General features: G+C 72.8%; 41 protein-coding genes and 2 pseudogenes. 21 read left to right on the top strand and 22 right to left on the bottom strand.

Annotated elements, in window-relative coordinates; translation table 11 throughout:
• Positions 1 to 96 precede the first annotated feature (96 nt).
• From AC3ET3_RS32170 to AC3ET3_RS32190, 5 genes and pseudogenes are all read left to right on the top strand, one after another.
• Positions 97 to 222, top strand: coding sequence for a hypothetical protein (locus tag AC3ET3_RS32170; RefSeq protein ID WP_432138107.1), 126 nt, complete (start codon positions 97 to 99; stop codon positions 220 to 222).
• 93 nt (positions 223 to 315) lie between these two features.
• Complete coding sequence (locus AC3ET3_RS32175) at positions 316 to 2,301, top strand: RiPP maturation radical SAM C-methyltransferase (protein WP_432138108.1); 1,986 nt, start codon at positions 316 to 318, stop codon at positions 2,299 to 2,301.
• Between the two features lie 203 nt (positions 2,302 to 2,504).
• On the top strand, positions 2,505 to 3,173 hold the full coding sequence (locus tag AC3ET3_RS32180; RefSeq protein WP_432138109.1) for a DUF5825 family protein: 669 nt from the start codon (positions 2,505 to 2,507) through the stop codon (positions 3,171 to 3,173).
• 230 nt (positions 3,174 to 3,403) lie between these two features.
• Positions 3,404 to 3,697 carry a WhiB family transcriptional regulator gene (locus AC3ET3_RS32185; RefSeq protein WP_432138110.1) on the top strand — a complete coding sequence of 98 codons (294 nt, stop codon included), beginning with the start codon at positions 3,404 to 3,406 and terminating at the stop codon, positions 3,695 to 3,697.
• A 302-nt stretch (positions 3,698 to 3,999) separates the two neighbouring features.
• Positions 4,000 to 4,251 (top strand): annotated as a pseudogene (locus tag AC3ET3_RS32190) (SDR family oxidoreductase); the annotation flags it as partial.
• A 213-nt stretch (positions 4,252 to 4,464) separates the two neighbouring features.
• Here AC3ET3_RS32190 and AC3ET3_RS32195 read toward each other — a convergent pair.
• Entirely contained in the window at positions 4,465 to 5,643 is a 1,179-nt protein-coding gene (locus AC3ET3_RS32195; protein WP_435613394.1) for a spore photoproduct lyase family protein, read from the bottom strand.
• A gap of 352 nt (positions 5,644 to 5,995) precedes the next feature.
• On the opposite strand from AC3ET3_RS32195, the gene AC3ET3_RS32200 reads away from it, so the two are divergent.
• Together AC3ET3_RS32200 and AC3ET3_RS32205 are read left to right on the top strand one after the other, a co-directional pair.
• A complete protein-coding gene (locus AC3ET3_RS32200; protein WP_432138112.1) occupies positions 5,996 to 6,397 on the top strand; it encodes a cell envelope biogenesis protein OmpA in 402 nt (133 codons plus the stop codon).
• Between the two features lie 156 nt (positions 6,398 to 6,553).
• Complete coding sequence (locus AC3ET3_RS32205) at positions 6,554 to 6,886, top strand: DUF3140 domain-containing protein (RefSeq protein WP_432138113.1); 333 nt, start codon at positions 6,554 to 6,556, stop codon at positions 6,884 to 6,886.
• A 39-nt stretch (positions 6,887 to 6,925) separates the two neighbouring features.
• On the opposite strand, the gene AC3ET3_RS32210 is transcribed toward AC3ET3_RS32205, so the two are convergent.
• A complete protein-coding gene (locus AC3ET3_RS32210; protein ID WP_435613395.1) occupies positions 6,926 to 7,843 on the bottom strand; it encodes a PfkB family carbohydrate kinase in 918 nt (305 codons plus the stop codon).
• Positions 7,844 to 8,068: 225 nt separating this feature from the next.
• The gene (locus AC3ET3_RS32215; protein ID WP_432155297.1) at positions 8,069 to 9,034 is read right to left on the bottom strand and encodes a glycoside hydrolase family 6 protein; all 966 of its coding nucleotides are present in this window, start codon (positions 9,032 to 9,034) and stop codon (positions 8,069 to 8,071) included.
• 340 nt (positions 9,035 to 9,374) lie between these two features.
• Between AC3ET3_RS32215 and AC3ET3_RS32220 the strand changes: the two genes are divergently transcribed.
• Positions 9,375 to 10,388, top strand: a complete 1,014-nt coding sequence (locus tag AC3ET3_RS32220; RefSeq protein ID WP_432138116.1) for a LacI family DNA-binding transcriptional regulator — start codon at positions 9,375 to 9,377, stop codon at positions 10,386 to 10,388.
• Positions 10,389 to 10,738: 350 nt separating this feature from the next.
• Here the strand turns inward: AC3ET3_RS32220 and AC3ET3_RS32225 are convergent, their stop codons facing one another.
• Positions 10,739 to 11,923, bottom strand: a complete 1,185-nt coding sequence (locus AC3ET3_RS32225; protein WP_435613396.1) for a T6SS phospholipase effector Tle1-like catalytic domain-containing protein — start codon at positions 11,921 to 11,923, stop codon at positions 10,739 to 10,741.
• A 445-nt stretch (positions 11,924 to 12,368) separates the two neighbouring features.
• Between AC3ET3_RS32225 and AC3ET3_RS32230 the strand changes: the two genes are divergently transcribed.
• Entirely contained in the window at positions 12,369 to 14,984 is a 2,616-nt protein-coding gene (locus AC3ET3_RS32230) for a SpoIIE family protein phosphatase (protein ID WP_432138202.1), read from the top strand.
• 21 nt (positions 14,985 to 15,005) lie between these two features.
• On the opposite strand, the gene AC3ET3_RS32235 is transcribed toward AC3ET3_RS32230, so the two are convergent.
• From AC3ET3_RS32235 to AC3ET3_RS32265, 7 genes are all read right to left on the bottom strand, one after another.
• Entirely contained in the window at positions 15,006 to 15,854 is an 849-nt protein-coding gene (locus AC3ET3_RS32235; RefSeq protein WP_435613397.1) for an aldo/keto reductase, read from the bottom strand.
• 238 nt (positions 15,855 to 16,092) lie between these two features.
• Entirely contained in the window at positions 16,093 to 16,503 is a 411-nt protein-coding gene (locus AC3ET3_RS32240; protein ID WP_432138203.1) for an SPW repeat protein, read from the bottom strand.
• A 139-nt stretch (positions 16,504 to 16,642) separates the two neighbouring features.
• Positions 16,643 to 17,173 carry a retropepsin-like aspartic protease gene (locus tag AC3ET3_RS32245; RefSeq protein WP_432138119.1) on the bottom strand — a complete coding sequence of 177 codons (531 nt, stop codon included), beginning with the start codon at positions 17,171 to 17,173 and terminating at the stop codon, positions 16,643 to 16,645.
• Between the two features lie 160 nt (positions 17,174 to 17,333).
• Positions 17,334 to 18,746, bottom strand: coding sequence for an SGNH/GDSL hydrolase family protein (locus tag AC3ET3_RS32250; protein ID WP_432155295.1), 1,413 nt, complete (start codon positions 18,744 to 18,746; stop codon positions 17,334 to 17,336).
• Positions 18,747 to 18,867: 121 nt separating this feature from the next.
• Complete coding sequence (locus AC3ET3_RS32255; RefSeq protein WP_435613398.1) at positions 18,868 to 19,419, bottom strand: copper chaperone PCu(A)C; 552 nt, start codon at positions 19,417 to 19,419, stop codon at positions 18,868 to 18,870.
• A gap of 199 nt (positions 19,420 to 19,618) precedes the next feature.
• A complete protein-coding gene (locus AC3ET3_RS32260; RefSeq protein ID WP_432155293.1) occupies positions 19,619 to 20,740 on the bottom strand; it encodes an SDR family oxidoreductase in 1,122 nt (373 codons plus the stop codon).
• The gene (locus AC3ET3_RS32265) at positions 20,737 to 22,539 is read right to left on the bottom strand and encodes a thiamine pyrophosphate-requiring protein (protein WP_435613399.1); all 1,803 of its coding nucleotides are present in this window, start codon (positions 22,537 to 22,539) and stop codon (positions 20,737 to 20,739) included. Before AC3ET3_RS32265 ends, AC3ET3_RS32260 begins: the two co-directional genes overlap by 4 nt.
• Before the next feature lie 304 nt (positions 22,540 to 22,843).
• Between AC3ET3_RS32265 and AC3ET3_RS32270 the strand changes: the two genes are divergently transcribed.
• Positions 22,844 to 23,020, top strand: coding sequence for a hypothetical protein (locus AC3ET3_RS32270; protein ID WP_432138207.1), 177 nt, complete (start codon positions 22,844 to 22,846; stop codon positions 23,018 to 23,020).
• Here AC3ET3_RS32270 and AC3ET3_RS32275 read toward each other — a convergent pair.
• The 5 genes from AC3ET3_RS32275 to AC3ET3_RS32295 all read right to left on the bottom strand — a co-directional run bounded on the left by AC3ET3_RS32275 (position 22,951) and on the right by AC3ET3_RS32295 (position 27,628).
• Positions 22,951 to 23,328, bottom strand: a complete 378-nt coding sequence (locus AC3ET3_RS32275; protein ID WP_435613400.1) for a cbb3-type cytochrome c oxidase subunit I — start codon at positions 23,326 to 23,328, stop codon at positions 22,951 to 22,953. The two genes, AC3ET3_RS32270 and AC3ET3_RS32275, sit on opposite strands and share 70 nt — an antisense overlap.
• Positions 23,325 to 23,969 (bottom strand): cytochrome c oxidase subunit II, encoded by a 645-nt coding sequence (locus tag AC3ET3_RS32280; RefSeq protein WP_432138125.1) that lies wholly within the window; start codon positions 23,967 to 23,969, stop codon positions 23,325 to 23,327. Before AC3ET3_RS32280 ends, AC3ET3_RS32275 begins: the two co-directional genes overlap by 4 nt.
• A gap of 6 nt (positions 23,970 to 23,975) precedes the next feature.
• Positions 23,976 to 24,107 (bottom strand): hypothetical protein, encoded by a 132-nt coding sequence (locus AC3ET3_RS32285; RefSeq protein WP_432138126.1) that lies wholly within the window; start codon positions 24,105 to 24,107, stop codon positions 23,976 to 23,978.
• A gap of 216 nt (positions 24,108 to 24,323) precedes the next feature.
• Positions 24,324 to 25,367 (bottom strand): AI-2E family transporter, encoded by a 1,044-nt coding sequence (locus AC3ET3_RS32290; protein ID WP_432138127.1) that lies wholly within the window; start codon positions 25,365 to 25,367, stop codon positions 24,324 to 24,326.
• A gap of 308 nt (positions 25,368 to 25,675) precedes the next feature.
• On the bottom strand, positions 25,676 to 27,628 hold the full coding sequence (locus tag AC3ET3_RS32295) for an AfsR/SARP family transcriptional regulator (RefSeq protein WP_432138128.1): 1,953 nt from the start codon (positions 27,626 to 27,628) through the stop codon (positions 25,676 to 25,678).
• A 190-nt stretch (positions 27,629 to 27,818) separates the two neighbouring features.
• Here AC3ET3_RS32295 and AC3ET3_RS32300 point away from each other — a divergent pair, with 190 nt between their 5' ends.
• Positions 27,819 to 28,697 carry an alpha/beta fold hydrolase gene (locus AC3ET3_RS32300; protein WP_435613401.1) on the top strand — a complete coding sequence of 293 codons (879 nt, stop codon included), beginning with the start codon at positions 27,819 to 27,821 and terminating at the stop codon, positions 28,695 to 28,697.
• A 174-nt stretch (positions 28,698 to 28,871) separates the two neighbouring features.
• Here AC3ET3_RS32300 and gad read toward each other — a convergent pair whose 3' ends face one another.
• Positions 28,872 to 30,296, bottom strand: coding sequence for a glutamate decarboxylase (gad, locus tag AC3ET3_RS32305; protein WP_435613402.1), 1,425 nt, complete (start codon positions 30,294 to 30,296; stop codon positions 28,872 to 28,874).
• A 254-nt stretch (positions 30,297 to 30,550) separates the two neighbouring features.
• Between gad and AC3ET3_RS32310 the strand changes: the two genes are divergently transcribed.
• Positions 30,551 to 31,372 carry a helix-turn-helix domain-containing protein gene (locus tag AC3ET3_RS32310; RefSeq protein ID WP_432138131.1) on the top strand — a complete coding sequence of 274 codons (822 nt, stop codon included), beginning with the start codon at positions 30,551 to 30,553 and terminating at the stop codon, positions 31,370 to 31,372.
• Entirely contained in the window at positions 31,362 to 31,751 is a 390-nt protein-coding gene (locus tag AC3ET3_RS32315; RefSeq protein ID WP_432138132.1) for a VOC family protein, read from the top strand. The genes AC3ET3_RS32310 and AC3ET3_RS32315 overlap by 11 nt, the downstream gene beginning before the upstream one ends.
• A 131-nt stretch (positions 31,752 to 31,882) precedes the next feature.
• On the opposite strand, the gene AC3ET3_RS32320 is transcribed toward AC3ET3_RS32315, so the two are convergent.
• Positions 31,883 to 32,461: a TetR/AcrR family transcriptional regulator gene (locus AC3ET3_RS32320; RefSeq protein ID WP_435613403.1), complete on the bottom strand. Its 579-nt coding sequence runs from the start codon at positions 32,459 to 32,461 to the stop codon at positions 31,883 to 31,885.
• Between the two features lie 124 nt (positions 32,462 to 32,585).
• On the opposite strand from AC3ET3_RS32320, the gene AC3ET3_RS32325 reads away from it, so the two are divergent.
• Together AC3ET3_RS32325 and AC3ET3_RS32330 are read left to right on the top strand one after the other, a co-directional pair.
• Positions 32,586 to 33,374, top strand: a complete 789-nt coding sequence (locus AC3ET3_RS32325) for a HEAT repeat domain-containing protein (protein WP_488191842.1) — start codon at positions 32,586 to 32,588, stop codon at positions 33,372 to 33,374.
• Complete coding sequence (locus AC3ET3_RS32330) at positions 33,368 to 34,408, top strand: MerR family transcriptional regulator (protein ID WP_435613405.1); 1,041 nt, start codon at positions 33,368 to 33,370, stop codon at positions 34,406 to 34,408. The genes AC3ET3_RS32325 and AC3ET3_RS32330 overlap by 7 nt, the downstream gene beginning before the upstream one ends.
• Before the next feature lie 96 nt (positions 34,409 to 34,504).
• Here AC3ET3_RS32330 and AC3ET3_RS32335 read toward each other — a convergent pair.
• The 3 genes and pseudogenes from AC3ET3_RS32335 to AC3ET3_RS32345 form a co-directional block, all read right to left on the bottom strand.
• Positions 34,505 to 36,426: pseudogene (locus AC3ET3_RS32335) on the bottom strand (PEP/pyruvate-binding domain-containing protein).
• 409 nt (positions 36,427 to 36,835) lie between these two features.
• Entirely contained in the window at positions 36,836 to 37,345 is a 510-nt protein-coding gene (locus AC3ET3_RS32340; protein ID WP_432138204.1) for an HAD family hydrolase, read from the bottom strand.
• 3 nt (positions 37,346 to 37,348) lie between these two features.
• A complete protein-coding gene (locus tag AC3ET3_RS32345) occupies positions 37,349 to 37,549 on the bottom strand; it encodes an HAD family hydrolase (RefSeq protein WP_432138136.1) in 201 nt (66 codons plus the stop codon).
• A 192-nt stretch (positions 37,550 to 37,741) separates the two neighbouring features.
• Here AC3ET3_RS32345 and AC3ET3_RS32350 point away from each other — a divergent pair, with 192 nt between their 5' ends.
• The 5 genes from AC3ET3_RS32350 (at position 37,742) to ctaF (ending at position 41,858) form a co-directional block, all read left to right on the top strand.
• Entirely contained in the window at positions 37,742 to 38,113 is a 372-nt protein-coding gene (locus AC3ET3_RS32350; RefSeq protein WP_432138137.1) for a sensory rhodopsin transducer, read from the top strand.
• A gap of 48 nt (positions 38,114 to 38,161) precedes the next feature.
• Positions 38,162 to 38,569 carry a hypothetical protein gene (locus AC3ET3_RS32355; RefSeq protein WP_432138138.1) on the top strand — a complete coding sequence of 136 codons (408 nt, stop codon included), beginning with the start codon at positions 38,162 to 38,164 and terminating at the stop codon, positions 38,567 to 38,569.
• 138 nt (positions 38,570 to 38,707) lie between these two features.
• Entirely contained in the window at positions 38,708 to 39,523 is an 816-nt protein-coding gene (locus AC3ET3_RS32360; RefSeq protein ID WP_432155285.1) for a sigma-70 family RNA polymerase sigma factor, read from the top strand.
• 230 nt (positions 39,524 to 39,753) lie between these two features.
• A complete protein-coding gene (gene ctaD / locus AC3ET3_RS32365; protein ID WP_432138140.1) occupies positions 39,754 to 41,469 on the top strand; it encodes an aa3-type cytochrome oxidase subunit I in 1,716 nt (571 codons plus the stop codon).
• Positions 41,466 to 41,858 carry an aa3-type cytochrome oxidase subunit IV gene (gene ctaF, locus AC3ET3_RS32370; RefSeq protein ID WP_432138141.1) on the top strand — a complete coding sequence of 131 codons (393 nt, stop codon included), beginning with the start codon at positions 41,466 to 41,468 and terminating at the stop codon, positions 41,856 to 41,858. The genes ctaD and ctaF overlap by 4 nt, the downstream gene beginning before the upstream one ends.
• Before the next feature lie 123 nt (positions 41,859 to 41,981).
• Here the strand turns inward: ctaF and qcrB are convergent, their stop codons facing one another.
• The gene (gene qcrB, locus AC3ET3_RS32375; protein WP_435613406.1) at positions 41,982 to 43,622 is read right to left on the bottom strand and encodes a cytochrome bc1 complex cytochrome b subunit; all 1,641 of its coding nucleotides are present in this window, start codon (positions 43,620 to 43,622) and stop codon (positions 41,982 to 41,984) included.
• Between the two features lie 176 nt (positions 43,623 to 43,798).
• Between qcrB and AC3ET3_RS32380 the strand changes: the two genes are divergently transcribed.
• The coding region (locus AC3ET3_RS32380; RefSeq protein ID WP_435613407.1) for a hemerythrin domain-containing protein at positions 43,799 to 44,206 on the top strand (408 nt) is incomplete at its 3' end.

A 44,206-nucleotide genomic window follows, 5' to 3' on the forward strand; every position in this document is an offset into this window, starting at 1 on the left:
CCGTTCCCCCGCCCCCCGGGCCCCGGTCCCGCTGAGGCAACAGCGGGACCGGGCGAGCACAGCACCGCACCGTCCCATCGAGGAAGGAGAAACACCGTGCAGAAGGACATCATCCACAACGACCCGCTCGCCGGCGACGAGGAGAACCGCAAGCCGGGCATCGGCATCACGATCACGATCCCGTTCCGCAACGCCGACGAGGCCGACGACAACGAGGAGTGACCGCACCGCCCGGCCGGCCCGTGATCGCGCGGGCCGGCCGGGCTCGCCGCCCCTCCGCCCCGCCCGCCCACGCCCCCTCCCAAGGAGCCGTACGTGCGCGTTCTCCTCCTCAACATGCCGTGGTCCCCCATCGACCTGCCCTCCCTGGCCCTGGGCATCCTCAAGCGCAGTGTCGACGAACGCGTCCCGGGCGCGACGTGCGAAGTGCTGCACGCCAACCTGGAGTTCACCGACTGGATCACCCGGCGCACCGAGTTCTCCGCGGAGGACTACGAGTACTACGCGCTGTCCTCCTACTTCCTCGGCTGCGGCGACTGGGTCTTCTCCAGCGCCCTCTACGACGATCCCGCCTGGAAGGAGGACGAGTTCGCCAGGGTGATGAAGCCCAAGCTGCGGGCCTCCCGGATGCGGATGACCCGGCAACTGCACTCCGTGGTGCCGGAGTTCGTGGCGGAGATCGCGCAGCGGGTCGTCGACCTCGAACCCGACGTCGTGGGGCTGACGTCCACGTTCCAGCAGAACACGGCGGCCCTGGCGGCCGCCCGGCACATCAAACGGCTCGCCCCGCACACCGTGACGGTGATGGGCGGCGCCAACTGCGATGCCGAGCAGGGTGCGGCGGTGCACCGCAACTTCCCGTTCGTCGACTACGTGGTGCGCGGCGAGGGCGAGGACGCCTTCCCCCGGCTCCTGGAGGCGCTGCGGGACGGCACCCACACCGAGGCGGCGGCCGGCATCCCGGGACTGTGCCACCGCGCCGACGGCTCCTCGACGGCCAATCCGATGCCCACCGGCCCCCTGCCCCCCGCGGCCATCCTGCCCCCGGACTACAGCGGCTACTTCGAACGCCTCGCCGCCTCCGTGGCCCGCAACTGGGTCGAGCCGAAACTCGTCGTCGAGGGCGCGCGCGGCTGCTGGTGGGGGGAGAAGCACCACTGCACGTTCTGCGGCCTGAACGGCTCGTTCATGCAGTTCCGCAGCAAGAGCCCCGACACCTTCTACGAGGAGATCATGGGCCTGGCGGAGCGTCACCGCGTCCTCGACATGTACGTCGTCGACAACATCCTCGACATGCGTTACCTGTCCAGCGTCCTGCCCCGGATCATCGACAGCGGCTACGACCTGCGCATGCACATCGAGATCAAGGCGAACATGCGCCGTCCGCAGCTCCAGGTGCTCGCCGACGCCGGACTCATCTACGTCCAACCCGGCATCGAGAGCCTCAACAGCAGGGTCCTCGACCTGATGGACAAGGGGGTCAGCGGCTGCCAGAACGTGCGCATGCTCCGGGACGCGGCCGAGACGGGCCTTTCCGTGTCGTGGAACTACCTGCACGGCTTCCCCGGTGAGACGGACGACGACTACGACCCGGTGATCCGCCAGCTCCCCGCCCTGGAGCACCTCAACCCGCCCGTCGACCTGTCCGCGCGCATCGCCATCGAACGGTTCAGCCCGTACTTCAACCGGCCCGAACTCGGCTTCGCCGCGCTGCGCCCGGAGGAGCACTACTTCTTCACCTACGACCTGCCCGAGGAGGAGCTGTACGACCTGGCGTACGTCTTCCAGGCGCCGGAGCGCGGCATCCGGGGCGACACGGTGACCCGGCTCAACGACGCCATCGGAGCCTGGAAGAAACACCACACCGACGCCAGGCTCACCCAGACGGACCTCGGTGACGAGATCGTCCTGGTCAGCCGACGCCACTCGTTCGACTGGCGGACGCTGCGACTGACCGATCCGTTCCAGGTCGCGCTCTTCCGCCTGCTGGACCAGCCGCACTCGCCCGCGGCCCTGCACCGCAAGGTCACCGCCGACCCGGCGTTCGCCTCCCGCACCCTCGCCGACGTGCGGGACCTGCTCGACGAGTGGACGAACCTGGGCGTGACCTTCACCGACGCGGGCCAGTACGTGCACGTCGCTCCCGCGTCGGTCAACCAGAACCTGCTCAGGCTCGACTACATGAGCCATCTGCACGCCCGCCCCGACGCCGGTCCCGTGACCCGGACCGCCGAGGACCCGGCGCCGCGACCGGCCGCCTCCGCGTCGTCCCCGACCGCACCGGCCCCCGCCCTTCCCTGAAGCTCCCCTGACCTGACCTGACCTGACCTGACCTGAGCGGACCTGACCTGAGCTGAGGTGAGCGGACCGGCCGCACGAGCCCGCCCCGCAACTCTGAACTCTGACCGGAACCGATCGCCGCCGCCCGTAGCCCTGCTGCCCCGCTGCCCCGCCGCCCGACAGCGCACCCGCTCGCCCGAGACGTGCACCGACGAGGAGCCGCCATGCCGCCCGCCGCACCCGCCGCACCCGCCCTGACCGTCCTGGCTTGGCGCGATCACGACTCCGGGGCCCGGGAGCTGCCGGGCATGTCCCTGGGCCGGGTCCCCGTCGCGGCGGACCCCGGAGCCGCGGAGCGCCTGTGGGCCATGGGCGCGCGTCGCGCCGAACTCGACCGGCCCGTCGACCTGGCCACGCCCGGGCCGGCCGCCGCCCGCGCCGCGATCGACCGGCTGTGCCTGCTCCGCGACCTGACCGCACGGGCCGTCCAGGTCGACTGGGACCTCCGTCTCCCCCCGGACGACGCCGACCAGACCTGGAAGGTCCTGTCCCACCTGCAGCCGCCGCGGACCGTCACCGGTCTCACCGATCCCGACAGCGCCCTGCAGGCCTGGCGCACCCGCCACTACCTCTGCAAACTGGTCTGGCGCCAGGGCCCGGGCTTCCTCCAGATCCGCGACCGGCGCTGGGGTGACCTGCGGAGGTTCACCGCCGACGACCCCCGCTACCCGGCAGCGGTCTCCCGCCTCGACCGAGGTGCCGGCCCCGGGGACGTGCCCGCCGACATCCTTGCCGAACTCACCGCCGAACACCTCGTGCTGCGGGCGGACGACGTCGTCTGGTGGCTGCCCTACCGGGTGACCCGGTGGCTCCAGGAGGCGATGGCGATCTGAAGACCACGGCTACGGGAGGAGATGGCGACCTGGAGGAGATGGCGACCGGGAGACGACGGCGACGGGGAGGAGAGGGCGATCCAGGAGGCCCGGGCGGCCGGTGACGGACCTCGGCCCCGTCCTGTCCGTGCACTACCGCAAACCGGGCATATGTATCTAAGCTGAACCGACCCTCTGCCGGGACTGCGGCACACCCAGTGCCGCCGCCGCTGTCTGCCCAGAGGTTGAGCATGACCGGTTTCCGCCCACTCCCTCCGGCCCGCCCCGACTGGCGTGATCAGGCGGCGTGCGTCGGGGAGGATCCCGAGATCTTCTTCCCCCTGTCCGACTGCCTCGCTCCCGGTTCGGACGCCGCGTCGGCGTGCGCGATATGCCGCCGCTGTCCCGTCCTGACGGCCTGCCGCACCTGGGCCGTGGAGCACGGGGAGGACGACGGCATCTGGGGTGCCACCACGGCCGCCCAGCGCCGCGCCCTCAGACGGGCCACGACGGACGGCGGCGTCGTCCGACGGTCACCGCCCTGACCCGCCTACAGACGGCGAGGGGCACGGGAGGCGCGGCCCCGGGCGGCCTCCCGCCAGCGCCCCCCAGACGCTGAGCCCAGGTCCGGCCGGGCGGCGGAATCCACCGATCGGTTGCAGGGAAACCGCCGCGAGTTCCACGCCGTCCCGGACTCCGGCCCCGCCGCACGGCGTCCGAAGCGTGCCTCGGGGCTGCGTGCGCGCCTCTTTCACGCCGCGTCGCCCGGGTACCCGGCGCCACGACAGCAGCGCCGTCGTGAGGGGACGCCACGACCATGACGCAACCGCAGCACACCGCCCCGGTGGCCCTGATTCCGGGCGAGATCGCCACCCCGATGACCGGTCAGGAGGACGCCGACGTCCACGCGGAGCGACGCCCCGGCGTGCCGCTGAGCCGCCCCGGCGACGCACGTGAGGTGGCCGCCGTGATCGCCTTCCTCGCCGGCCCCGACGCGTCGTACGTCACGGGCGCCTCCTGGGTCGTGGACGGAGGGATGCTGCGGATGGGCCCGCAGGCCGGCAGCCGTCTCCCCGACGACAGTTGGCGGCGGCCCTGAGGCGTGGTTCGCCTGGCCCCCGGGCCCGGCCTCGGCAGCCGCCGCGGTGGTGGGAGAGGACGTCCCAGTGGTTGCCCTCCTCGCCGTGGACGTTGCCGGAGCCCGACCGCCACTGGGAGCGCCGTCGCCGCACAGCCCGATGCAGGTGAAGCTGTTCCTCATGTAGTTGTCGAGGCAGGTGTACTTGCTGTGGAAGACCGCGTCCCCCGCCCGTCAGAAGGCGTACCGGATCCGCAGCCAGGGAGCGTGCGCGGCCACCAGCTCGCGCAGTTCGTGTACCGCCCGCGCCTTCACCGGACCGCGGTAGCGGACGTTCAGGGCGCCGTTCTCCGAGCGCTTGGCCTGCTGCAGCGAGGGCTGCCAGAGCCGTCCCTCACCCCGGGGATGCCACCCGAGGTTGACCTCGTGCAACTCCCGGTTGTGGGTGAGCATGATGACCTCGGCTGCCGCCTGGCGTCTCACCCGCTCCGGCAGGACGTCGTCGAGCTCGTCGAGCAGCCCGGCCCACGCCGTCCGCCAGCCGGGCCGGAGCACGACGGGGGAGAGGTTGAAGTGGACCTCGTAGCCGGCGTCGAGGAAGTCGGGGGCCGCCGCGATCCGCTCGGTGACCGGTGAGGTGCGCACGTCGAGCAGCCGCGAGTCGTCCGGCGGCATGACGGAGAAGCGGATCCGGGTCCGCCCGCGCGGGTCGAGGGCAAGGAGGTCCGGATTGACGAACTTCGTGGCGAACGACGCCTTGGCGGTCGGCCAGTGCCGGAAGGCGCCCACCAGATCCGCGGTGTTGTCGCAGATCAGAGCGTCCACGGAGCAGTCGCCGTTCTCCCCGATGTCGTACACCCAGGCGGTGTCGTCGCACTGGTTCGGTTGCGGCTTCCTGCCCTGGCGTGCGATGTGCCGGCCCAGGTGGGCGATGATCCGGTCGATGTTGGTGAACACGGTGACCGGGTTGGCGTAGCCCTTGCGCCGCGGAACGTAGCAGTACACGCAGGCCATGGCGCAACCGTTGGAGGCGCCGGGCGCGATCCAGTCGGCGGACCGCCCGTTGGGGCGTGTCGTGAGCGTCTTCTTCTCGCCGAGGACGAGCGTCTCCCCCTTCACCCTGACCCAGCGGTCCACGTTGCCCTCGTTGCCGTGCAGACCGGGAATGCCCCAGTGGGAGTCGACCTCGGTCACCCGGGCCTGCGGGAACCGCTCCAGGACCTGCCGGCCGCGCGCCGAGGCGGCGGCCGCGGGCTCAGCGTAGATCTCCCGGACGGGCAGCAGGCGACGCGCGACGTCGCCGTCGCGGAAGGCCGGCCCGGTGCCGGCGACGGCCGGGCTCGGCGGCCCGAGGGCGTCCAGGTCGAACAGCGCGTCCGACCCGGGGTCCCACGCGTCGGGCGAGTGCCGCATCACAGACTCCAGGGACAGAAAACAGGGTCAAGGACAGAAACCGGAACTGGGCCAGGGGCGGGAACGGGGGAGGGGACACGGGTGCGTCGCGGCGGCGCCGTGGCTGCGCCCGTGCTCCCTCGCGGCGGGACCGACCAGTCTACGGCGGGCGGCCGGGGGAGCGCCCGAGCGGCGTGCCCACCTCGCCGCGGCAGGGGCGGCGCCCGGAGGAGCGCCGTATCCGGAACCGGCTGCCGTCCCGTACGCCGCCCGGCCGATTGTCAGTGCCGTCCTGCATGATGCGCACAACCTGATCGACATCGGCGGAGCCGGGTAGACGACTGTGACGACCCCGGCTCAAGGAGGACACCTCATGCGGCCCGTTGCGGACCCGGCACCGTCGCTCGGCGCCGAACAGGCGCTGCCCCGCCCGGCGATGATCTTGGCGTATCGGGGCCGGTCGCCGGTTCCGCTCAGCCCCGCCCGCGCCGACCTGCTGAGGCTCATCGCCGACCCCGCCACCCCCGTCTTCCTCACGGTCCACGCGGGCGGCCGCCGGAGGTACGGCTACTGGCAGCCGGTCGACGGTCCGGGCGGCCGGGGGAGATGCTACGCGGCGCTGCCCACCGACGCGTGCGACACCTTGCACCGCGCCGGCCGCATCACCCTGGGCGAAGCGGTCGTCGATCCTGCCAAGACGACGTACCGCGTCCGGGCGGTGAGCGGTACGGCGGGGGCCTGGCGCGCGCCCCGAGCGCACCGCCGGACCGCGTGAGGAGACGGGAGCAGCACACCTGAGCGCGCCGGGCGGCCCGCGGGAGAGCCGGCCCTCGGGATGCCGGACGGCGCAGGGACCCTCACTCCGGGACCACAGCCGCGTCAGTGCGGAAAGCCGAGAGCTGGGGCAACGGCCCCCGAGCCGTGAGGCGGTATGGACGACGACGAGCGCGACGACACCTGGACGAGCTTCCGCGAACTGGTGAACATGACACCGGCGGAACTGGAGAAATGGCTCTCGACCGACCGGTCTCAGGAAGCCGGGCAGCACCAGGACGGCGGAGAGTCGACCGGACACGCCTCCGGGCGCAGGATCGTGAACATCCTCCGGGCGAAGAAGGGCGACCTGTCGGACGACGACTACCGGCACATGCGCAAGGTCGTGGGCTACATCCGGCGGCACCGGGCCCAGCGTCCCTCCGGGGACGTGAGCGGGACGCGATGGCGGTACTCGCTGATGAACTGGGGCCACGACCCGCTCGAGTGATCTGATCCGCGGCGTGCCGTCCGCGGGCGCGGAGCCCGATCAGCTCTCCCGCATCCACGCCCGGGTGCCGAACGAGGCGCACGACCGGGAGGCGGCCTGCGCGGCCTCGCGCAGGCCCTCGACGAAGATTTGTGTGGTCAGGGCCTTCCCGGCCGTCGTTCCTCGCCGGGCGAGGTGACGGGTCAGGGCACCGTGCAGGACGTCCCCGGCGCCCAGCGTGTCCGCGACGGGGACGCTCGGCACGGCGACGGTACCGCTGCCGTCCGGCCCCGCCCACACGATGGGCTCGCCGCCCCGGCTCACCGCGGCCCAGGTGACCCCGTGCCGGCGCAGGAAGCGCAGCGTCTCGGCCGGGCCGCCCACTCCCGGCGGGTGGAAGTCGGCGGAGCACACGGCCACGTCGATCGCTTCCAGCAGGTCGCCCAGACCGGGTTTCCAGCTGCCCCCGTCGAGGACGGTCGGCCGCCGTGCGGCGGCCGCGGCGCGCGCGGCGGCTGTCGCCAGCCGCGGGTGGTGGCCGTCGAACTCGACGACGTCGCAGGCCGCCACCATGGCGTCGAGGTCCGGCGGCGGGCTGACCCGCTGCCCGGTGGCGTTCGTCGAGGCGACGGCGCGCTCCCCGCTGGCGGCGGTCACCAGGATGGAGGACACGGCCGGTGGCGCCGACGACCGGGCGGCCAGGTCGGTGACGGTCACCCCCCGCTCGGCGAGGTCCGCCGCGGCCGCCTGGCCGAGCGGATGGCGGCCGATCGCGGTGAGGAGCGTGGCGGTGCCGCCCAGGTGTGCGAAGGTCACCGCCGCGTTCGCGGCCGGCCCGCCCGCCGCCACCACTTGACGACGAGCCGTCAGCTTCTCGTTCGCTCGCGGCACGTGGTCCACCAGCTGGACCACGTCCAGGGTGCAGAGCCCGACGAACAGACCGACGGGGCGTCGCCCAGCGGGCACTTCCTCACTCACCTGCGCCTCTTCCTGTCCGGGCGGGCGGCCGGGCCACGGCCGCCGCGCTGCCGCGCCGCCGCCCTGCCCCTTGCCCGGCGTGAGGGGGCGGGCCGACGGCGAGGCCGTCGCACCAGTCTCGCCCCCGCTCCGTCCCCTGACCAGCACGCGCCGCCGTGTGACGGCCGCCCGGCCGTGGCCGGGGAAGGCGGACCACGCCGGAGGCGGCCGGCGTGGTCCCGGAAGTCAGTAGCCGTAGATCATCTTGTAGGCGACCTCGGGGAGGAACTGTCCGGCCGAGGAGCCGCCGCCCACACCGCAGTTACCGTCGGACTCGCCCGGCGCCTTGATCCACAGAAGCATCTCCGCGCCGCCGCCGAGCCGGGTGGGCGTGCCGATGCGGCGGCCCGAGGGATTGCACCACTGGCCGTTGGAGCCGTTGCCGTTGCGGCTGGTGTCCACGACGAACGGCTTCGTGTAGCCGTAGCGGGCGCTCAGCTCGCCGTTGACGGCGTTGCCGAAGGCGGTGTTCTCGGCCGTGGTGAAGTAGTTGGAGACGTTGAGGGAGAAGCCGTGAGCCTGCCGGAGGCCGGCTTCGTGCAGCCGACGGGCCATGGTCGCCGGGCTCGTCCAGCCCGGGTTGCCGGCGTCCAGGTAGACCCAGGTGTTGGGGGCCTGACGGCTGAACTCGGCCAGGGCGCCGGTGAGCATGCCCTCCCGCTCGTCGATCTGAGCCTGCGTCATACAGCCGTAGTCGCCGAGCGAATCGGGTTCGAGGATGACGACGGCCGGGCGGTGCGCGATCCCGCCGGCGAACTGGGCGATCCAGTTCGCGTAGGCGGACGGCGAGGCCGCACCGCCCGCCGAGTGACCGCCGCAGTAGTCGCGGTGGTAGATGTTGTAGGCGACGAGGACGGGCAGCTTGTCCCAGTGATCCGCGGCGCCCACGTACGCACCCGTGGCGGTGCCGATGGTGCCGCTCCAGGAACCGAACCAGCGCGCCATCGGGGTGTTGGCGAGGGCGGATTCGATGGCGGGCGCCCGGCCGTCGCCGGAGTTGGCGGCGACCCATCGTCTGGCGCTGGAGTTGGGGTCCACGTAGAACCCGCTGGTCATGGTGGTCGGATCGGCCGCGTGGGCGGACGGCGCTAGGGCGAGCGCCGATGGCAGGGCCAAGAGCGCTGCCGCCAGAGTGCGGAGTCTGCGGCGCATGACGGTACCTCGGTTTCCTGGCAGGGATGCGTCGCGCGCTCTCGTCCCGAGCGTGCGACACGCTGAAGGAAGTGCGGTGGTACGAATCGCTGCGAGCGCTTCTGGTGGAAGCGCTCCCAGAAGCGGTGGCCTCTTCTGGGTGTGATCGGTATGGTCAGGTCGGCCGATCCAGCTGTCAAGAACCTCGGTCGGCCGTCTTCGGCCGTCCTCGGGCGCGGGGCCGATTCCGGTGCGTTCTGGAAGCGCTCCCGGTACCGGCCGGGTAGGAGTTCCGACGGGTGGCAGGCGTACGGGGCGGGGTGAGAAGCTTCCCGTCCGATCGAGCGGAAGGCTCATGCTCATGGCAGAGGACGTTGCGCGGCGGCGGCCGACGCTGGAGGAGGTGGCCGAACTCGCGGGCGTCTCCCGCTCCGTGGCCTCCCGCGCCCTGAACAACGCCCCGCACGTCAGCCGCGCCAAACGCGAGGCGGTCGAACGGGCCGTGCGGCGCCTCGGCTTCGTGCCCAATCCCACCGCCCGTGCGCTGGCCACCCGGCAGACGGGAGCGGCGGCCCTGGTCGTCTCGGGAGAGGAACCGTCGATCTTCGCCGACCCCTTCTTCGCCCAGGTGATCGCCGGGGCGTCGGCCGCCCTGGAGGAGTCCGACCTGTACCTGATGCTGTGTCTGGCCGCTTCCGACCGAAGCCGCAAGCGGGTGGAGGAGCTCTTCCGTTCCAAGGGGGCCGACGGCGTCATGCTGATGGCGCTGCGCGAGGACGACCCGCTGGTCCGGATGGCCGAGGACGCCGCGATGCCCGTCGTGTTCGGGGGCCGCCCCGTCGGATCGGCGCCCCGGTGGTACGTGGACGTCGACAACGTCGGCGGGGCGCGCGAGGCGACCGAGTACCTGATCTCGCGGGGCCGCACCCGGGTGGCCGTGATCTGCGGACGGCTGGACACCGAGGTGGGGCGCGCCCGCTATCGCGGCTACCGGGACGCCATGCTGGGGGCCGGTCTCGAACCGTTCCCGCCGAGGGAGGGGGACTTCACCGAGCCCAGCGGGGCCGCCGCCATGGCGGCGCTGCTGGCGGACCGCCCCGACCTGGACGGGCTGTTCGCCGCCAACGACAACATGGGCGCCGGTGCGCTGCGCACGCTGCGCGAGGCCGGCCGCGCGGTGCCCGCCGACGTCGCCGTGGTCGGCTTCGACGACCTGGCCGTGGCCCAGGTCGCCGATCCCCCGCTCACCACCGTCCACCAGCCGATCCAGGGGCTCGGCCGGGAGATGGCGCGGATGCTCGTCGCGCTCGTCAGCGGGGCGGATCCCACCCCGCTGGTCCTGCCCACCCGTATGGTCGTCCGTGCCAGCACCTGACGGCCCCGGCCGTCGGCGCCGTCCTGCCCGGGCGCCATCAGCGGACAGGTGATCACGTAGGCAAGCCGGGCCGATCCGCGGTCTGCTCCGCCCTCTTCCCGTCCCGCCCTCGGTCCGGTCCTGCCTCCGGTCCCGCGACCTGCTCCGGCCGCCTCCGGTCCCGCCACCCCCGGTCCCGGCGCCCCCGTCGTCCGTCGGATTGCATCAAACCTCGGGCCGACCGATCGCCTCGGACCCCGGGCTGCCGAGCGGTTCCACGGCCAGGTGCCGTCACCGACGCCCCGGAACCCGTGGGGCAGACAGGGGCGTCCCGTCCGCCCGGGGCCAAGCCGTCGCGCGCGTCCGCGTCCTCAGCGCGAGCGTTTCGCTCCCGGCGCCGGCGCGGCCGGGGGCATCGGCGGCAGACCGGCCGCGAGGTCCGGCAGCAGGACGGGCTCCAGCCGGACCCGGTCCTGGGCGGCGAGATACCGTCCGAGTTCCGGCGGCCGGTACGCGGCGTCGCGGTCGTGGCGCTCCTTGGCCGGCACCGCCAGGAACTCGTTCCCGTCCGGCTCGTTCCGGTCGTTCACCGCGCCGCCCAGGGGCCGGTGGAAGGGCCTGGACAGCACGAACAAGGCGGTGCGGGACTCGTGCAGCCGGCCCGCGCCGTCCGGCTGGACCCGGAAGTCGGTGCTCCGCCGCGGTGCCATCGCCTGCGGCCCCTGCGCACTGAGGGCCTGGGGGTCGAACGCCAGCCCGTAGCGCCGAGCCTGGTCCACCATCCACAGCAGGGCGATGTCGGACAGCCCCGTCTCCTGGTACCCGCCGCCCACATCGCAGTGCACCCCGGCGAACCACACCTGCTTCAACTCCTGCCCCTGCCGGGCGGCGTCGGGCCGCTGGTGCCACAACGTCGGCCGGAACGCCGAGCGCTTCTCGTCGACGGCCAGCGCGTGGAAGGCACCGTCGACCCAGCCGCTCAGCTCGGTGTCGTGGAAGGCCCAGCGGCGGTTGAACCGGTTCACCACGGGTTGCAGCGCGGCCGCGTCCGGGAGGGGGATGCCCAGCGCGCCGACGGTGTCCCACACCCCGATGAAGCGGATCCGCGTCTCGTGGGCGTAGGAGCGGCGGAACAACGTGGACGCCGTGCCGTTCGGTCGCTCGAGCCGGTCGCGGTAGAGGGACCACGCCTGGCGCGCCCGGCTCACGTGCTCCCGGCGCAGGATGCCGCTGTTGCGCACCAGTCCGGCCAGACTGCGGGCGGTGAACGCGCCCCGGCTGAAACCGAAGAGGAACAGTTCGTCGTCCGGTTCGTACGACTCCACGAGGAACCGGTAGGCGTCGGCGACGTTGCGCGACAGTCCCACGCCGAAGGCCCCACCGCGCAGGCGCTCCGAGCGCCGCGTGCCGACTCCGGCATGGTAGTAGGTCCGCTGCTCCTTCCCACCGGCGGACCCCTGGCGCACCGACAGGGCGACCTTGGCCACGTTCGTCCTGCTGGGTTGGTCGGCGAAGTTCCACGTGCCGTCGCAGCAGACGACCAGACGCTTGGCCATGACCATCCCTCCTCGCGAAAGCGTGGAGTGGGGGAGTGGCGTCCAGCACCACCCCCATCCTTTCACCGGCCGGCCGACCCCGCCATGTGAGGGAGGCGGTGCCCGACGCCACCGCGGCCGTCGCGGCCGTCCGCAGACGACGGCGCCACCGCGCACTCGGCGGGACGGTCACCGTTCGCCCGCCGCCGAGCCACAGTGTTAGAAAGGGGACATGGGCGGACGGTCGCGCTGGTCCCGAAAGAGGGCGGCGCCGCCGCCGAGCGGCGCACGGCGGCTGCGTGATCGGGCTCGCTCACCGAGAGGCCGACGACGGCGCGGAGAGCGGGCCGACGGCGGTGCGCGGCCACCGTCCGCGGCGCCCAGGCCGTCGCCGGCGCGCAGGTTGCCGGCCGCCCTGAGCGTGCGCACGTTCGCCACGCAGGTCTTCCTGCTCCAGGCGCTGATCATGCTCATCCTCGTCGCGGCGGCCGCCGCCGCCCTGGTGGTGCAGAGCCGCTACGACGGCGAGCGCGCCGCCGAGAACCGCAGTCTCGCCGCCGCCGAGGCGTTCGCCCACGCGCCCGGCACCGCCCTGGCGCTGCGTTCCTCGAACGCCGCCGCCCTCCTGCAGGAGCCGACCGAACGGGCCCAGGCGGGGACCGGCGTGGACTTCATCTCCGTCCTCGACAAGCGCGGCCTGCGGATCGCCGCCTCCGATCCCTCCCTCGTCGGCACCCGGGCCGAGGGGGTGGAGCGGGCCGCCGCCGGCGAGGCCTTCACCGAGACCTTCCGCGGCGAGCCGGTCGACGCCGTGCGCGCGGTGGTGCCCGTCACGGATGCCAGCCGGCGGGTGGTCGGCATGGTCAGCGCCGGGATCCGCGTCGCGACCCTCGGGCACGTGGTGAACCAGCAGCTACCGGTCATGCTGGGTTCGGCGGCCGGGGCACTGGTGCTCGCGACCGGCGGCGCGGCCCTCGTCGGCCGGCGGCTGCGCCGGCAGACGCACGGCCTCGGCCCCGCCGAGATGACCCGGATGTACGAGCACCACGACGCCGTCCTGCACGCCGTGCGCGAGGGCGTGCTCATCGTCGGCGGCGACGGACGGGTCCTGCTCGTCAACGACGAGGCCCGCCGCCTGCTGGACCTGCCGGAGGAGACCGACCAGGGGTACGTCACCGACCTGGGTCTGGGGCCGACGCTGACCCGGACCATGACCTCGGGTGAGGCCGTGTCCGACCAGGTCATCCCGGCCGGGGACCGGCTGCTGGCGGTCAACATCCGGCTCACCGAGCCCTACGGCGGCGGCCAGGGCCTGGTGGCGACCTTCCGCGACACCACCGAGCTGAGCGCCCTGTCCGGCCAGGCCGAGGTGGCCCGCGGCCGGCTGACCCTGCTCTACGAGGCCGGCGTGCGAATCGGCACCACGCTCGATGTGCGGCGCACCGCGGAGGAACTCGCCGACGTCGCGGTCCCGCGCATGGCCGACTTCGTCACCGTGGAACTGCTCGACTCCGTCCTGCGCGGCGAGGAGCCCACCGGCGCCGTGACCCGGATGCGGCGCACCGCGCTGAGCGAGACCCGGACCGGGCACCCGCTGCAGGCGGTCGGCGACCTGATCCGGTTCGTGGTGGCCGACACCCCGATGGTCGCGGCGCTCTACGGCGGCCGGGCCGTCCTGGTGCCGGACCTGCACACCGCCGAGGACTGGCGGGCCCACGACCCGCAGGGCGCCCGGCGGGCCCTGGAGTACGGCATCCACTCGCTGATCACCGTGCCGCTGCGGGCCCGCGGCGTGGTCCTCGGCATGGTCAACTTCTGGCGTGGCGAAGGCTCCCCGGCGTTCGAACAGGAGGACATCGCCGTCGCCGAGGAACTGGTGGCCCGGGCGGCCGTCGCCATCGACAACGCCCGCCGCTACTCCCGCGAGCACGCCATGGCGGTGACCCTGCAGCGCAGCCTGCTGCCCCGCGACCTGCCGGAGCAGGACGCGCTGGAGGTCGCCTGGCGGTACCTGCCGGCCCAGTCCGGTGTGGGCGGTGACTGGTTCGACGTCATTCCGCTGCCCGGGTTCCGTGTGGCACTGGTCGTCGGGGACATCGTCGGCCACGGAATGCACGCGGCGGTCACCATGGGCCGGTTGCGCACCGCGGTGCTGAACTTCTCCTCCCTGGACCTCGCCCCGGACGAACTGCTCGGCCATCTCGACGAGATGGTGGCGCGGCTGGACGCCCAGGCGGAGACGGCCGAGGGCGCTCCGGAGCCGCTCACCGGCACCACCTGCCTGTACGCCATCTACGACCCGGTCAGCGGCCGGTGCACCCTCTCCCGTGCCGGGCACCTGTCGCCGGCGGTCGTCGACCCGCGCGGCCGGGTGACCTTCCCCGACATCCCCCTCTCACCGCCGCTCGGCGTGGGCGGCTACCCGTTCGAGTCCGGAGAGCTGCGGCTGGCCGAGGGCAGTCGGCTGGTGCTGTTCACGGACGGGCTGGTCGAGGACCGGGGGCGGGACATCGACGAGGGTCTCGACCTGCTGCGTGGGGCCGTGCCCCGGCCGGACGGCACACCGGAGGAGACCTGCCGGGTGCTGATGGAGACGATGCTGCCCGCCCACCCCAGCGACGACGTCGCGCTGCTGGTCGCCAGGACGCGGCTGCTCGACCCCTCCCGGGTGGCCACCTGGGACGTGCCGTTCGACGTGACGGAGGTCTCCCGGGTCCGCGCGAATGTCGGCCGCCGGCTGCTGGAGTGGGGTCTGCAGGAGGTGTCGTTCAGCACGGAACTCATCCTCAGCGAACTCCTCACCAACGCCATCCGCTACGGCGCGCCGCCGGTCTCGGTGAGGATGCTGCTCGGCCGCACCCTGGTGTGCGAGGTGGCGGACGGCAGCAACACCTCGCCGCGGCTGCGCCGGGCCGCCATCACCGACGAAGGCGGCCGCGGCCTGTTCCTGGTCTCGCAGTTCGCGGAGGGCTGGGGCACCCGCTACGAGGCCCACGGGAAGGTGATCTGGGCCGAACAGAACCTGGGCGGCGCCGCCGGGCCCCCGGACATGACGGCACTGATCGACGAGATGGCCTGGTGAGCGGCCGGCCCGCCCGGCGGGTCAGGCCTCCAGGGTGACGGTGCCGAGCCGAGCGGTCACGGCCGGGTCGCGGTGGTCGAAGAACAGCGACGACCCGGTGTCCAGGGCGGCGACGGCAGCCATCTGGTCCGCGGTGAGTTGGAAGCCGAAGACGTCGAGGTTCTCGGCCATCCGCTCGGCGCGCACCGACTTGGGGATGACCACGACATCGCGTTGGACGAGCCAGCGCAGCACGACCTGCGCCACCGACCGGCCGTGCGCCGCGGCGATCTCCTTGAGCACCGGGTGCGTGAAGAACTGGTTGCGGCCCTCGGCGAACGGCCCCCACGACTCGATCTGCACGCCGCGCCCGCGCATGAGTTCCTGGTACTGCGTGCGCTGGAAGAAGGGGTGGGTCTCGATCTGGTTCACCGCCGGGGTGATCTCGTTGTGGTCGATGAGGTCCACCAGGCGGTCCGGGTAGAAGTTCGACACGCCGATGGCCCTGACCAGGCCCTCACGGTGCAGGCGCTCCATGGCGCGCCAGGAGCCGTAGACATCGCCGTAGGGCTGGTGGATCAGATACAGGTCGAGGTGGTCCAGACCGAGCTTGCGCAGCGAGGTGTCGAAGGCGCGCGCGGCCCTGTCCTCGCCTGCGTCGGAGGACCACAGCTTGGTGGTGACGAAGAGTTCCCCGCGGGGGATGCCGCTGCGGCGGATCGCGCGGCCGACGGCCTCCTCGTTGCCGTAGGCGGCGGCGGTGTCCAGCGACCGGTAGCCGGCCGCGAGGGCGTCGCTGACGGCCCGCTCGGTCTCCTCCGGCGGGATCTGGTACACGCCGAAGCCGAGGATCGGCATCTCGACGCCGTTGTTCAGGGTGACGGTCCGCACGGAATTCTCTCCCACGCTCGTAGGCGGTCGGTGGACGGTCACCCGCCGCACGGCGGCGCCTCGCGGCCGGTACGCCGACCGGCGGCTTGCGGCGCCCCGCGCGGCGAGCGGTTGTCGGCGGTGCCGTCCCGGCCAGAAGGTCGGGGCGGGACGGACGACGCCCCGGCCGCGTGTCCACCCGGCCGAGGCACGCACCGGCCGCGCCCCGCGGGCAGCGGTGGGCCGGCCGCTTGACGGGTCAGGAGCGTCCCCTGGCCATCGCCGTCGTCATCAGGCCGAGGACGACCGCGACGCCTCCGGTGATGGAGTTGCTGACGATGGTTCCCGTCGTCGTCGAGGCGTTCTGCATCACCCACGGCGCGATCACGGCCCAAGCGCCGATTCCGGCCGCCGCCCAGCCCATGCCGAAGGTGCGCTCGAAGGCCGAGCCGAAGCCCAGGGCCAGGACGGCCAGGGCGATCCCGGTGACCAGGTTGCTGACGGCCAGCGGGTTGCCGTTGAAGCCGATCACCCAGGGGGAGATGGCCAGGTACAGGCCGGTGAGGAGAGTCAGCCCCTCCGTCGCCTGCGCGGCGGGTTGCACCGACACCTCGGCTGCCCGGGCGCGCATGGCCTGGATGTCAGGGTGTTCCTCGATGCGCGAGTGCATGGCCACGTCGTCACCTGCTTCCTTTCCTCGGCGGATCTTCCTTATCTCCCGCGTATCCGAGGAAAGGTGAGCCAACCATGCTTCTGCGGGACGATTCTGCACCAGGTGTCACGATCCGATCACGCCGTCGCCGAGCCGCTCACCGGGCCGGGAACCGCAGGGTCTCGTGCTCGTAGTCCACGGTCACGTTGCCGAACGCGCTGAGGACGTCGGAACCCAGCAGGCCCTGGATGCCGGGTGCGCCCCGGGGCGTGTCCACGTCGATCACGGTCACCTCGGCCGGATCGAGCTCGACCTCGCCGGCCTTCCACTCGGACACCTTCACCACGGGCACGGTCCGCGTACCGGTGACACCGGTGACGGCCTGGCGCTCGCCGGTGCGCGGCAGACCGAGTTCACGCACCACGTCGTCGTCGACGGCGCTCGCGGAGGCGCCGGTGTCCAGGACGAACCGGAGGGGCCCCTCGCCCTGGATGGTCACCGGCACGAACACGATGACCTGCCCGTCGTTCTCCACCACCGACAGCGGGATCTGCCGATCGCCCGCCGTCACCGCCGGGGACGTGGCCGAGGCGCCCCCGCCGGGCTCGCCGCCGACGCATCCGGCGGCCACCAGGACGGCCGTCACGCACAGGGCCGGCACACCTGCCGGGCTTCGGAGGAAGGCCATGGCTCGCCTCCTCGTCACCGGGACTGTCCCGCTGCCGGAGTCCCCGTGAGGATCCGCCCCAAACGGCCGGGCCGCTGTTTCGCCGCGGGACGGCGTACGGGGTGACGGCGGCACGGCGGTACACCGGGAAGCGGAGCGCTCCGCCAGGGGGAACCGCCGGTCAGGGCGCCTCGGCGGTCAGCGCGTGCTGGTCGGTGAGGGCGATGGCCAGTGATCCGGCGGCCGTCGGATGCAGGGGGGCGCGGTCCGTCGGCCCCTGTACGTACGGCTGCGCGCTGCACAGACCGTGCCCCGTGAAGTCCGGCCGCACCGCCGGGAAGCCCGCGGCCTCGGCCCCCTCCCGCAGCACGGTGTTGAGTGCGGCCAGCCGCGAGCGCAGCGTCCGCACCTTCCGCTCGGTGAGGTGCTCCGCGCGCAGGCAGCCGACATCCGGTCCGAACGGGTCGTAGTACTCGTTGACCAGGACGGCAGGGTGCCCGGGGAGGGCGGCCAGCTGGCGCAGCAGCCGACGGTAGTCGAGGGCGAACCGGGCGAGACGGTCCTGGAAGAAGGCGGTGGTGGCACGGTCGTCGCAGGTGGGGGAGGTTGCGCACAGACCGACCAGGTCCGCCCAGCGCACATCGTTGGCCCCGACACTGACGATCACGTAGGAAGCTTCCGTCGCCCGCCGCGCCTGGGCCAGCTGCGGCGGCGCCACCTGGTCGCCGACGATCTGCACGCCGAGGATGCCGTCGCGGACGGTGGCGCCGGCGCAGGCCAGGTTGAACACGTCCCAGCCGTTGGCGCGGGCCAGCGCCCGCGGGTAGGAGTCCGCGCTGCGTCGGCACGCCGCGTCGAGCGCGGTGGGGTCGGGCAGCGGGCCGTTCCCGGTGCCCGCCGCGGTGGAGTCGCCCAGGACCACCGCTCGGACGTCGCCCAGCGCCGCCCCCTCGGCCCGGGGCACCGGGGCCAGCGGGCTCTTGCCCACCAGGTCCTCCAGGGACCGCACCTGGCGCAGCGCCCGCGGCGTGTCCGAGGCCAGCAGATAGAAGCCGACGGCGTTGACCGCGGCCACCAGAGCCACACCGCCGGCCAGCACCAGGGCGACACGGCGCGGGGGCATGCGGCGCAGCCCCGTCCAGGCGGCCAGGGGCAGCACCACCAGACCGGCGGCGATCAGGGTCTCCCAGGCCCCGTAGCGCAGCCAGCCGGCCGCCAGCTTCCGGCCGACGTCCAGGGTGAGCCGATCATGGTCCCCGGACCGCAGGAGCCGGGCCACCTCGGCGTCCTCCTTGATGTGGGCGAGTTCCAGCCGGGGCCTGATCGGGCCGTCGAAGTCAGGTTGGGTGGGGATGCTCTGGCCGAACAGATCGAGCTGCCCCGGGCCGGACAGACTCCACTCCAGCGGCGCGGCGCCCACCCGTACCGTCTGACCGGCCGCGGACACCGGTTGCAGCGGAGTGATCCGTACCGCCAGCCACACCGCGGCCAGCGCCAGGGCCGAGAGGCCGAGGAGACGCAGGGAGGCGGCCGCGATCCGCCGCCGCGTCCCGCGACCCTGTCGTGGGGTCGGCCGGTGCCGCCGCGACCTCATCGGGCCCGGGTCCGTCCCTGTGCCGCCGGCCGGTGCGACAGGCCCGCGGCCGGCGGCGGGAGTGTGCCGGGCGGCACGTCACCGGGGGCCCGCGTCGGCCGCCGGCGCCGCTCCATCCGTGTCACCCGCCGGGGGAGGGAGAGGTGAGCCCCGGCTCCTGGGTGGCTTCCCGGTCGACGTAGGTGGGGAGCTGGGCGTGGGCCTGCAGGGCGATCTCGCCGGCTCGTTCGAAGCGCAGGGTGATCCACACGTAGTCCCCGGCACGGATCTCCTGGCGCAGGCCCCTGAGCAGCAGGTGAGGGTTGCCCTTCTTCAGCTCGACGAGACGGCCGGTGGGTACCTCGACGGGGCCCCGCACGGTGCCGTCCGCGGACACGATGTCCACGGACTGGGCGGCGGTCGTCTCCGCGCCGAGCAGCCGGTCGGGCTGCTGCCCCTGATCGAACAGCCAGGCGTAGAAGGGGGCGTCGTCCCCCCTCTCCCAGGGGCCGTCGGTGGGCTCTGCGATGTGCCCGTACCGGATCAGAACCGATCCCACACGTGCGTTGGCACCCGGCGGGTTGTGTGTGATGTCGTCGTCGGCGGAGCATCCCGCCACGCCCACGGTGGCGAGACAGCCCGCCGCGACGACGGCGACCGCTCTCCGCCACGGTCCAGCGATCCTCACGCGCATGACTGCCACCTTCCTCCGGCACCGTCCGGACGCTCTCGGTTCACCCGCCGACACTTGTGCCTGGCCCCCGTCCCCTGCGTGTCTGTGCCGGTGCGGCTTCCGGGACTTACCGGCCTGCTCGCCACATGCGCGGAGCCGGAAATGGCCTCTGAGACGCGGCGGCCGGCCCCGAAGCCTGCCCGGCGCCCGGCTGCCCGCCTCACCCGGAGCGTCGCAGCACCGCAGCCATGCCGCCGCCGTGCCGCGGCCACCGGCCGGCGGCCGGCCGTCGGCGCAGGCTCCCGGCGATCGCCGTACCTGCGGTGGTGGCCACGGCAGCCCCCACGGCGAGCGGCCGGCGGTGACGGGACACCCAGAGCTGGAGACTGCGCGCATGGGCCTCGCTGTCGAACTCCCCGTGCGCCCCGTGGTCGGTTCCCTCGGCGTTGTCCGCGGGCTCCCACAGGTTGGCCGGGCGCGACGGGTCCACCGGGTCGTCGGTCTGCTGCCCGCCGTACCCGCTGCGCGCCAGATACCGGTCGAGCAGGCCGGGAACGACCTTCTGGGCGAGCAGGGTGGCGACCGTGGAACCGCCGACCCAGTACTCGCGTCGGCCGGGGTGATCGGCGGCGTACAGGATGCCCCGGGCGGCGACCTCCGGCTGGTAGACGGGGGCCACCGGGCGCGGATGCCGGGGCAGACGGGTGCGCACCCAGGTGAACTGGGGGGTGTTCAGGCCGGGCAACTGCACCATCGTGACCCGCACTCCACTGCCGTCGTGCAGCAGTTCGCAGCGCAGGGACTCGGTGAACCCCTGGATGGCGTGCTTGGCCGCACAGTACACCGCCTGCAGCGGGACGCTGCGGTAGGCGAGGGCCGACCCGACCTGGACGATGGTGCCCCGGTCGCGGGGCAGCATGCGCTTGAGGGCGGCCTGCGTGCCGTGGACACAGCCGAGGTAGGTGACCTCGGTGGCACGCTTGAGTTCCTGCGGTTCGACGTCCCGCACCGTGGCGAAGACGGTGGCGAAGGCGGCGTTCACCCAGACGTCGATCGGGCCGAACTCCCGTTCCACGTGTTCGGCCGCCCCGTCCACGGCCTCCGGGTCGGCCACGTCCACCACCAGCGGCAGGGCCTGCCCACCCGCCGAGCGGATCTCCTGGGCCGCCTTCTCCAGCCCCTCCTCACCCCGGGCCAGCAGCGCGACGGCGGCACCCCGCGCCCCGAAGGCGCGGGCCGTGGCGCGCCCCACGCCGGCGCTCGCCCCGGTGACGACCACCACCTGGGAGCCCGCCCCGGAGCCGTGGCCCTCCGGGGCGTGACGGTCCGCCGCGCCTGTCACTTGCGACCCCGGCCGGGCAGGTGCTCGGCGTACTGGGTGAGCTTCTGCCGGGCGCCCTTCGCGGCGATGCCGGCCTTCTCCGGGTCGCGCAGCGCCGCCTTGGCGGCCTCCTTGCCCTGGGTCTTCATGATGTGCGGCGGGATCGGCGCGATCTCGCTGTCCACCTTGAACTCCAGAACCACCGGCTGGTCACAGGCCAGCGCCTCCTCCCAGGCGTCGCCGATCTTCTTCGGGTCGCTGCACACGATGCCCTTGAGCCCCAGCAGTTCGGCGTACGCCGCGTAGGGCACGTCCGGGATGTCCTGCGAACCCGGGTACTTGGGGTCGCCGGCCATCGCGCGCTGCTCCCAGGTGACCTGGTTCAGGTCCTGGTTGTTGAAGACGCAGAAGACGAACGGCGTCGACCCGGAGAGCCGGTCCAGGTACCGCTTCACGGTGATCATCTCGTTCATGCCGTTCATCTGGAACGCCCCGTCACCGACGAACGCGATCACCGGCCGGTCGGGATGGGCGAACCGGGCGGCGATCGCGTACGGCGTGCCCGGCCCCATGGTGGCCAGCGTCCCCGACAGCGACGCCTGCATGCCCTCGCGCAGCTTGACGTTCCGCGCCCACCAGTTGGTGCCGGAGCCGGAGTCGGCGGTCAGGATCGCGTTCTCGGGCAGCCGCCGCGACAGCTCGGCGGCCACCGCCTGGGGATTGATCGTGTCGCCGAAGTGCTGCGCGGCCCACCGCTCGCACAGGTCGTCCCATTCGACGACATCCTTCTCGATCTTCTCTCGCCAGCTCCGGTCCTCCTTGCGGTGGAGCAGCGGGATCAGCTCGCGCAGGGTCTCCCTGGCGTCCCCGACGAGGTGGGCATCCATCGGATAGCGGATGCCGATCATCCGCCCGTCGATGTCGATCTCCACCCCGCGCGCCTGCCCCTCGTCCGGCAGCCATTCGGAGTACGGGAAGCTGGTGCCGATCATGAGGAGCGTGTCGCAGCCCTGGATCATGTTGTCGCTGGCCTTGCTTCCCAGCAGCCCGATCGGACCGGTCACGAACGGCAGGTCGTCCGGCAGCACCTCCCGCCCCAGCAGCGCCTTGGCCACGCCGGCGCCCAGGAGTTCGGCCGTCTCGACCACCTCGTCCTGGGCCCGGGCCGCGCCCTGGCCGACCAGGATGGCGACCTTCTTCCCCGCGTTGAGGACATCGGCCGCCTTGCGCAGTTCGCCGGGGTCCGGCAGCACCCGCGGGCGGCTCCAGCCGACGCTGGAGAACACTGAGCCGTGCTGCTTCGGCGGGGATGGCTGGGCGTCCGCCTCCTGGATGTCCTCCGGGATGATGATGGTGGCCACGCCGCGCGTGGTCAACGCCGTCTTGAAGGCCCGGTCGACCACGTGCCGGGCCTGCCCCGGATGCGTCACCATCTCGCAGAACTCGGAGACGTCGGCGAACAGCCGGTCCAGGTGCACCTCCTGCTGGTAGTGGGCGCCCAGGCTCAGCCTCTTCTGCTGGCCCACCACCGCCACCACCGGCTGGTGGTCCAGCTTCGCGTCGTACAGCCCGTTCAGCAGGTGCACGGCGCCCGGCCCCGACGTCGCCGTGCAGCAGCCCACCTCGCCGGTGAACTTGGCGTGTGCGCACGCCATGAAGGCGGCCATCTCCTCGTGCCGTACCTGGATGAACTCCGGGTTCCCGTTCGCACGGTCGAAGGCGCCGAGGAAGCCGTTGATCCCGTCACCGGGATAGCCGTACACCCTGCCCACTCCCCATTCGGTGAGGCGCTGGAGTACGTAGTCGGCGACTTCTGTCATGAGTGCTCCCGAGATGGAGGAAACGATCGACGGACGCCTGCTGGGTAGCCTCGCCCGGTGATCCGTAAACGGCGCTTCGCCGACTCGTACGGGTGGTACGGCGAAGCCCGGCGCGGGAGGCGCCCGCCGTGTGTCCCGCCTCCGTCCTCCGCCGAGCGCCCCCCGAACTCCCGTGACAGCCTCGGATGCGAAGAGTCACGCATCGAAGGCGGAGGGCCACCTGAGCGGGGCGGCCGACGGGAAACGAGGGCGCATGGGGCTGTCCGGCGGAGGGAGACCGCCGCGGCCACGTCGTGGGGAGCGGGTGGCGACCGTCGTCGACCGGCGGGTGCCGCTCAGCGAGGCCGGCAAGGAGTACCTGCGCAAGGCGTTCCCCGACCACTGGTCCTTCCTGCTCGGGGAGATCGCCCTCTACAGCCTGCTGGTCCTGGGTGGTGACAGAGTCAGGCGTGGCATCGCGATGCCGGGGGCGCCGATCTGAAGGGGGACCAGGTAGACGCCCATCCCGAGGGCGAACGGCGTGACGACCAGGTAGATCGTGCCGGAACCGTGGATGGTGAACAGCTGGTTGTACGTGTGGGCGTCGATCAGGTCCCGTTCCGCGAGGGCGAGCTGACTGCGCATCACCAGTGCGATGACACCGACCAGCAGCAGCATGGCGAGGGACGTGCCGAGGATGAGCCCGATCCGCTTGTGGTCCGTGGTCGCCACCCAGCCGAGCCAGCCGCTCGGCCTGACGGGCCGGCCCCCGGTGTCCTCCTGGTCCGACGCCGGCGGGGCGACCGTCATGCCGCCGCGCCTCCCGCCGTGTCCTGCTGGGCGTCGAGGTAGCGGTCGTACTCCTCGGGCGGAACGGCCTTCAGCCAGAAGTGCATGGTGGTGTGCCGCTGGCCGCAGAACTCGGCGCACTTGCCCAGCCAGCGTCCCTCGTGGTCGAGGGTCAGGGTGAAGGAGTTGGTGTGGTGCGGGAACACGTCCATCTTGCAGCGCAGTTCCGGGACCCAGAGCGAGTGGATCACGTCCTGCGAGGTCAGCCGCAGCCGCACCGGGCGGCCGGTGGGCACCACCAGGGTGGGCAGCCGGCCGTCCCGGCAGTTCGCGCTGACGCTGCGCGCACACTCCGCCCGCACATGGGTGAACTTCCAGCACCACTGGAAGGCGGTGACGTCGACGCGCACCGGCGCGGGCCCGGACGTCTCGTGCTCACGGTGGTTCTGCCAGGCGGTCCAGGCCACCAGGAAGACGGCGAACGCCGCGAGGACGCTGACGTAGAACGCCTCCAGGCGCGGTCGCTCGGGCCGTCCGGTCTCGCCGGGGGCGGAGCCGTGCGCGGCGGCGGACCAGGGCGTAGCCGAAGTGGGCGAGAACGACGAGGAGGACCGTCCCGGCGACGACGGCCTCCAGGGCGAAGACGGTGCCGAAGACGTCACGCTGCCTCACCGGCCGGTCTCCTCGCGCCGGGCGGTCTTCTCGTGCCGGGTGCCGGCGAGGCGGGTCCGGACGTCGTGCGTCCAGCCCCGGGGCCGCACACCGGCCCGGTGGCCCGAGGGGAAGTCACCGACCGGCATGACACCACTTCCTCACCTCGTCCATAACTGCGGCGGTCCGGACATTACGGATGATCCGGGTGCCTCGCGGCCTGACACACCGCCACCCCGCGGGCCCCGCAGCCCCGACGGCGGGCCTGTTGCGCCGCCCTCACGGCGCATCGCGCGGGGCTGCTCGGCTCGTGCGCGGCGCGGACGCGCCCACCGAGCGGTGGTCTTTCGGCGTGCCGGTGCTCTCTACGCGTCGTGCGGTGCGGGGGAGTAGTGGGCGCGCAGCTCGTGGACGACCCCGAAGGCCGCGGCGGTCGCGGGCACCGCGAGGAGCACCCCCACGATCCCGGCCACGGCCCCGCCCGCCGTCAGCGCCACGAGGATCACCGCGGGATGGATCCGCACGGTGCGGCTCTGGACCATCGGCTGGAAGATGTTGCCTTCCAGCACCTGGACCGCCAGCACCACGCCCAGCACCCACACCGCGATGGCCAAGCCGCGGTCCGCCAGCGCAACCAGGACCGCCGCGGCGCCCGAGAGGAAGGCGCCGATGTACGGCACGTAGGCACCGATGAAGACGATCGCCCCGAGCCCGAGGGCACCGGGTACACGGAGGATCAGCAGGCCGAGGGTGATGAAGAACGCGTCGATGAGCGCCACGACGGTGGTGCCCCGCATGAAGCCCTCGACGCCCTCGAAGGCCCGGCGGGCCATCCCCTCCACGAGGCCGGTGCGATCGCCCGGGACCAGCGAGCGCAGGGCGCCGGTGGCCCGGTCGGCGTCCCGCAGGAAGAAGAAGACCAGCAGCAGCGCGAGGACCGCCATGCCGAGGACCTGGACTGCGAGACCGACCCCTTGGACGACGCCGGAGGCGGCCGTTCCGTCGAGCCTGCCCAGCAGGTCCAGCGCGTCGTCCGCGAGGTCGTTCAGGGAGGTGTCGGACGCGCCGAACCGGTCGGCCAACTGCCGCACCGCCTCGCGCAGCGAGGACACGATCTGGTCCCACGTGTCGACCAGCGTCACCGTGACGAGGTACACGGCGCCGCCGACCACGGCGATGACCGCGGCGCAGGTGAGCCCGGCGGCGACGGACCGGTTGACCCGGGCCCTGACCAGCCACCGGTGGACGGGCAGCAGCAGCGCGGTGCCGAGCAGGGCGAGCAGTACGGGGATCACGGCGGACCGGAGCGCCACACACACCTGGATACCGACGTAGACGACACCGGTGACCAGCAGAATCGCGGCGCACCAGGCGGCAAGCCGACGAACGGGCTCCGGAAGCAACTGCACCCTCCCAGCGTACGCATCGGTGCGGCGGTACCCCGCGAAGGCCCGCCCGGGCATGTGCTGCGCGGTCCCGCGGCGCACCGGTGTGCATCAACCGCTTCGAGGAATCCCACCGCCCCGTTCGGGGGCGCCTCCTGACGCTGCATCAGTCCGTCGGATCGGCTCCCCGGGCAGCGACTCGTAGGGGACACCGCACTCCAGGGGGAGCAGCGGTGCGAGGGCGCCACGGGACCTTCGTACCCGTGCCCCGTGCCCGGGGGCGGGCCGCTGAAACCGGACCCGAAGACCCGCGCGGCCGGCTGCGGGCGACGTCAGCGCCGGGCGACGTGTCCGGCCAGGGCGCACAGCAGGTCGTCGACCGGGCCGAACGAGAGGACGGCCGTGGTCCCGCCCGCGCTCTCCCCGCCCAGTGGAGACAGCGCGTCATGGGCCTGAGCGGCAAGTGCCGCGTCCTCGAGCCGGATCGCCGTGTGCGCGGTGACGGCCCAGAGCGCGTCGTACAGGTGGTCGGCAGGTGGTGTGGGCAGGGCGGCCGCCGCGCGGTGGGCCGCGGCGGTGTCGCCGTGAGCGAGGTCGAGGAGGGGCTGTGCCCAGGGACGGTAGGGGCCCCAGTCGAGGCGGGGATCGGTCGGGGCGGGGCGGTCGTGACGCAGGTGGAGCGAGAGGAGCGCGAGCGGAAGCACACCGGCCTCGACCCCCGGCATGCCCGCGCCGGCGAGATCCCGGGCGAGGGCGTGGTAGGCGTGTGCGACCGCCGCGGAATCGTTCGACCGCTCCGCCAGCCGCATGGTACGGAAGGCGGCGGTGAGGACCCCCGCGAGCGGGGCCTCGTGCAGGCCGCCGAGCCGCTCGGCCTCCCCGACATGGTGGCGCGCCGCCTCCGTGCCGGTCTCGCCGCGGGCCCCGAGCACCTGGAGCTTGACCAGGTGCCCGAGGATCTCGAACGCGGGGAGGTCGTGGCGCCGCGAGACGACGATCAGTTCGTCGGCGAGGGCGTCCCGCTCGGCGGTGCGTCCGGGCCGCTGGAAGGACTGCACGAACCGGGCGTTGAGCGCGAGGACCAGCACGCCCGGGTCGTGCAGCTCCCGGGCCAGCCGTTCCGCCTCGGCCGCGGCCTCGGCGGCCCAGCGGTCCCGGGTTCCGCGGTGCTCCAGCCCGAGCGTGGCGAGGAGCCGCGCCCGCAGCGCGGGCGGCGCCTGGGGCCCGAGCCGGTGCAGGGTGCGCCGGACGGTCGCCACCAGGGCACGGGAGCGCTCGGGATCGTCGGCGCGCGTCCAGACGGTGGGGACGTCGTACGCGGCGATCACACGGGCGGTCAGGCCGGGGTCCCCGCTCCGTTCGGCCTCGGCGGCCGCCGCGGCGCGCTGCTCCTGGGCGAGGACGAGGTTGGTGCCCCCGGTGACCGCGGCGGCCCTCGCCACCGTGCTCATCGAGCGAAGCCGGGTGTAGGTGCCCGTCGCCTCCGTGCGCGTGAGCAGGCGCACCCGCTCCTCCGACAGGGGGGCGGGCGTCAGGTGCGGAGCGCGCTGGAGGATGTCGCGTTCGAGACGGTCCAGGGCGTCCACCGCGTCCAGCCCGAACCGGTCCAGCAGAGCGGTCCGCGCGGACCGCAGCGAGGCGAGCGCGTCGACCTGACGGCCGGCCTGGTAGAGGGCGTGGGACAGCAGGGCCCAGGCGCCCTCCCGCCACGGATGGGCGGCCATGAACGCCTCCAGCTCCGGTACGAGGGCCGCGCCGCGCCCGAGGCGGAGCAGGGCCTCGGCGCGCAGTTCGACGGCCTGACTGTGCAGCTCGGCCAGACGGGCGCGCTCCGGCGCCAGCCAGGGCGAGGCGTCGAGGTCGGCGTACGGCTCGCCCCGCCACCACGAGAGCGCTTCGCTCAGTGCGTCAGCCGCCTCGGCACCGGGTGCGTCGCGGGCGGCCCGAAGGGTGTCCTCGAAGCGGTGGGCGTCGACGTGTGCGCGGGGGACGCGCAGGGCGTACCCGGTGCCGACGGTCTCGATGGGGCGCGAGCGGGTCCGGGGGAGACGGTCCGGTTCGAGGGCCCGGCGCAGCTCGGAGACGAACGTGCGGACCGTACCGGCCGCCGTGGGCGGAGGGTCCTCCCAGAGATCCGCGACCAGCACCGGGAGCGAGACGGCCCGCCCGCCGGCGGCGACCAGCCGCCCCAGAACCTCACGTCGGCGCCGGCTGCCGACGGCCACCGGCCGGCCCTCGGCATCCGTGACCAGGATCGGCCCGAGCACCTTGACGAGCATCTGCATGTCCTCATTGTCCTCGGCCGCCAGGGTCCTCGGCCGCTCGCGTCCTCGGCCGCCCGTGTCCACGGGCGGCCCGGCTTCGGGCCGTCGCCGCTGATCCGCCGCTGATCCGGCCGGACGATCCTGTTCTCGTTCACCCACCTCCCGCGGGCGGTACTGGCTTACGGGTTCGACAGAAGGAGACGACGGCGCGATGGGCATCACCCTCGACGGATTCACGACCAGGCGGATCGGCGTGTGCGACGGCATCGAGCTGACCGCGGCGGTCGGTGGGGAGGGGCCCGCGATCGTGCTGCTCCACGGCTTTCCCCAGACCCATCTGATGTGGCGGCACGTCGCTCCCGTCCTGGCCGAGAACCACACCGTGGTCTGCCCCGACCTCCGCGGATACGGCGCCAGCAGCAAGCCGGACGCGGTCACCGAGGACACCTACTCCAAGCGGGCGATGGCCGCCGACGTCGTCGGCCTGGCCGACGCACTCGGACTCGACCGGTTCGCGCTGGTCGGCCACGACCGCGGCGCGCACGTCGCCTTCCGGGCCGGTCTGGACCACCCGCACCGGATCTCCCACCTCGGGATTCTGGACATCCTCCCCACCCTGGACATGTGGAACGTCCTCCACGGCGTCGGTGCGGCGGTGGGCTTCCACCTCTATCTGATGGCCCAGCCGCCCGGCCTGCCCGAGCGGATGATCGCGGCCGGCGCCGACACGTTCTTCGGCCACTTCCTCGATGTCTGGTCCGCCGGTTCGGACGCCGTCCCCGCGGATGTGCGCGCCGAGTACCTCCGCGCCTGCGCCGCCGCCGTCCCGTCGATCGTCGCCGACTACCGGGCCACCGCGACGATCGACATCGAGCACGACCGGGCCGACCTGGACGCCGGCCACCGGCTCACCATGCCGGTGACGGTGGTCCAGCAGGACTGGGGCGCCCAGTTGGGCTTCGACGCCGCGGCGACCTGGCGTCCGTGGGCCACCGACCTCCGGCACGTCACCACCCGGGCGGGCCACTTCATGGCCGAGGAGCGGCCCGAGGACATCGCCGCCCTGATCCTGGAACTGGTGAAGCGATGAGCCGCGGCTCCCCTGCCGTCAGAAGGTGGCACGGGCACGCAGGCGAGCGCAGCCGAGACGGAACAGCCGGCACATGGGGCTCGTCCGGACGACTGCGACTGCCGACGGAGACGGCTGTCGGCTGTCGATCGACGACGGCTGACCACTGAGCGACTGCCGAGGCGGGCGGCGCGGTCAGTGGCGGCCCGGCGTGCGCGGATTCTTGGTCTCGGCGCCGTGCGCGAAGCCGCCCGCGTCGTCGGCGTCGCGATGCGGCTCATTTTGCTTGTCCAGCCGGGGCAGCACCCGGCGCAGGTCCCGCAGGAGCAGGTCGGCCAGGTCGTGGCTGAAGCCGTTGCGGATCACGATGCGCAGCGCGGCCAGGTCGGTGCGGTTCTCCGGGAACGTGTAGGCGGGGACCAGCCAACCGTTCTCGCGCAGGGCTGCGGAGACGTCGAACACGCTGAAGTGCTCGATGCCCTCGCGCACCCGGAACGCGAACACGGGGAGTTGGCTGCCGTCCGTGATCAGCTCGAACGGACCCAGCTCGGCGATCTCCCGCGCCAGGCGCGTGGCGACGTCCCGGCAGGTCTGCTGTACGCGCCGGTAACCCTCGAAGCCCAGGCGCAGGAAGTTGTAGTACTGGGCGACCACCTGGGCTCCGGGGCGGGAGAAGTTGAGCGCGAAGGTGGGCATGTCGCCGCCGAGGTAGTTGACGTGGAACACCAGCTCCTTGGGCAGGGCGCTCTCGTCGCGCCACAGGGCCCAGCCGACACCGGGCATGACCAGGCCGTACTTGTGACCGGAGGTGTTGATGGAGGCCACGCGGGGCAGACGGAAGTCCCACTGGAGGTCCGGGTCGAGGAAGGGGGCGATCATCGCTCCGGAGGCGCCGTCGACGTGGACGGGGATGTCCAGCCCACTGCGGGACTGCAGGTCGTCCAGGGCGGCGGCGATGTCGGCGACCGGTTCGTAGCTCCCGTCGAAGGTGGAGCCGAGTACGGCGACGACCCCGATGGTGTTCTCGTCGCACAGCTCGACCGCCTTCTCCGGCGTGAGGCAGTACCGGTCGCCCTCCATGGGGACGTAGCGGGGCTCCACCTCGAAGTACTCGGCGAACTTCTCCCAGCAGATCTGCACGTTGATGCCCATGACCAGGTTGGGCCGGTCGGTGGACTTGCCCTCGGCGCGGCGGCGGTGCTGCCAGCGCCGCTTGAGCGCCAGCCCGCCCAGCATGGCGGCCTCGCTGGAACCGGTGGTCGAGCACCCGATCGCCTGCCGGGGGTGCTCGGCGTGCCAGAGCCGGGCGAGCATGTGCACGCAGCGGGTCTCCAGCTCCGCGGTCTGCGGATACTCGTCCTTGTCGATCATGTTTTTCTCGGCGCACTCGTCCATCAGCCGCCGGGCCTGGGGATCGGCCCAGGTGGAAACGAAAGTCGCCAGGTTCTGCCGGGCGTTGCCGTCGAGCATGAGCTCGTCGTGGACCACCTGATAGGCGGTCTCCGGTTCCATCTCCCCGTCCGGCATCGCGTACCGGGGAATCCGGACGGGTTCGCGACTGAAGACGGGGTTGATATGCAGGTCCCGGTTCTTCTCGCGGTCGTCGTGCTGCACACTCATACGCCCTCGGCTCTCTGTGCTGCGGTGATGTGCGGCCCTGTCGGGAGTGCCCTGCCGGGCGGCGGTGAACCGGCGGCGCGGCAGTGTCCGTACCCCCATGGTGTGGACGGGGGCGAGGCCCGCAAGCGGGAATCCTTTCCGCCCGGAGGCGTGTTCGCGTGGGTCGGCACAGCGCCCCGTGCAGCGCGGGTGGGACGGATCGCCCCTTGCCGCACCGGACGACACGGCACCCGCGGCGATGGGACAATCCTCCGGTGGAGTCGCGTCAGGCATGTCGTGCGGCGGGCATCGGCGTGGTCGCCGTCAGCGAGCACACCGGCCCCCCTCGGCTGCATCGGGCGCTTCCGCTGCTCGCCTCACGCCTGGTCGTCAGCCTCGGGCCGCCCATCGACGTCCGCTACGGCGACCACACCCGGCGCGTGCCGGCCGTCGTGACCGGCTTGATGCGGCCCGGCACCGCCACGCCCTCCCTCACCCTGCTCCCCGACCAGCCGATGGTGTACGTCGAGCTGTCGCCCCTGGCCGCCCAGCGCCTGACCGGCGTCCCGGTGGGCGAGGTCGACGCGGGCGGGCTGGACGCCGACCTGCTCCTGCCATGGCTGCGCGACCTGAGAGAGGAACTGGCGGACAGTCCGGCCGGACTGCGGGCCCCGCTCATGCGCCGCCGTCTCCTCGACCGACTGGCCCGGACCTCCCCGCCCCACGTGTCGCCGTACGCCATCGAGGCCCTGCGGATCATCCGGGCCGGGCACGGCGGGGTATCGGTGGAGGACGTCGCCCGGCAGGTGCACCTCAGCCCGCGCCGCCTGCGCCAGGTGATGGGCAGCGCGGTGGGGGTCGGCCCGAAGTTCGCCTCCCGCGTCGCCCGGCTGGCGGCGGCGGCGCACCGCGCGGGGCAGGGGGCCGAGTCCTGGGCCCAGATCGCCGCCGAGAGCGCCTACCACGACCAGAGTCATCTGGTGCGGGACTTCCGGGACCTGATGCGGACCACACCGAGCGGCTGGCTCGCGGAGGAGGGCCGAAATCTACAAGGCCCGCCGCGTCCTGCGCCGCGATCATCGAGCCATGACCACTGAACTGCATCCGAAGCTGCTCGTCTCCGACGCCGACGCCGCGATCGACTTCTACACCGACGCCCTGGGAGTGGCGCCGACCTCGCGCGTCACCGACGACCAGGGACGCGTCGTGCATGCCGAACTGTCCCTGGGCACCACGACCTTCGCGCTGGCGCAGGGCGTCGACGCGTGGGGCTGGCACGACCCGCTGTCGGTGGGCGGTACCCCGGTCCTGCTGATGCTCGACCTCCCCGACCCGGCGGCCGTTGCGGACCGCATGGCACGGCTCGGCGCCGAGATCGTCATCCCTGTCGAGGACCGCCCCTACGGCAAGCGGCAGGGCCGGGTGAGGGACCCCTTCGGGCATCTGTGGGTGCTCAGCTGCGACGTCGTCGCGTGACCGAGGCGTGACGCGTGTGTGACGAGCCGCGGCGGATCGCGGTGGCGGGTCAGTCGACTAACCCGCCACCCGCGTCGGGCAGGCCGTGTCCCAGCAGGCGGTCCGGACGACCCGGCCGCCTTCGCGGCTCCCTACCCTTCCCCCACGATGCGTTCGACCGCTGCCGTCACCAGTTGATCGCGCTCGGCCTCGGTGAAGACGTCCGGCAGGGTGAGTTGCTCGACGATCAGCCAGTTCAGGGTGAGGATCAGGAGTTTTACGGCCATGGCGTCGCCGGGGAATCCGGCGGTCTCGTGGTAGGCGACGTTGGCGTCGACATCGGCGCGCACGCGCTCGGTGAGGACCTTGCGCAGCTCTGGGCGGCGGGTGGCCTCCAGGCGCAGTTCGAGCAGCGCGAGATAGCCGGTGCGGAACGCGGAGACGCGGCCGACGAGCTCCCGCATCAGCTCCACGTACGTCTCCCGGTCGCGGCCGGCCGTCCGCTGGCGGGCGATCGTCGCCTCGTCGGGCTGGAGCCGTTCGTAGACCCTGGCGCCGGCCTGGGTGAGCAGGTCGTCCCGGTTGGCGAAGTAGTTGGAGGCGGTACCGGCGGGGACGGCGGCCTCGGCGTCCACCGCCCGGAACGTCAGGCCCCGCGCGCCCTCTCTGGCCAGCACCTCGATCGCCGAGTCGACTAGGGCGGCGCGCCGCTGGTCGTTCCGTCTGGCCATGGACACCACTCCAGCCGTAGCCCGCTCCAAACCACTGCAAGCAGAGTACTACGTGCGCAGTCATCGCCCTCGGCCCGCACCGGAGGAACTCCCTGGCGGGCGCCTGCGCCTACCCGGACCCGGCTTGACCCTGACACCGTGGCAGGGTGTGCGCTGGGTACAGGAGGTGGTCCCGATCAGCACCCCAGCAAGCACCCCGCCCATCGCCCCGCACCACGCCCGTGTCGCCGAGGCCCTGGGCGCCGAGGACCCGTCGGTCCGGCTCCAGGCCGCCCTGGCGGCCGGCTCGGACCCACACCCCGGGTTCCTGCCGACGCTCGTCGAACGGTGCGCGGCCGAACCGGACTTCTACGTGCGGGACATGCTGTCCTGGGCGCTGACCCGCCTCCCACAGGAGACCGTCCTGCCCCGGCTCCGCCGGGAACTCGGCTCCGAGCGCCCACAGGCCCGCAGCCAGGCGGTGCACACACTGTCCAAGATCGGCGACAGCGGCACCTGGTCCTGGATCGCCCCCGACATGCTGCGGGACACCGACGACGAGGTCGCGCGGACCGCATGGCGTGCTGCCGTGGCCCTCGTCCCCGAGTCCGAGCAGCGGTGCCTCGCCGACGAACTGGTCACGCACCTCGGCCGCGGCGACCGTGAGGTGCGGCTGAGCCTGAGCCGGGCCCTCGCCGACCTCGGCGACGCGTCCGAACCGGCTCTGCGGCAGGCCGCGGCCCACCCCGACCCGGCGGTGGCCGAACACGCCCGCGCCACGGAACTGCTCCGGCAGAACCCCGAGGCCTCTTTCGACACCGCCCTCGACGAGGCGAGACGAGTCGTCGCACTCGGCCCCGGACGGGCCGCCGCCTCCGCCCGGCCGGCGCCGGCCGGCCCGGCGCGAGACGCGGGGGAGAGCACCGCGTGCTGATCGGCGAGGTCGCCCGCCGTTCCGGGGTGAGTCCCCGGATGCTGCGGCACTACGACGCCCTCGGGCTGGTACGGCCGACCGGCCGTACCGTCGGCGGCTACCGCGAGTACTCCCCCGAGGACGTCCGCAGGATCTTCCACGTGGAGAGCCTGCGGTCCCTCGGGCTCTCCCTCAAGCAGATCGGGCGCGCCCTGCAGGACCCGGCGTTCACCCCGTCCGCCCTGGTCGGCGACCTCATCCGGTGGACCGAGGACCGCCTGGAACGGGAGCGGGAACTGCTCGCACGGCTCCGCGCGATCGACGCGTCGACCCCCACCGGCTGGCAGGACGTGCTGCGCGTCGTCGAACTGATGCAGGGGCTCGACTCGCACAGCGCCGCGCGCAGACAACAGGCCGTCCTGTCCCCGCCGGAGGGTGTCCGCGTCCCCGCCGGACTGCTGGCGGAGGCGGTCCTGACCGAGACCGACCCCAACGTGGCGGGCGCCCTGCGCTGGGCGCTGGCCCGATCCGACGGCGGCGGCACCGCCGTGCTGACCGCCGGAATGCGCTCGCGGGACGCCGGCACCCGGCGGCGAGCGGTGCTCGCGCTCGCCGAGCTGCCCGAGACCCCGGCGACGACCGCGGCGCTCACCGGAGCACTGGCGGACGGGGACACCAGGGTGCGCGGACAGGCCGCGGTGGCGCTGGGCAGACGGGGCGTGACCGCTGCCGTGCCGGCACTGGTCGCGATGGTGGTCGAGGGCGACAACGACGTGGAGGCGGCGGACACCCTGAGCACGCTGTCCGAGGACCCCGCGTGCGCGGCCCGGATCACGTCCGCTCTGGTCGACGAGCTGGCAGCGCCCCGAGCCGACTCCGCGCCCCGGATCCGCCTGACCCAGGCCCTCGTCGAGCTGCCGGGGAGAACCGCGCGGCAGGTCCTGCGCCGACTGGCCCACGACGACGACCGCGCCGTCGCCCTCGTCGCCTCGGCGTTCGTAGGCGTCCTCGACAGCGGGCCCGGCGGCGCGGACCGGGCCGTCGAGGACGCCTGAGGGCACCCGCCGCCGAGGTGCCCCGGCACCGTCCCGCCCCCGGACCGCCGCACCGGGCTCGGCGGAACGGAGCAGCGGCGGCCGGGGCGGGGCCGCTCAGGTGAGGATCTCGACGTACCCGTCGGTTCCGTGCACGCGGATGCGCCGGCCGTCCCGGATGCGGCGAGTGGCCCCCTCCACGCCCACGACGGCCGGCAGGCCGTACTCCCGGGCGATCACCGCGCCATGCGTCATCAGCCCGCCCACCTCGGTGACCAGGCCCGCGATGCCCACGAACAGCGGCGACCAACTGGGGTCGGTGTAGGCCGTGACCAGGATGTCCCCGGCCTGGAGATCGGCGTCCGCCATGTCATGGACGACGCGGGCCCGCCCCTCCACGGCCCCGGCGGAGACCGGAAGGCCGAGCAGGGCGCCCGCCGGAGCGTCCGCACGCCGGTACGCCCCGCTGATGGCCTCGCCCTCCGGTGAGCACCCGGGGCGGCGTCAGTGAGCGGTGCGTCCGGAACGCCTCCCTGCGCCGCCGGATCAGCCGTGCGTCCACCCGGCCCGACCTTACGGCCTCGTGGAACTCCTCGAACGTGAGGTGGTAGACGTCCTCCTTCTCGGTGACCACACCGGCCCGCACCAGGCGCTCGGCCTCCGTCAGGAGAGCCTGCCGGTAGAGGAAGTAGCGGCTGACGATGTCGTACTTCGGGTACTCCCGGTATCCGATGAAGGTGCGGACGCGGTGGATCATCCGCTGCGTCTCCTCGGCCTTCCGCTCCCCGTCCGGCAGGGCTCTCAGGCGGGCGAGCACGTCCCGCTCCTTGCTCCGCGCCGCCTCCAGTCCCTGCTCGAAGCGCCGTGCGGCGGCGCCCGCCTCGAAGTTCCGGACGTTGTCGAGGATCGCCGGCACCAGGGCGGTGGGCCGCTCACGCCAACGCGGCCGCGTGATGTCGATCTCGCCCACGCAGCGCATGCCGTACCGGTCGAGGTAGTCCTCGACGGCGGCGCGCGCCGCGGCGCCGCCCGGGAGTTCCGGCAGCCGCGTCAGGAATTCCTCGTCCTCGACGTCCCGCAGGAACGCCACCACCTCCGGATGAGGACGGATCACGTCCGCGACGTCCAGCAGCGCCAGGCCCATCTCCGACGTGATGTTGTCGCGGACGGACAGGGTGAGCGTGTCCGTCGCGTTCTTCTCGCCCAGCCATTCCCGGAGCTTGTCGTTGAGCCACCAGGTGGCCTCCATCCCCGCCATGACGGCCTGGATGCTCAAGGGGTCCACCAGGACCCGCTTGTGCTCCTCGAGGGCCTCCAGCAGGAAGTCGAACAGCTCCGGTCCGCTCTTCGTCCCGATCTCACGCCGCAGAGCGGCGGTGGACGCCTGGCTGCGCCCGATCAGCTCGGTGACGACGGCCGGGTCGGTCGCGACCGGGGCGGGCGCGCCACCGGCCGCGGGCCCGGCGGGCTCCGGGTCCGGGAGCGAGGGCACGAAGCCGTCCCGTTCGAGTACGGTCTCCAACGCGTCCCTGACCAGCGGATCGGACCTGCCCACCAGGTCCAGCAGGCCGGCGCGGCTCGCGGGCGAGGCCAGGCGCCGGGCGGCGTCCACGAACAGCCGCCCGCCGGCCTCGTGCATGGGCGCCATGGCCGTCAGCCGCGCCGGCGAAGGAGGCCGTCGGCAGGTCCTCCGCCGTCGCGCTGGACCGGACCGCGTAGGGAGTCCGCGCGCCGTGCCGGGCGAGCGCTCCGGTGACGGCCGCCGCGAGGTCGCCCGGGACGGGCACGTCCTCGACGGCCCGGCGGACCCGCGCGCTCAGCGCGCGGATCGCCTCCCGGTCGTCCGGGTCCAGGGCGGACAGCCGAGCGAGCTCCTCCTCGACCGACGGTGCCTGCGCCATGATCCGGTGGAAGGCGTCCGTGGTCACGCAGAAGCCCTCGGGCACCCGGGCGCCCTCGACCGCCGACAGCGCGCCCAGGTGCGCGCCCTTGCCGCCGACGACGGCGACCTGCGTCTCGTCGACGTCACCCAGATCCACCACGTACCGCTCGGTTCTCGCCGTAGCTCCCGGGGTGCCGCGTTCCGTCGCACCGGCCCGGACGGCCGGGTCCCCTGTGCCGCCCGCCTCGTCGCATCCGTCGCCGGGCATGTCCTCGTCCGACACGCGCACGTCGTGCCCTCATTTCCGCAGGTTGTGGCTTCGGCCGACGATTGTGCGCCGCGACCGGGGCCTTGCCGCAAGCCCCCCGGTGCGCTATACGTTGAGAGTGGCGAGGAGCGCGTTCTCCTTGCCTTTGTTTTTCCCTTCTCCCTGGTCCGAGGTGCCGCCGCGCCCATGGCCGTGCCGGCCGGACCGTCGCCCCTCGCCCGGCCTCCGTCGACGACCCGACGGAGGCCGGACCGTCGCCCCTCGCCCGGCCTCCGTCGGGTCGGAGGCGTTCCGAGCGTCAGCCCGCCGAACGGGGTCCGCCCGGCCCGCCGTCCAGTTGCCGCGCCAGGTCCGTGAACCCGGTGGCCACCAGGTCGGGCGGTCGCCGCGACGCCGGGTACGGCACCGGCGTGCGACGCACCCAGGCGGTGGCGAGGCCGGCGCGGGCGGCTCCGTCGATGTCCCAGGGGTGGACGGAGACGAGCATCACCGCCCGTGCCTCCGCACCGGCGGCGCGGACCGCGTACGCGTAGGCGTCGGGCGCGGGCTTCCAGCGGCCGCCCGCGCCCTGCACGTCGAGGTGGGTCTCGCAGCGGTCGGCGAGGCCCGCGCGGGTCGGCACGGTGCGGGTGGTGTCGGCCGAGCCGTTGGTGAGGGTCAGCAGCCGGTGGCCGCTCGCGTGCAGGGCTGTGACGCCCTCGCTCACGTCCGGGTGGAGGGGCAGGCCGGGGAGCCCGCCGAGGACGTGTTCGACGGCGCGGTCCGCGTCGTGTCCGGCCGTGCCCTCCTGGGCGAGCAGGGTGCGCAGCGCCTAGCCCGCAACGTCGGCGAAGGAGGCGGGGCCGCCGGCCAGCGTGAGGGCGATGCCGTCGCGCAGCACGCCGGCGAGCCAGGCCGGCAGCACGGCCGCGGGCAGCCCCACGGCCTCCAGGCGGGTGCCGAGGGAGGTGAGGTCGGTGAGCGTCTCGTTGACGTCGAGGACGAGTACGCTCGGACGGCTGTCGACGGGCATGGTCTTCCCTTTTCCCTGCCGTGGACGGTCCCGGAGACCTCGGCCGGCCCCACACCGTCCACCGGAGTCTCCCGGGTTGCCCGTTCACGGCAAGCCTGCCCTCCCGCAGTCCGTGTCGCGCGGCCACGCCGTTTCACCCCGGCGGGCGGCGGATACTCCCCTCGCCTCGGACCGCTAGAAGGAGGCAGCGAGATGGAACACCTGGGACAGCGAGTATGGGCCATCCCCGAGGGGTTCGTGCCCGGGGCCAGCACCGGACCCGCGTCGATGACCAGCCACGAGACGGCGTGCATCCTCAACACCGGTGACGCGGACGCGCATGTGGAGATCACCCTGTTCTTCCCCGACCGGGAACCCGCGGGCCCCTACCACGTCACCGTGCCGGCCCGCCGGACCCGTCACCAGCGGTTCCGGGAACTCGTCGACGACGGTGCGCTGCCCACCGACGCGGACTACGCCTCCGTACTCGTCAGCGACGTGCCGGTGGTCGTCCAGCACACCCGGCTGGACAGCAGGCAGCCGGCGAACGCGCTGCTGTCGACCATCGCCTTCGCCGCACGCTGACCACCGGGCGGTCAGCGTGCGGCGACCGACCCGGCCCTGGAGTGAGACATGTGGAGACGAGGCAAGGCTGCCGCCCGCCGCAGGACACCCGTCGCACTGGAACTCTGCGACCTGTGCGGCACGGTCTTCCCCGAGGACGAGGCGGTGAGCGGCTACGTCCCCGACTCGTCCTGCGCCTACGTCAGGCGCCAGTGGTTCGACGGGCTGCGCCGGTTGACCGCCTGCTGCGCGGACCACTTCGAGACCGTGCGGGAGAGGTACCGGCACCGTCCGTTCGTCCCGGAGGAGCTCTGGGCCGCCAAGATCGACTGCGCCTTCACCACCGGTGGCCCGGTGCGCAGCCTGGAGGAACTCGGCTGCCGCACCGGCCTGCACGAACCGGAACTCCGGCGCGGCATCGCCTGGCACAACGAGCGGCTGCGGCAGGTGCGGGAGGACGGGGCCGGGGACGTCTGACACGAGCATCCAGGAGCGGTGGCGACGGCGGCGGAGGCGGTGCCCGACCGACGCCGGACCGGCCTGCGCGGGCCGGGCCGCCTCCGAACGGCGTCCGCCGAAAGGCGGGCGGCGCCGCCGTCGCGTAGACAGAAACCCATGAGCGTTCAGAGCCGGGCAGCGCAGCCCCACGGCGATGCCGCAGGTCCCGGCCGGGGCCGCGCCAGGAGCCGCACGCCGCAGGACGAACTGGTGCATCGCATGGCCGCCTGCGGACCGGGTCCGGAGCGCCGAGCCCTGCGGGAGGCGGTCGTACGCGCCTTCCTGCCGGTCGCCCGGCGGCTGGCGCGCCGCTACGGCTCTCCCGCCGACAGCCGCGAGGACCTCTACCAGGTGGCCTGCCTCGGACTGGTCAAGGCGGTCGACGGCTTCGACCCGGCCCGTGGGCACGACTTCCTCTCGTACGCCGTCCCCACCATCGACGGGGAGCTCAAGCGGCACCTGCGCGACCACACCTGGCACGTGCACGTGCCCCGGCGGATCCAGGAGAAGCACCGTCGGGTGCGCGCTGCCCAGGAGGAACTGCGCCGCGCGGGCCGCGCGGACGGCGGCACCACCCGGGAACTGCGGCAACTCACCGGCCTCGACGAACGGGAGATCGAGCTGGCTCTCCTCGCCGACCAGGCGCGCAACCCGGTCTCGGTGGACGAACTGCGCGGCCCCGAGCGCAGCGTCTCCCTGGCCGACACCATCGGCGCCGACGATCCGGCGCTGGACCGTGTGACCGACAGAGTGGCACTCGGCTCACTCGTGACCACCCTGCCCGAACGGGAGCGCCGGGTGATGCACCTGTACTTCGCAGACGGTCTCACCCAACGCCAGGTCGCCGAACGGGTCGGCGTCTCCCAGATGCACATCTCCCGCCTGCTGTCCCGCGCCTGCGGCACCCTGCGCCGCCACCTCCAGACGGACTGACCAGGACCGGCCGAACCGAGCGGCCCACGGCAACGGCGGCGCTGCGCCGATCTCGTGAACCCCAGCGGTGGATGACCGGTCCGGCCGCTCGGGGCCCCTACGCTGTGCGGCGGCCCGGGGCGGGGCGGGGGCCATGGCGCTCACCGGCGCCCGCGCGTTTGCGATGGGCCCCCGGGGGCTACTCCGCTCCCTGCCGATGCCGCATCGCCGGTCCAGCCAGTGGAGGGTTCATGCCACAGACGCACACGGGCCTGGAGGAGCCCCGCCCCGCCCCGGCCCCCCGGGTCCGCACGGGCGAGACCGTACGGGACTACCTGACCACCACCGACCACAAGAAGATCGGCCACCTGTATCTCGTCACGTCCTTCGGCTTCTTCCTGGTGGCCGGCATCCTCGCGCTGCTCATGCGGGCCGAACTCGCCCGGCCCGGACTGCAGATCGTCACCCGCCACGAGTACAACCAGCTCTTCACCATCCACGGCACCATCATGATGCTGCTGTTCGCCACGCCCACCTTCGCCGGTTTCGCGAACGCCATCATGCCGTTGCAGATCGGCGCGCCCGACGTCGCCTTCCCCCGGCTGAACGCCCTGACGTACTGGCTGTTCCTCTTCGGCGGCCTGACCGTCCTGTCCGGCTTCGCGGTGTCCCACGGGGCGGCGCCCTTCGGCTGGTTCGCCTACGCGCCGCTGACCGACGCGGTGCACACCCCGGGGCACGGCGCCGACCTGTGGATCATGGGGCTGGTGGTCGCGGGGCTCAGCACCACGCTCGGGTCGGTCAACTTCATCGCCACCATCGTGTGTCTGCGGGCGCCGGGCATGACCATGTTCCGGATGCCCATCTTCACCTGGAACATCCTCTTCACCTCGATCCTCGCGCTGCTGGCCTTCCCGGTGCTCACCGCGGCCCTGCTCGCGCTGGAGGCCGACCGCAAGTTCGGCGCGCACATCTACGACCCCGCCAACGGGGGCGCCCTGCTGTGGCAGCACCTGTTCTGGTTCTTCGGCCACCCGGAGGTCTACATCGTGGCGCTGCCGTTCTTCGGCGTGGTCACCGAGGTGATCCCGGTCTTCAGCCGCAAGCCGGTCTTCGGGTACGTCGGCATGGTCGGCGCGACCATCGCCATCACCATGCTGTCGGCCACGGTGTGGGCCCACCACATGTTCGCCACGGGCGGTGTGCTGCTGCCGTTCTTCTCGCTGATGTCCTTCCTGATCGCGGTGCCCACGGGGGTGAAGTTCTTCAACTGGATCGGCACCATGTGGCACGGCAGCGTCTCCTTCGAGACACCGATGCTCTGGTCCTTGGGCTTCCTGGTCACCTTCCTGCTGGGCGGGCTCAGCGGCGTCCTCGTCGCCTCCCCGGCGATGGACTTCCACCTGACGGACACCTACTTCGTCGTCGCCCACCTGCACTACGTGCTCTTCGGGACGATCGTCTTCGCCATGTTCTCCGGCTTCTACTTCTGGTGGCCGAAGATGACTGGCAAGATGCTCGACGAACGCCTGGGGAAGATCCAGTTCTGGACGCTGTTCGCCGGATTCCAGACGACGTTCCTCGTCCAGCACTGGCTCGGCGAGATCGGCATGCCCCGCCGGTACGCCGACTACCTGCCCGCCGACGGCTTCACCACGCTGAACACCATCTCCTCCATCGGCGCCCTCCTGCTGGGGCTTTCGACCCTCCCCTTCCTGTACAACGTCTGGAAGACCGCGAAATACGCGCCGAGGGTCGAGGTGGACGACCCCTGGGGGTACGGCCGTTCACTGGAATGGGCCACCTCCTGCCCGCCGCCCCGCCACAACTTCACGGCCCTGCCGCGCGTCCGGTCCGACTCCCCGGCCTTCGACCTGCGCCACCCCGAGGCGCTCGACCGGCTGAGCCCCGCGGACCGCGGAACCGTCGAACCCACACCCGACACCCTGGGAAAGCAGAGCGAATGAAGTCCGAGGCATATCTCTTCGCGGGCGTCGCCCTCTTCTTCCTCGTCACCGACGCCGCCTACATCTGGTTCGCCCGGGAACCCGCGGGCATCGCCGCACTGACGGTGTCCTTCCTCATGGCGGCGGTCATCGCCTTCTTCGCGCTGATCAACCACCACCGCAAAGGCCCCCGCCCGGAGGACCGTCCGGACGGTGAGATCCAGGAGCGTGCCGGCCGGGTCGACTTCTTCCCGCCGCACAGCACGTACCCGGTCGTCACCGCCGCGGGCGTCACCGTGCTCGCCGTCGGCGTCGTGTACGGCCTGTGGCTCTTCCTGATCGGCTTCGGCGTGCTCGCCGCAGGGGTCTTCGGCATGGTCTTCCAGTACGCGGGCCGCGAGAGCGCCTGACGGGGGCGGTCCCGCCCCGGCACGTCCTCCGCGCGGCCCGCGGCCCGCTTCGTTCTGCGGGCCGCGGGCCGTACCGCGGTGCGGCAACCACCCGCCGATGCGGGGGCGGTACGCCCCGCCCGCTCACTCCTCCTCGGCGGGCCCTCCCGCGACAGGGTCGACCGTGCGGCCCGTGGCCTGGAGGCGCTCCTCGGTGGTGGCGGGGGTCTCGATCCGGTCGCGGGAGTACCAGGAGCTGAGCGAGACCTGGAGACGCCGGCGCAGCGGCGCCCCGGGGCCCGGGTGGCCGAGCGGCCGGGGGACGTCCCGGACCAGCATCCGGTAGCGGCGCGTACGGTCGACGTCCTCGTGGGTCTCCGCCAGGCCCCCGGCGACGTCCTGCAGCACCTCGCCCGTCTCCTCGCCCTCCTCCAGCAGCCGCCGCTCGTGCTTCTGCAGGGCCAGGCAGACCCGACGGGTGAGGAGGTAGGCGAGGACCGGGCCGACGAAGACGGCCACGCGCAGGGCCCAGGTCAGGGAGTTGACGGATACGTCGAACACCACCGCGATCACGTCGTTGCCGCCCGCGACGAGGAGCACCGCGTAGAAGACGATGGCGGCCACCCCGAGCCCCGTGCGGACCGGACGGTCACGCGGTCGGTCGCACAGATGATGCTCCACCAGGTCCCCGGTCACCCACCGCTCGAAGAACGGGTACAGGTACAGCACGGCGAACAGCAGCGCCGGCAGCACGACCGCGGGCAGGAAGACGTTCCACATGATGGTGTGCCCGGCGACGACCGTCTCGGCGGGCGGCATCAGCCGCAGCGCACCCTCCAGGAAGCCGACGTACCAGTCGGGCTGGGCGTCGGTGGACACCTGGTCGGGCCGGTAGGGGCCGTAGTTCCAGACCGGGTTGATCTGCGCGGTGGCCGCCATCAGGGTGATGACGGCGGCCACGACGAGGCTCAGTCCGGTCGACTTGGCGATGAACGAGGGGAACATCGGCTGCCCCACCACATTGCGGTTCGTGCGCCCCGGCACCGCCCACTGGGTGTGCTTCAGATAGACCACCATGATCAGGTGCACGGTGATCAGGGCGATGAGCAGTCCGGGTACGAACAGCACGTGCACGATGTAGAGGCGGTCGATGATCGCGTCCCCGGGGAAGGTACCGCCCCACAGGAACAGACTCAGATACGTCCCGACCACCGGGATGGACAGCACGATGGAGTTGGCCGTGCGCAACCCGGTGCCGGAGAGCAGGTCGTCCGGGAGCGAGTAGCCGGCGAACCCTTCGAGCAGGGCCAGCAGGAACAGCGTCACCCCGATGATCCAGTTGCCCTCGCGCGGGCGGCGGAAGGCGCCGGTGAAGAAGATCCTCAGCATGTGGACGCCGATGGCCGCGACGAACACCAGCGCGGCCCAGTGGTGCATCTGCCGGACCAGCAGACCCCCTCTGACGTCGAAGCTGAGATGGAGCGTGGACTCGTACGCCTTGGAGACCAGCAGGCCCTGGAGGGGTTCGAACGAGCCCCGGTAGGGCACCTCGGCCAGGCTCGGGTCGAAGAACAGGGTCAGATAGCTGCCCGTGAGCACGAGGACCACGAAGCTGTAGAGGGCGATCTCGCCCAGCAGGAAGGACCAGTGGTCGGGGAACGCCTTGCGCAGGAGCTGGGCCGCCAGTTGCGACACCGGCGCGCGCCGGTCGACCGAGACATAACTCCCGAGGGCGGCTTGACGAGCCCTGGCCCGCGTCCGCGCCTTCCGCCGCGTCACCACCATGCCGGCACCACGCTCCTCCGCGTCATCGCCTCGTCTGGCGCCTGCCCGGTCGGGCGCCAGACCAGGGGTACCCCATGGGCCGCCCGGTTCAATCCGCCCGGCCCGCCGCATGGTGCGGGCGCGGCAAGGGCACCTGCCCTGTCAGGCGGAGCGACGCAGGCGACCCGGGAGGCGCAGTGGACGGTCACAGTGGGCTCATCGACGAACTCGCGGCGGACCACCAGCGGATGCAGCGGCTCTTCGACCGGATCCGTGCCGCGCCGCGGGACGGCGACGGCCGCAAGGCCCTGCTGGAACAGCTCAGCACCGCCATGGCCCGCCACTCCGTCGTCACGAGGGAGCACCTCTTCCCCGTCGTGCGCCGGTACGTCCTGGACGGTGACGACTGGGCGGACCGGGATCTGGACCGGCAGGGCCGGATCGCCGAGACGCTGCGCGCGCTGGAGGACCTGGAAGCGGGCGAGGAGCGCTTCGGCACCCTTCTGCTCTCCTTGATCGAGCAGGTCACGGACCATGTCGTCGAGGAGGAACAGCTCCTCTTCCCCCGGTTGCGGGCGATGTGCCCCGCCGACGTGCTCGACGGG

It is taken from the genome of Streptomyces sp. bgisy159, assembly GCF_057707805.1.

Coding starts and splice junctions, on each gene's coding strand:
- AC3ET3_RS32360 (WP_432155285.1), top strand. CDS start 38,708: ATGAGCGTTCAGAGCCGGGCAGCGCAGCCCCACGGCGATGCCGCAGGT.
- AC3ET3_RS32350 (WP_432138137.1), top strand. CDS start 37,742: ATGGAACACCTGGGACAGCGAGTATGGGCCATCCCCGAGGGGTTCGTG.
- AC3ET3_RS32275 (WP_435613400.1), bottom strand. CDS start 23,328: ATGACGGTCGCCCCGCCGGCGTCGGACCAGGAGGACACCGGGGGCCGG.
- AC3ET3_RS32240 (WP_432138203.1), bottom strand. CDS start 16,503: ATGCACTCGCGCATCGAGGAACACCCTGACATCCAGGCCATGCGCGCC.
- AC3ET3_RS32245 (WP_432138119.1), bottom strand. CDS start 17,173: ATGGCCTTCCTCCGAAGCCCGGCAGGTGTGCCGGCCCTGTGCGTGACG.
- AC3ET3_RS32250 (WP_432155295.1), bottom strand. CDS start 18,746: ATGAGGTCGCGGCGGCACCGGCCGACCCCACGACAGGGTCGCGGGACG.
- AC3ET3_RS32300 (WP_435613401.1), top strand. CDS start 27,819: ATGGGCATCACCCTCGACGGATTCACGACCAGGCGGATCGGCGTGTGC.
- AC3ET3_RS32315 (WP_432138132.1), top strand. CDS start 31,362: ATGACCACTGAACTGCATCCGAAGCTGCTCGTCTCCGACGCCGACGCC.
- AC3ET3_RS32355 (WP_432138138.1), top strand. CDS start 38,162: ATGTGGAGACGAGGCAAGGCTGCCGCCCGCCGCAGGACACCCGTCGCA.
- AC3ET3_RS32205 (WP_432138113.1), top strand. CDS start 6,554: ATGGACGACGACGAGCGCGACGACACCTGGACGAGCTTCCGCGAACTG.
- AC3ET3_RS32220 (WP_432138116.1), top strand. CDS start 9,375: ATGGCAGAGGACGTTGCGCGGCGGCGGCCGACGCTGGAGGAGGTGGCC.
- AC3ET3_RS32185 (WP_432138110.1), top strand. CDS start 3,404: ATGACCGGTTTCCGCCCACTCCCTCCGGCCCGCCCCGACTGGCGTGAT.
- AC3ET3_RS32225 (WP_435613396.1), bottom strand. CDS start 11,923: ATGGCCAAGCGTCTGGTCGTCTGCTGCGACGGCACGTGGAACTTCGCC.
- gad (WP_435613402.1), bottom strand. CDS start 30,296: ATGAGTGTGCAGCACGACGACCGCGAGAAGAACCGGGACCTGCATATC.
- AC3ET3_RS32345 (WP_432138136.1), bottom strand. CDS start 37,549: ATGCCCGTCGACAGCCGTCCGAGCGTACTCGTCCTCGACGTCAACGAG.
- AC3ET3_RS32255 (WP_435613398.1), bottom strand. CDS start 19,419: ATGCGCGTGAGGATCGCTGGACCGTGGCGGAGAGCGGTCGCCGTCGTC.
- AC3ET3_RS32265 (WP_435613399.1), bottom strand. CDS start 22,539: ATGACAGAAGTCGCCGACTACGTACTCCAGCGCCTCACCGAATGGGGA.
- qcrB (WP_435613406.1), bottom strand. CDS start 43,622: ATGGTGGTGACGCGGCGGAAGGCGCGGACGCGGGCCAGGGCTCGTCAA.
- AC3ET3_RS32295 (WP_432138128.1), bottom strand. CDS start 27,628: ATGCAGATGCTCGTCAAGGTGCTCGGGCCGATCCTGGTCACGGATGCC.
- AC3ET3_RS32320 (WP_435613403.1), bottom strand. CDS start 32,461: ATGGCCAGACGGAACGACCAGCGGCGCGCCGCCCTAGTCGACTCGGCG.
- ctaD (WP_432138140.1), top strand. CDS start 39,754: ATGCCACAGACGCACACGGGCCTGGAGGAGCCCCGCCCCGCCCCGGCC.
- ctaF (WP_432138141.1), top strand. CDS start 41,466: ATGAAGTCCGAGGCATATCTCTTCGCGGGCGTCGCCCTCTTCTTCCTC.
- AC3ET3_RS32180 (WP_432138109.1), top strand. CDS start 2,505: ATGCCGCCCGCCGCACCCGCCGCACCCGCCCTGACCGTCCTGGCTTGG.
- AC3ET3_RS32230 (WP_432138202.1), top strand. CDS start 12,369: ATGCTCATCCTCGTCGCGGCGGCCGCCGCCGCCCTGGTGGTGCAGAGC.
- AC3ET3_RS32285 (WP_432138126.1), bottom strand. CDS start 24,107: ATGCCGGTCGGTGACTTCCCCTCGGGCCACCGGGCCGGTGTGCGGCCC.
- AC3ET3_RS32200 (WP_432138112.1), top strand. CDS start 5,996: ATGCGGCCCGTTGCGGACCCGGCACCGTCGCTCGGCGCCGAACAGGCG.
- AC3ET3_RS32195 (WP_435613394.1), bottom strand. CDS start 5,643: ATGCGGCACTCGCCCGACGCGTGGGACCCCGGGTCGGACGCGCTGTTC.
- AC3ET3_RS32215 (WP_432155297.1), bottom strand. CDS start 9,034: ATGCGCCGCAGACTCCGCACTCTGGCGGCAGCGCTCTTGGCCCTGCCA.